Origin of the sequence: Acinetobacter sp. ANC 3882 (assembly GCF_022549545.1) — a bacterium.
In the GTDB taxonomy this organism is placed as follows: domain Bacteria; phylum Pseudomonadota; class Gammaproteobacteria; order Pseudomonadales; family Moraxellaceae; genus Acinetobacter.
This window is the reverse complement of record NZ_JAKZGB010000003.1, coordinates 230,687-288,357: the sequence shown is the minus strand read 5'-3', so window position 1 is coordinate 288,357 and position 57,671 is coordinate 230,687. Positions and strand designations below refer to the sequence as shown.

Annotated in this window: 50 protein-coding genes and 2 tRNA genes (2 of these 52 running past the window's edge); 25 read left to right on the top strand and 27 right to left on the bottom strand. The window is 39.6% G+C overall.

Annotation, left to right across the window (positions count from 1 at the left end; genetic code table 11):
• From MMO42_RS08880 to MMO42_RS08865, 4 genes are all read left to right on the top strand, one after another.
• On the top strand, positions 1-1,197 hold the 3' portion of the coding sequence (locus MMO42_RS08880; RefSeq protein ID WP_241320170.1) for a 3-hydroxyacyl-CoA dehydrogenase. It extends 327 nt beyond the left edge of the window; the window shows 1,197 of its 1,524 coding nt (coding positions 328-1,524); its start codon lies beyond the left edge, outside the window; the stop codon is at positions 1,195-1,197.
• Between the two features lie 14 nt (positions 1,198-1,211).
• Positions 1,212-2,417, top strand: a complete 1,206-nt coding sequence (locus tag MMO42_RS08875; protein WP_241320169.1) for a 3-oxoadipyl-CoA thiolase — start codon at positions 1,212-1,214, stop codon at positions 2,415-2,417.
• Between the two features lie 107 nt (positions 2,418-2,524).
• Complete coding sequence (locus MMO42_RS08870) at positions 2,525-3,367, top strand: IclR family transcriptional regulator (protein ID WP_241320167.1); 843 nt, start codon at positions 2,525-2,527, stop codon at positions 3,365-3,367.
• Between the two features lie 67 nt (positions 3,368-3,434).
• Positions 3,435-4,604 carry an MFS transporter gene (locus MMO42_RS08865; protein WP_241320166.1) on the top strand — a complete coding sequence of 390 codons (1,170 nt, stop codon included), beginning with the start codon at positions 3,435-3,437 and terminating at the stop codon, positions 4,602-4,604.
• A 34-nt stretch (positions 4,605-4,638) separates the two neighbouring features.
• On the opposite strand, the gene MMO42_RS08860 is transcribed toward MMO42_RS08865, so the two are convergent.
• Both MMO42_RS08860 and MMO42_RS08855 read right to left on the bottom strand, forming a co-directional pair.
• Complete coding sequence (locus tag MMO42_RS08860) at positions 4,639-5,484, bottom strand: IclR family transcriptional regulator (protein WP_241320164.1); 846 nt, start codon at positions 5,482-5,484, stop codon at positions 4,639-4,641.
• 161 nt (positions 5,485-5,645) lie between these two features.
• Positions 5,646-6,863, bottom strand: a complete 1,218-nt coding sequence (locus tag MMO42_RS08855; protein ID WP_241320163.1) for a CaiB/BaiF CoA-transferase family protein — start codon at positions 6,861-6,863, stop codon at positions 5,646-5,648.
• A 329-nt stretch (positions 6,864-7,192) separates the two neighbouring features.
• On the opposite strand from MMO42_RS08855, the gene MMO42_RS08850 reads away from it, so the two are divergent.
• Positions 7,193-8,347: an acyl-CoA dehydrogenase family protein gene (locus MMO42_RS08850; protein WP_241320162.1), complete on the top strand. Its 1,155-nt coding sequence runs from the start codon at positions 7,193-7,195 to the stop codon at positions 8,345-8,347.
• 56 nt (positions 8,348-8,403) lie between these two features.
• A complete protein-coding gene (locus tag MMO42_RS08845) occupies positions 8,404-9,654 on the top strand; it encodes an MFS transporter (RefSeq protein ID WP_241320161.1) in 1,251 nt (416 codons plus the stop codon).
• Positions 9,655-9,857: 203 nt separating this feature from the next.
• Here MMO42_RS08845 and MMO42_RS08840 read toward each other — a convergent pair whose 3' ends face one another.
• Positions 9,858-11,009 (bottom strand): crosslink repair DNA glycosylase YcaQ family protein, encoded by a 1,152-nt coding sequence (locus MMO42_RS08840; protein WP_241320159.1) that lies wholly within the window; start codon positions 11,007-11,009, stop codon positions 9,858-9,860.
• A gap of 90 nt (positions 11,010-11,099) precedes the next feature.
• Positions 11,100-11,876 carry a helix-turn-helix transcriptional regulator gene (locus tag MMO42_RS08835; RefSeq protein ID WP_241320158.1) on the bottom strand — a complete coding sequence of 259 codons (777 nt, stop codon included), beginning with the start codon at positions 11,874-11,876 and terminating at the stop codon, positions 11,100-11,102.
• A gap of 150 nt (positions 11,877-12,026) precedes the next feature.
• On the opposite strand from MMO42_RS08835, the gene MMO42_RS08830 reads away from it, so the two are divergent.
• The 4 genes from MMO42_RS08830 (at position 12,027) to MMO42_RS08815 (ending at position 16,210) form a co-directional block, all read left to right on the top strand.
• Positions 12,027-13,250 carry an MFS transporter gene (locus MMO42_RS08830; RefSeq protein ID WP_241320157.1) on the top strand — a complete coding sequence of 408 codons (1,224 nt, stop codon included), beginning with the start codon at positions 12,027-12,029 and terminating at the stop codon, positions 13,248-13,250.
• A gap of 324 nt (positions 13,251-13,574) precedes the next feature.
• On the top strand, positions 13,575-14,762 hold the full coding sequence (locus MMO42_RS08825; protein ID WP_241320156.1) for a TCR/Tet family MFS transporter: 1,188 nt from the start codon (positions 13,575-13,577) through the stop codon (positions 14,760-14,762).
• Positions 14,763-14,881: 119 nt separating this feature from the next.
• Positions 14,882-15,253: a copper resistance protein CopC gene (locus MMO42_RS08820; RefSeq protein ID WP_241320154.1), complete on the top strand. Its 372-nt coding sequence runs from the start codon at positions 14,882-14,884 to the stop codon at positions 15,251-15,253.
• A 75-nt stretch (positions 15,254-15,328) separates the two neighbouring features.
• A complete protein-coding gene (locus MMO42_RS08815) occupies positions 15,329-16,210 on the top strand; it encodes a CopD family protein (protein ID WP_241320153.1) in 882 nt (293 codons plus the stop codon).
• A gap of 60 nt (positions 16,211-16,270) precedes the next feature.
• Here MMO42_RS08815 and MMO42_RS08810 read toward each other — a convergent pair whose 3' ends face one another.
• Entirely contained in the window at positions 16,271-17,521 is a 1,251-nt protein-coding gene (locus tag MMO42_RS08810; RefSeq protein WP_241320151.1) for an MFS transporter, read from the bottom strand.
• A gap of 96 nt (positions 17,522-17,617) precedes the next feature.
• Here MMO42_RS08810 and MMO42_RS08805 point away from each other — a divergent pair, with 96 nt between their 5' ends.
• Both MMO42_RS08805 and MMO42_RS08800 read left to right on the top strand, forming a co-directional pair.
• Complete coding sequence (locus tag MMO42_RS08805; protein ID WP_241320150.1) at positions 17,618-18,076, top strand: helix-turn-helix domain-containing protein; 459 nt, start codon at positions 17,618-17,620, stop codon at positions 18,074-18,076.
• A 118-nt stretch (positions 18,077-18,194) separates the two neighbouring features.
• Positions 18,195-18,974, top strand: a complete 780-nt coding sequence (locus MMO42_RS08800; protein WP_241320149.1) for a TorF family putative porin — start codon at positions 18,195-18,197, stop codon at positions 18,972-18,974.
• 87 nt (positions 18,975-19,061) lie between these two features.
• Here the strand turns inward: MMO42_RS08800 and MMO42_RS08795 are convergent, their stop codons facing one another.
• From MMO42_RS08795 to MMO42_RS08770, 6 genes are all read right to left on the bottom strand, one after another.
• Entirely contained in the window at positions 19,062-19,517 is a 456-nt protein-coding gene (locus MMO42_RS08795; protein ID WP_241320147.1) for a VOC family protein, read from the bottom strand.
• A 157-nt stretch (positions 19,518-19,674) separates the two neighbouring features.
• Positions 19,675-20,541 carry a cysteine ABC transporter substrate-binding protein gene (locus tag MMO42_RS08790; protein ID WP_241320146.1) on the bottom strand — a complete coding sequence of 289 codons (867 nt, stop codon included), beginning with the start codon at positions 20,539-20,541 and terminating at the stop codon, positions 19,675-19,677.
• A gap of 31 nt (positions 20,542-20,572) precedes the next feature.
• Positions 20,573-21,424, bottom strand: coding sequence for a transporter substrate-binding domain-containing protein (locus MMO42_RS08785; RefSeq protein WP_241320281.1), 852 nt, complete (start codon positions 21,422-21,424; stop codon positions 20,573-20,575).
• Between the two features lie 69 nt (positions 21,425-21,493).
• Positions 21,494-22,225: an amino acid ABC transporter ATP-binding protein gene (locus tag MMO42_RS08780; protein ID WP_241320144.1), complete on the bottom strand. Its 732-nt coding sequence runs from the start codon at positions 22,223-22,225 to the stop codon at positions 21,494-21,496.
• Positions 22,222-22,893, bottom strand: coding sequence for an amino acid ABC transporter permease (locus MMO42_RS08775; RefSeq protein WP_241320142.1), 672 nt, complete (start codon positions 22,891-22,893; stop codon positions 22,222-22,224). The genes MMO42_RS08780 and MMO42_RS08775 overlap by 4 nt, the downstream gene beginning before the upstream one ends.
• Positions 22,883-23,542: an amino acid ABC transporter permease gene (locus tag MMO42_RS08770; protein WP_241320141.1), complete on the bottom strand. Its 660-nt coding sequence runs from the start codon at positions 23,540-23,542 to the stop codon at positions 22,883-22,885. The genes MMO42_RS08775 and MMO42_RS08770 overlap by 11 nt, the downstream gene beginning before the upstream one ends.
• A 493-nt stretch (positions 23,543-24,035) precedes the next feature.
• Between MMO42_RS08770 and MMO42_RS08765 the strand changes: the two genes are divergently transcribed.
• The 5 genes from MMO42_RS08765 (at position 24,036) to xseB (ending at position 28,876) form a co-directional block, all read left to right on the top strand.
• Complete coding sequence (locus MMO42_RS08765) at positions 24,036-24,875, top strand: 2OG-Fe dioxygenase family protein (RefSeq protein ID WP_005295415.1); 840 nt, start codon at positions 24,036-24,038, stop codon at positions 24,873-24,875.
• Entirely contained in the window at positions 24,872-25,768 is an 897-nt protein-coding gene (locus MMO42_RS08760; RefSeq protein WP_241320140.1) for a lysine exporter LysO family protein, read from the top strand. The genes MMO42_RS08765 and MMO42_RS08760 overlap by 4 nt, the downstream gene beginning before the upstream one ends.
• A gap of 145 nt (positions 25,769-25,913) precedes the next feature.
• Entirely contained in the window at positions 25,914-27,272 is a 1,359-nt protein-coding gene (locus tag MMO42_RS08755; protein WP_241320139.1) for an amino acid permease, read from the top strand.
• Between the two features lie 151 nt (positions 27,273-27,423).
• The gene (gene xseA / locus MMO42_RS08750; protein WP_241320138.1) at positions 27,424-28,683 is read left to right on the top strand and encodes an exodeoxyribonuclease VII large subunit; all 1,260 of its coding nucleotides are present in this window, start codon (positions 27,424-27,426) and stop codon (positions 28,681-28,683) included.
• On the top strand, positions 28,676-28,876 hold the full coding sequence (gene xseB / locus MMO42_RS08745; protein ID WP_241320137.1) for an exodeoxyribonuclease VII small subunit: 201 nt from the start codon (positions 28,676-28,678) through the stop codon (positions 28,874-28,876). The genes xseA and xseB overlap by 8 nt, the downstream gene beginning before the upstream one ends.
• An 84-nt stretch (positions 28,877-28,960) precedes the next feature.
• On the opposite strand, the gene MMO42_RS08740 is transcribed toward xseB, so the two are convergent.
• Both MMO42_RS08740 and MMO42_RS08735 read right to left on the bottom strand, forming a co-directional pair.
• Complete coding sequence (locus MMO42_RS08740) at positions 28,961-29,650, bottom strand: LrgB family protein (protein ID WP_241320135.1); 690 nt, start codon at positions 29,648-29,650, stop codon at positions 28,961-28,963.
• Between the two features lie 11 nt (positions 29,651-29,661).
• Positions 29,662-30,093: a CidA/LrgA family protein gene (locus MMO42_RS08735; protein WP_241320134.1), complete on the bottom strand. Its 432-nt coding sequence runs from the start codon at positions 30,091-30,093 to the stop codon at positions 29,662-29,664.
• Between the two features lie 111 nt (positions 30,094-30,204).
• Between MMO42_RS08735 and MMO42_RS08730 the strand changes: the two genes are divergently transcribed.
• Positions 30,205-31,122, top strand: coding sequence for a LysR family transcriptional regulator (locus tag MMO42_RS08730; protein ID WP_241320279.1), 918 nt, complete (start codon positions 30,205-30,207; stop codon positions 31,120-31,122).
• A gap of 115 nt (positions 31,123-31,237) precedes the next feature.
• Positions 31,238-32,089, top strand: coding sequence for a glutathione-dependent disulfide-bond oxidoreductase (yghU, locus tag MMO42_RS08725; protein ID WP_241320132.1), 852 nt, complete (start codon positions 31,238-31,240; stop codon positions 32,087-32,089).
• A gap of 65 nt (positions 32,090-32,154) precedes the next feature.
• On the opposite strand, the gene MMO42_RS08720 is transcribed toward yghU, so the two are convergent.
• From MMO42_RS08720 to MMO42_RS08710, 3 genes are all read right to left on the bottom strand, one after another.
• A tRNA-Ser gene (locus tag MMO42_RS08720) sits at positions 32,155-32,244 on the bottom strand.
• 85 nt (positions 32,245-32,329) lie between these two features.
• Complete coding sequence (locus tag MMO42_RS08715) at positions 32,330-34,360, bottom strand: NADPH-dependent 2,4-dienoyl-CoA reductase (RefSeq protein ID WP_241320130.1); 2,031 nt, start codon at positions 34,358-34,360, stop codon at positions 32,330-32,332.
• Positions 34,361-34,677: 317 nt separating this feature from the next.
• Complete coding sequence (locus tag MMO42_RS08710) at positions 34,678-35,589, bottom strand: DMT family transporter (protein ID WP_241320129.1); 912 nt, start codon at positions 35,587-35,589, stop codon at positions 34,678-34,680.
• Positions 35,590-35,753: 164 nt separating this feature from the next.
• Here MMO42_RS08710 and MMO42_RS08705 point away from each other — a divergent pair, with 164 nt between their 5' ends.
• Positions 35,754-36,605, top strand: a complete 852-nt coding sequence (locus MMO42_RS08705) for a LysR family transcriptional regulator (protein WP_241320127.1) — start codon at positions 35,754-35,756, stop codon at positions 36,603-36,605.
• Between the two features lie 20 nt (positions 36,606-36,625).
• On the opposite strand, the gene MMO42_RS08700 is transcribed toward MMO42_RS08705, so the two are convergent.
• On the bottom strand, positions 36,626-36,973 hold the full coding sequence (locus tag MMO42_RS08700; protein WP_241320126.1) for a hypothetical protein: 348 nt from the start codon (positions 36,971-36,973) through the stop codon (positions 36,626-36,628).
• A gap of 219 nt (positions 36,974-37,192) precedes the next feature.
• Between MMO42_RS08700 and argG the strand changes: the two genes are divergently transcribed.
• A complete protein-coding gene (argG, locus tag MMO42_RS08695) occupies positions 37,193-38,536 on the top strand; it encodes an argininosuccinate synthase (RefSeq protein WP_241320125.1) in 1,344 nt (447 codons plus the stop codon).
• 193 nt (positions 38,537-38,729) lie between these two features.
• The gene (locus tag MMO42_RS08690) at positions 38,730-39,413 is read left to right on the top strand and encodes a pirin-like bicupin family protein (RefSeq protein ID WP_241320124.1); all 684 of its coding nucleotides are present in this window, start codon (positions 38,730-38,732) and stop codon (positions 39,411-39,413) included.
• Between the two features lie 46 nt (positions 39,414-39,459).
• On the opposite strand, the gene MMO42_RS08685 is transcribed toward MMO42_RS08690, so the two are convergent.
• Together MMO42_RS08685 and MMO42_RS08680 are read right to left on the bottom strand one after the other, a co-directional pair.
• The gene (locus MMO42_RS08685; protein ID WP_241320122.1) at positions 39,460-39,690 is read right to left on the bottom strand and encodes a hypothetical protein; all 231 of its coding nucleotides are present in this window, start codon (positions 39,688-39,690) and stop codon (positions 39,460-39,462) included.
• 374 nt (positions 39,691-40,064) lie between these two features.
• Positions 40,065-40,682, bottom strand: a complete 618-nt coding sequence (locus tag MMO42_RS08680; RefSeq protein WP_241320121.1) for a thiol:disulfide interchange protein DsbA/DsbL — start codon at positions 40,680-40,682, stop codon at positions 40,065-40,067.
• Between the two features lie 802 nt (positions 40,683-41,484).
• On the opposite strand from MMO42_RS08680, the gene MMO42_RS08675 reads away from it, so the two are divergent.
• On the top strand, positions 41,485-41,946 hold the full coding sequence (locus tag MMO42_RS08675) for a hypothetical protein (RefSeq protein WP_241320119.1): 462 nt from the start codon (positions 41,485-41,487) through the stop codon (positions 41,944-41,946).
• A 16-nt stretch (positions 41,947-41,962) separates the two neighbouring features.
• A complete protein-coding gene (locus MMO42_RS08670; RefSeq protein WP_241320118.1) occupies positions 41,963-42,544 on the top strand; it encodes a hypothetical protein in 582 nt (193 codons plus the stop codon).
• A 69-nt stretch (positions 42,545-42,613) separates the two neighbouring features.
• On the opposite strand, the gene MMO42_RS08665 is transcribed toward MMO42_RS08670, so the two are convergent.
• The 4 genes from MMO42_RS08665 to MMO42_RS08650 form a co-directional block, all read right to left on the bottom strand.
• On the bottom strand, positions 42,614-42,964 hold the full coding sequence (locus MMO42_RS08665) for a hypothetical protein (protein ID WP_241320117.1): 351 nt from the start codon (positions 42,962-42,964) through the stop codon (positions 42,614-42,616).
• A gap of 5 nt (positions 42,965-42,969) precedes the next feature.
• Positions 42,970-49,707, bottom strand: a complete 6,738-nt coding sequence (locus MMO42_RS08660; RefSeq protein ID WP_241320116.1) for a DUF637 domain-containing protein — start codon at positions 49,705-49,707, stop codon at positions 42,970-42,972.
• 32 nt (positions 49,708-49,739) lie between these two features.
• Positions 49,740-51,443, bottom strand: coding sequence for a ShlB/FhaC/HecB family hemolysin secretion/activation protein (locus MMO42_RS08655; RefSeq protein ID WP_241320115.1), 1,704 nt, complete (start codon positions 51,441-51,443; stop codon positions 49,740-49,742).
• A 578-nt stretch (positions 51,444-52,021) separates the two neighbouring features.
• A complete protein-coding gene (locus MMO42_RS08650; protein ID WP_241320113.1) occupies positions 52,022-52,936 on the bottom strand; it encodes a LysR family transcriptional regulator in 915 nt (304 codons plus the stop codon).
• A gap of 82 nt (positions 52,937-53,018) precedes the next feature.
• On the opposite strand from MMO42_RS08650, the gene MMO42_RS08645 reads away from it, so the two are divergent.
• Positions 53,019-53,996 carry a CocE/NonD family hydrolase gene (locus MMO42_RS08645; protein WP_241320112.1) on the top strand — a complete coding sequence of 326 codons (978 nt, stop codon included), beginning with the start codon at positions 53,019-53,021 and terminating at the stop codon, positions 53,994-53,996.
• Between the two features lie 138 nt (positions 53,997-54,134).
• Here MMO42_RS08645 and MMO42_RS08640 read toward each other — a convergent pair.
• The 4 genes from MMO42_RS08640 to MMO42_RS08625 form a co-directional block, all read right to left on the bottom strand.
• Positions 54,135-54,211 (bottom strand) — tRNA-Val (locus MMO42_RS08640).
• Between the two features lie 35 nt (positions 54,212-54,246).
• Positions 54,247-56,232 (bottom strand): DUF3488 and transglutaminase-like domain-containing protein, encoded by a 1,986-nt coding sequence (locus MMO42_RS08635; protein WP_241320111.1) that lies wholly within the window; start codon positions 56,230-56,232, stop codon positions 54,247-54,249.
• 2 nt (positions 56,233-56,234) lie between these two features.
• Positions 56,235-57,152: a DUF58 domain-containing protein gene (locus MMO42_RS08630; protein ID WP_241320110.1), complete on the bottom strand. Its 918-nt coding sequence runs from the start codon at positions 57,150-57,152 to the stop codon at positions 56,235-56,237.
• 13 nt (positions 57,153-57,165) lie between these two features.
• Positions 57,166-57,671, bottom strand: the 3' portion of a protein-coding gene (locus tag MMO42_RS08625) for an AAA family ATPase (RefSeq protein ID WP_241320109.1). The gene runs 454 nt beyond the window's last position; 506 of the gene's 960 nt are visible here — the last part of the coding sequence; its start codon lies off the right edge, out of view; it ends in the stop codon at positions 57,166-57,168.

Genomic DNA, 57,671 nt, shown 5'->3' with positions numbered 1-57,671 from the left:
GTTTCAGACAATACCATTTTAGCTTCAAATACCTCTTCTCTTTCGATCACAGCAATTGCGGCAAACTGCAAGAAGCCTGAACGTGTGGTCGGTTATCATTTCTTTAATCCCGTTCCACTGATGAAAGTAGTTGAAGTCATTCGAGGTTTAAAAACTGATCCACTTATTATTGAAGTATTGAATACACTTTCTCGTGCATTCGGTCATCGTCCCGTGGTTGCGAAAGATACCCCGGGATTTATTATTAACCATGCTGGTCGGGCATATGGTACTGAAGCATTAAAAATTTTAAATGAAAATGTCTGTGACATCAGTGAAATTGACCGTATTTTGCGTGATGGCGTCGGTTTCAGAATGGGTCCTTTTGAATTAATGGATTTGACAGGGTTAGATGTATCCCACCCTGTGATGGAATCTATTTATCATCAATATTATGAAGAAGCCCGCTATAAACCCAATCCATTAACCAAACAAATGCTTGAAGCCAAACAACTTGGACGCAAAGTAAAACAAGGCTTTTATAACTATGAGACGGGTTCAAAAACTGGTGAAACAGCTGCTCAATTTGTAGACCGTTTAAATGAATATCCAGCCATCTGGATTGCAGCTGATTTCCCTGAAGATAGAAAACAGCTCGAAGATTATTTAACTCAGCAAAATATTGCCTTAGACACTCATCCTGAACCACAAATTGATAGCTTATGTTTACTCGCTTGTTATGGTGAAGATACCACCCAAGCGGCTGCACGTTTTAGTGTTCATCCTGAACAAGCGATTGCGATAGATATGCTTTATGGCATTGGCAAACATCGAACCTTAATGCCTTCACTCATTACTAAACCTGAATACAGACATGCTGCTCACTCTATTTTCAATCTAGATGGAAATCTGGTGAGTATGATTAATGAAAGTATCGGCTTTGTCGCACAACGGGTATTAGCCATGGTGATTAATTTAGGCTGTGATATTGCTCAACAAAATATTGCCACTGTAGATGACATCAATGCCGCTGTCCGCTTAGGTCTGGGTTATCCATTTGGCCCAATTGAATGGGGCGATCATGTCGGTAGCCAAAAAATATTACTCATCCTCAATCGCATATCAACACTTACTTATGATCCACGTTATCGTCCAAGTCCGTGGTTACAACGTCGTGTCGCTTTAAATTTACCACTTACTTTTAATTCTGAATTTTGAAAAGGAACTTCTCAATGTTAAATGCCTATATTTATGATGGATTACGTAGCCCAATTGGACGCCATGCAGGTGAACTTGCCTCCATTCGTCCCGATGATCTTGCCGCAACAGTGATTCAAAAACTGCTTGAAAAGACAGGGGTTCCAGGTGCAGATATCGAAGATGTGATTTTGGGTGATACCAACCAAGCGGGTGAAGATAGCCGTAATGTTGCACGTAATGCGCTGCTACTTGCAGGTTTACCTGTCACTGTACCAGGTCAGACCGTAAACCGCCTATGTGCTAGTGGTTTAGGTGCTGTGATTGACTCTGCCCGTGCCATCACCTGTGGTGAAGGTGATTTGTATATCGCAGGTGGTGTAGAAAGTATGTCACGTGCACCTTTTGTTATCGGTAAAGCAGAAAGTGCTTATAGTCGTGATGCAAAGATTTATGACACCACAATTGGTTCTCGTTTTCCAAATAAAAAAATTATTGCTCAATACGGCGGTCATTCAATGCCTGAAACGGGTGATAACGTTGCAGCAGATTTTGGCATTAGCCGCGAGCAAGCCGATTTATTTGCAGCTCAATCTCAAGCCAAATATCAAAAAGCCAAGGAGGATGGTTTCTTTGCTGGTGAAATCACCACGATTGAAGTATTTCAAGGCAAAAAACTACCTCCTAAAATCGTTTCCGAAGATGAACACCCTCGCCCAAGCTCAACTGTTGAAGCACTCACTAAGTTAAAACCGCTATTTGAAGGTGGCGTGGTCACTGCTGGTAATGCCTCAGGTATTAATGATGGTGCAGCGGCTCTCTTAATTGGTTCAGAAGCAGCAGGTCAAAAATATGGCCTAAAACCAATGGCAAAAATCTTGTCAGCGGCAGCAGCAGGGATTGAACCACGTATTATGGGTGCTGGTCCTATCGAAGCGATTAAAAAAGCAGTTGCGCGTGCCGGTCTTACTTTAGATGACATGGATATTATCGAAATTAATGAAGCCTTTGCTTCACAGGTTTTATCTTGTCTAAAAGGCTTAGATGTGGATTTTAATGATCCACGTGTGAATCCGAACGGTGGCGCAATTGCAATCGGACATCCATTGGGTGCTTCTGGTGCCCGCTTGGCGTTGACAGTTGCACGTGAGTTGATCCGTCGCAATAAAAAATATGCTGTTGTCAGTTTATGTATTGGTGTAGGTCAAGGCTTGGCAATGGTCATTGAAAACGTTTCATAAGCCCCAGACTCGAAATCCATTCATCATAACAACACAGTGATGAATGGATTTATTTTGCAGAGCGAAATATAATGGCAAGCTATTGCTTTATTATATTTGAGGATCGAATGTCTCAGAATTCAGAAACTGAAAAACCAATAAATTTTGATGAGATACGCTTAGATCCTATTTCGCATATACATCGGGAAAATAATCCACAATTTATTGCTTCTTTAGCACGTGGATTAGAGCTATTACGTTGTTTTTCTGCCAATAACCAAGTATTGGGTAATCAAGAATTAGCAAAAATGACAGGGTTGCCCAAACCCACTATTGCCCGGATTACCAATACATTAGTGTCATTAGGCTATTTGAAACAGTTGCCGAACTCAACCAAATACACATTGGATATTGGTGTTTTATCCCTAGGTTATGCAGCATTATCTAATATCTCAATCCGTAATATTGCACATCAATATATGGAAGAAATGAGTCAGTATGTTCAAGCACCTGTAGCAATGGCAACACGTGACCGCTTGAATATGGTGTATATCGATGTCGTCCAAACAGAAACTGCATTGAATATGCGCCGCCCGATTGGCTCAACCTTACCTTTGCATAGTAGTTCTATGGGACGAGCTTGTTTAGCAGCAACTCCTGAGCGTGAACGTAATTTTTTACTTGATGCACTGAAGCAAAAGACCCCAGAAAACTGGCCTGCGATAAAACGCTCTCTAGAACGTGCTTTCCGCGATTATCAGGATTATGGATATTGCCTATCTTTAGGAGAATGGCATAAAGAAGTGAACTCAGTTGCAGTCCCTTTAGTCAGTTCTAAACATGGCCTTTATGTGTTTAACTGCGGTGCACCAAGTTTTCATTTAAACCCGGAAAAACTCGAAGGTGAAATTGGACCACGTTTAATCCATATGGTGCATAACATTCAAGATGCATTGAATGAAACACACTAACAACCCTTTTAAGCCTTAGCAGCAAAGGGTTCAGGACTAAAACTCCATTTTCATTGTGAAATGATACATGATGAAAAACGTACTCTATACCCCAACCATTATTTTAATGGCAATTGCGGCAGGCATCTGTACTGGTGGAAATTATTTCAGCCAACCGCTGATTCATTCTATCAGCCTGAGTTTAAACTTGGCAGAAACCACCATCGCATGGGTGCCAACTTTGGCGCAAATTACCTATGCGTGTGGTTTGCTTTTTTTAATGCCTTTAGGCGATATCATTGAAAAGCGTAAGTTACTCTTTATCTTCATGCTACTCGCCTCATCGGGCCTGCTTATTAGTGGCTTTTCGCATAATATTTATCTTTTACTACTTGGCACCATCATTACTGGCCTATTTTCTAGTTCAGCCCAACTTTTGTTACCCCTTGCTGCAAGTTTGGTTCCCATTCAACAAAGTGGTCGTGTTGTTGGTTTTTTACTGAGCGGACTGATGATGGGGGTTTTACTTGCCCGTTCGCTTTCTGGACTGATGTCAACGTTGTTTGCATGGAATGTCATCTATGTGATTAGCGGATTTTTATTATTCGTTATTGCCATTATTTTGCATCGCAATATTGGTCGTTTTCCACCGACTCAGTCTGATAACTATGTAAAAACTATTCGTTCTTTACCACAGATTTTTATTCAAAATCGGCGTTTAAGAACCAGAACCTACATTGGTGGCTTTACATTTGCCTGTGTCAGCCTCAGCTTTACCACCATGTCCTTATTGTTGGCCCCAGCGCCCTATTTCTTTAGCGATTTTACAATTGGCTTGTTTGGTTTTGTTGGCGTTTTAGGAACTTTCGTTGCTAATTTTTCAGGTAAATTTATTGATCAAGGTTATATCCATAAAATTTCGATTTATTGTGGCCTCGGCCTTATTTTAAGCTGGTTCTTCTTTTCCCTGCTCTCTTATAATTTTATATTCTATATCATTGCCTTGCTGATTCTGTATGCATCATTGTCTGCTGTTCATGTCACCAATCAAAGTATTGTATTTAAGCTCAGCCAAGAATTACGATCTCGTTTTAACGCGATCTATATGACAGGTTACTTTGCTGGCGGCGCATTAGGCACAACAGCGGGAAGCTATGCATGGAAACATTTTGGATGGACTGGTGTGTGTATTCTAGGCTTTATTTTTGCTGTATTGTGCTTGACTTATTGCATTACTGATGCAAAAAAACCAGCATAAATACAATGCTGGTTTTTTTAAATGAAGAACGATCTTAACTAATTTCAGTACGAATATTATTCACCATATGTAAAAGACGTGGTGCAATATCCTCTTCAAGTTTTTCTCGATTCATAATAAAGCTCGGCCCACCACAGTTAAACACCAGTAAACCATGCTGTTCATGAATTAATGGAACAGCAACCGAGTTGACATCTTTATGCCATTCACCAATCGAAAAACAATAGCCAAAATCCTGATAGTCTTTAAAGGCTTTATCTAAATCACGGTTAATCTTGATCCAGTCTTCTTTATGCTTGCTGCGAATCGCATGAAGTAAAAATTCTCGTTCATCTTCAGGCATTGCAGCCAAACAAGCACGCCCCATAGAACTCAAATGAATCGGTAAATAAGTACCGACTTGACGGCGCATGGTCATATTGCCTTTGCCCTGCACCACATCCAGATAAATCATATTCAAGCGATCACGTGTTGCCATCGCAACGGCTGCACCTGCATAGTCAGCCAAATTCTTCATATAGGGATGCGCAATAGAACGAATCGATACATTTGAAAGCATGGAATAGCCAAAAGCCAATACACCCACAGAGAGCTGGAATTTGCTTGAATTGGGGACTTGCTTGATATATCCCAAACGAGACAAAGTATGTGTGAGACGGGTAATCGTTGGCTTCGGCAAACCTGTCATTTGTGCCAATTCCTGATTGCCCAAATGCTGATGTTTTGGAGTGAAGCAGCGTAGCAGCTCTAAACCACGAGCTAAAGCTGTAATAAATTGGCGGTCATTTTCATCTTGCATGTCTTCAATCGGATGTAACAACTCATGCCTTAAAGGCGCTAATAATTTTTCTGTTTGTTCTGCATCTACGGCATCATTCATGATTTTACCAATCTAAATATTTATTTCGCACTGCGAAAATTATAATCTATTTTTTCTATAATAAACAGTTAAAGCTCATCCGTGACTATCTAAGAAACAACGTTAATTACAATCAAAAAAGCAAAGTCAAAATACAGAAGCATTTTGACTTTGATCTATCGTTATCCAATGATTCCTTTCAGCTTTAACTCTTTCAATTTTTCCTGAGAAAGAACCCGGGTTAAAATCGTATCAGTATGCTCGCCCAATAAAGGCGGCGCAGTCCTATACTCAACTGGCGTTCTTGAAAGTTTGATCGGCGATCCAATCACGGTGAGCTTTTCACGTTGCGGATGCGGCATATCAACCAGCATTTTCCTTGCAATCACTTGTGGCTCTTGAAAAGCCTGCTCCAGATTATTGATCACTCCAACAGGAACTTTAGCTGCATAAATTGCAGCAACCCACTTATCTGCTGTCTTTGATAAAAAATGCGCTGATAAAATCCCAATAATTTCATCTCGATACTGAATACGGTCTGCGTTGCGACTAAATCGAGAATCATTCGGTAAATCAGGTAAGCCAATACTTCTGCACAACTGAATAAACTGAGTATCATTGCCACATGCAATGATAAACTCTCGATCAGAAGCTTTAAACACCTGATATGGCACAATATTGGCGTGTGCATTACCATAACGCACAGGGACTTTCCCAGAGGACAGATAGTTCATTCCCTGATTGGCCATAGTGGCAATTTGCACATCAAGCAGCGCCATATCAATATACTGACCTAAACCTGTCGCATGGCGGTTAAGTAAAGCCGCCTGAATAGCAATGGTCGAATAAAGTCCTGTCGCCAGATCAGAAAATGCCACACCTACTTTTTGTGGGCCACCCCCTGCTAAATCATCCTTTTCACCTGTGATGGACATCAGCCCACCCATCCCCTGAATAATAAAATCATAACCAGGCTCTTCTGCACGTGGACCATCTTGTCCAAAACCCGTAATTGAACAATAGACCAGACCAGGATTGATTGCGGACAATGCAGCATAATCCAGCCCATATTTTTTCAGAGAACCAGCCTTATAATTTTCAATGACAACATCCGTATCCTGAATTAAAGCTTTGATCAGTTCCTGTCCTTCAGAAGTGGCAATATCGATTGCAACTGAGAGCTTATTACGATTTGTCGACTGATAGTAAGCCGCTTCTCGCGTGTCAGATCCAGCATTATCCTTCATCCAAGGGGGTCCCCATGATCGGGTATCATCTCCCACCTTTGGTCGTTCCACCTTAATCACTTCCGCACCCAGATCAGCAAGTATCTGCCCACACCACGGTCCAGCCAGTACCCGACTCAAATCAAGTACACGAATTCCATTTAAAGCGCCCATGTTTATCCCACTCACCTGTTCTTAATTTCCTATAGGAAAACTTACCTCACATAAGTTTCGCATAGCGATATATATTTTTAATATACAAACAAGATTTTAAAAAATCAAACCTTAATTTTCTATCAAAAAATATGATTTTTATTCAATAAATATAGATTAATTAAATCAACAGATTAGAAACCATTAAACACAAACAATATATCGCATTGCGAAATTTATTTTCAAAATATATTGTTTTGTGAGATTCCTTTGATTACTATCGCATCAATATTGATGATTTTACGAACATCGTATTTTTGTTTTTAGCTGCTTGTACAAAGGATATGACTATGATTCGAGATCAGGAAACACTGAACCAACTGGTCGATATGATTCGGCAGTTTGTTGAAGGTGTTTTAATTCCTCGTGAGAATGAAGTCGCTGAAACAGATGAAATTCCAAAAGATATTATTGAGCAAATGAAATCGCTTGGCCTGTTTGGATTGACCATTCCAGAACAGTACGATGGTCTTGGGCTGACAATGGAAGAAGAAGTCTATATTGCTTTCGAGCTTGGCCGTACTTCCCCAGCCTTTCGCTCTCTGATCGGCACCAACAATGGGATCGGCTCTAGCGGTCTCATTATTGATGGTACAGAAGCACAAAAATCTTTTTTCCTGCCTCGTTTAGCACGTGGTGAAGTGATTAGCTCTTTTTGCTTAACCGAACCAGACGCTGGTTCAGATGCAGCAGCCTTAAAAACAACGGCAGTGAAAGACGGCGATTTCTATGTCTTAAATGGTACCAAGCGCTTTATTACCAATGCACCCCATGCTGGCGTCTTTACAGTTATGGCGCGAACCAATCCTGATATTAAAGGTGCTGGCGGCATTTCTGCATTTATTGTCGATAGTCAAACTTCGGGGATTTTTCTTGGTAAGCGCGATAAAAAGATGGGGCAAAAAGGTGCACATACCTGTGATGTGATTTTTGAAAACTGTCGCGTTCCCGCTTCGGCATTAATTGGTGGAGTCGAAGGTGTTGGTTTTAAAACTGCCATGAAAGTTCTGGACAAAGGCCGACTCCATATTGCGGCGCTTAGTGTCGGGGCAGCCACACGAATGCTGGATGATGCATTGAGTTACGCCATGGAGCGTAAACAATTTGGTCAACCGATTGCCGAATTTCAACTGATTCAAGCCATGCTCGCTGACTCTAAAGCTGAAATTTATGCGGCCAAATGTATGGTGCTTGACGCTGCGCGATTACGTGACATGAGACAAAACGTCAGTACAGAAGCATCTTGCGCCAAAATGTTTGCCACTGAAATGTGTGGCCGAGTTGCAGATCGCTGCGTACAGATCCATGGCGGCGCAGGCTATATCGGTGAATATGCGATTGAACGCTTTTATCGAGATGTCCGCTTGTTCCGTTTATATGAAGGAACCACGCAAGTTCAACAAATCATTATTGCCCGAAACATGATTCGAGCAGCTTCTTCATGACTCCCAAGCACTTTAAACGACTTAAGGTGCTTTAAATCAAATGTAGGTAATGGATTATGGCTACACACGACGATATATCTCGTTCACCAATACAAACCCATACTTGGAAAATTGCTTTTATTTTTGCATTTCTGGCTTTGTTGGTTGATGGTGCGGATCTTATGCTGCTGTCTTACAGCTTAAACAGTATTAAGGCTGATTTTGGCTTAAACTCAGTTCAGGCAGGTATGCTCGGTAGTTTTACTTTGGCAGGTATGGCCATTGGTGGGATTTTTGGTGGTTGGGCATGTGACAAGTTTGGACGTGTCCGCATTGTGGTTATTTCTATTCTCACCTTTTCGCTGTTAACTTGTGGCTTAGGTTTTACCCAAAGTTTTCTGCAATTCGGAATCCTCAGATTTTTTGCCTCACTTGGCCTTGGTTCACTCTATATCGCCTGTAATACCCTCATGGCGGAATATGTACCAACACGTTATCGCACAACTGTACTCGGAACCTTACAGGCAGGTTGGACCGTCGGATATATTGTGGCGACCCTTCTGGCTGGCTGGATTATTCCAGATCATGGTTGGCGTATGCTGTTTTACGTGGCAATTGTCCCAGTGATTATTGCTGTATTGATGCATATGTTTGTTCCAGAACCAGAAGCATGGCAACAGTCTCGATTAAAACAATACGATGCAACAGCCAATACCGAAAAAACCTCTGCCTTTAAACTGATTTTTCAAGATAAACGCAATCGTAATATGTTTATCTTATGGGCATTAACCGCGGGTTTCCTACAATTTGGTTATTACGGCGTGAATAACTGGATGCCTTCATATCTGGAAAGTGAACTGGGCATGAAGTTCAAGGAAATGACCGCTTATATGGTGGGCACCTATACCGCAATGATTCTCGGTAAAGTTCTGGCAGGCATGATGGCGGATAAATTAGGTCGTCGTTTTACCTATGCTTTTGGCGCGATTGGTACCGCTATTTTCCTGCCACTGATTGTGTTTTATAACACGCCAGACAACATTCTCTTTCTACTGGTAACTTTTGGTTTCTTATACGGTATTCCATACGGTGTAAATGCCACCTATATGACCGAGAGCTTCCCTACAGCGATTCGTGGAACGGCCATTGGTGGGGCTTACAATGTTGGTCGTTTAGGCGCAGCACTTGCCCCTGCAACCATTGGTTTCTTGGCTTCTGGCGGTTCTATTGGTTTAGGTTTTGTGGTGATGGGTGCTGCTTACCTGATTTGTGGCGTGATTCCAGCGCTATTTATCAAGGAAAAACAATATGACCCTCAAAATTCTTAAATAAGATATTCCAGAACATCATAGGGTGGCGTGAAAATGCATGATGACTTGAATGCACTTAAATATTAAATGTATTCATGCAGGAGAATACTCCTCCTACCCAATAACGTTAGAGTGTTTATCATTCTTCGATTCAGCTTTTTAGGTAAACCTAGTCCTCTCGAGGGCTAGGTTTAAAATGAAATCACCAAATATTTAACAACTTAGCTTATTAAATGTCTAATCTTCCCTAAATCAACACTTGCACACTGATTAAACACAGCGAAACGTTGTAATTCTATCTCTAAAGCTTGAATAAAAGCTTCTCGATCCTGCATATTCGGATCTTCTAAATGCAGATGAATCACCTCTAATCTCTTTTCACGGCGATGCACTTTACAATCAATACGGCCTACAAACCGATCTGCATACAACAAGGGCAAACAAAAATAACCATATTGTCTTTTCGCCGCTGGCACATAACATTCAATACGGTAATCAAAGTCAAATAAGCTACTCAAGCGCTCTCGATGAATCACCAAATTATCGAAAGGAGACAATATTTTGAGTTGTGCTTGAATAGCGGGTTCATATTCCAAGACGGCAGTGGCTGCATAAATCGTTTGTCCATTTTCGAGTTTCAGGACCTTTACTAAACCTGCATCGATATATTCATCCAATACAGTACGCATCACCTCACGTAACTCTTTCCCTTTTAAATGCAATAACTGCTTCCATGTAAATACACCGTGTGCGCGTATGTTCATGTTCAATAAATAATGTGCATATTCATGTAATGTAGGTGTACTCAGATCAATCCCTTCTGGCAAACAGCGTTCAGTCAGGTCAAAGATTTTCTCCATTCCGTTACGTTCACAGATCATCAAGTCACCTTGCATAAATAACTGCTCAAGCGCCTTACGACTTGGACCGGCATTCCACCAACCAGCTGGGCCTTCCCGCTTCTCCTTCTGCATATTTCGCAGTTGAATTTTACCTTCTGCCTTGACTCGAGCCAGAATCTCATTCATCAAACGCGGATCACTTTTGAAATAGCGACGTTCACCATTTCGTATTGCATTCATCAAGGGCATGGCATAACGATAATCCCGCATCGGAAGATAAGAGGCTGCGTGTGCCCAATGCTCGAAAATAAGCTGATCTTTAACTAACTGATTTAAGTGATCTAGCTGATAATCTGGTACCCGACTCCATAAAACATGATGATGGGCACGCTCAACTACTGAAATGGTATCTATTTGCACATAACCCAGATGCTCAATCGCGTTCAGCGTTCCAGATTGTCCTTCACCGAATGTGTTATTTTTTTCTAGACCTTGATGGGACAAGGCCAAACCTTTTAATAATGACAGCATAAATTTATCGTTGATCTTATGTTCTCAAACCATACAAATGGTCGTGAAATGATTGAACTTGTCTCGAAGCACATTACCACATTTACCGAATCATTTTCCTTGTAAATAAAAACGTGGTGCCACACCTAAAGAGCGTTTAAAGGCCGCAGTAAATGCACTACTGCTGCTATAACCGAGCTCCATCGCCACGCGGGTAATCGGCTGTCCTAATTCCATACGAGTCAAGGCATTGAGTAAACAGGCCTGTTGCCGCCAATGGCTAAAACTCATGCCTGTCTGTAGCCGAAAAATTCGGGTGAAATTTCGACGGCTCATTCCCACTTGTTCTGCAATCTGATCCAGATCATGATCTAAAGTCGGTGCTTTTAATAATTGCAAACATAATGCGGCCAAGCGTGGCTCTTGTGGTAAAGGCGCATTCAATGGCAATTCAGGCATCAACGCGATTTCGGTGATGATCAATTGCATTAAATAATCATCGCGTTCGCCCAATTCGTATTCGGCAGGTAGATCAACCGCTGTCGAGAGTAATTCATGCAATAACGGCGATACATTGATCACTGCACAATAAATGGGTAAACCTGCTTTGCACGCGACTTCTGGAAGAATATAGGCACTGCGGGTTTTGGTGATACCACCCATATGCACTTCATGATCAATCCCTGCTGGAATCCATAGCGCACGTTTCGGCGGCACCACCCAACTGCCTGTATTGGTTGTTACTGTCAATACCCCTGTTATCGCATACAGACATTGTCCTCTGTTATGGCGATGACTTGCGAGGATGTGTCCATCCTCGTAATCATTGCCCGTTGCCATGACATTGCGAGCCACATCCTGATAATCATTGACCTGAATATTACGCATTAGCTTCGTCTCTCAATATGGCCTGAAATCGACACTATATGTCCCAAATATGATTGTGGGCCGCTTTCAGTTCAGTTTAGGATAAAAACGCTGAAAAACAAACCTTCTTCAATTTCACGATTTAAGCTGATACAACCTGTTGGAGCGCGTATGGCAACGAATACAGGGACTCTTGAGAACACTTTTCCACAAGAGCAATTTCCACCTCAAGATCAACCGCAAAAATTCGTGTTGCGTGTTGTCGGTGCAGTCGCCTTTGCTCATCTATTAAATGACTCTATTCAGGCGGTAGTGACTGCAAGTTATCCCATGCTCAAGGCAGAGTTTTCACTGAGTTTTGCCCAGATTGGCTGGATTGCGTTGGTGTATCAAATTACCGCGTCATTATTACAGCCGTGGATTGGACTCTACACCGACAAACATCCAAAACCATATTTATTACCTGCGGGCATGTTCGCCACGCTGATTGGCATTGGGTTAATGGCGATTGCAGGAAGTTATCACAGCTTACTTTTTGCAGCTGCACTGATTGGTATAGGTTCATCCACTTTTCATCCTGAAGCATCGCGTATTGCTCGTACTGCATCGGGTGGACGTTTTGGTACGGCTCAATCCATGTTCCAGGTGGGCGGAAATACCGGTTCAGCACTGGGTCCCTTAGTTGCCGCAGCCGTGATTATCCCCAACGGACAAGGTGCAATTGGCTTATTTGTTCTAGTTGCTGCTTTGGCTATTTTCGTTTTATTACGCGTAACCAAATGGCTGGTCAAACAAGCACCCGCACATCGTCTCGCTAGTCAATGCGCCATTTCAACCTTGACACGTAAACAGGTGATTCAGGCCATGGCAGTCATCTGTATTTTACTCTTTGCTAAATTTATCTATATCGCTGCCATTACCAATTATTTTACCTTCTATCTCATTGAACGCTTTGATGTTTCAATCCAGACATCGCAGTTATATCTATTCATGTTTTTAGGCGCTGTGGCGTTGGGTACTTTTGCAGGAGGCCCAGTCGGTGATCGTATCGGACGTAAAGCGGTGGTTTGGGTATCCTTTTTGGGTATTGCTCCATTTGCCCTGATGCTGCCTTATGTGGGATTAATGGGTACAGCCATTCTGGTGATTATTATTGGTTTAGTCATGTCTTCTGCCTTCTCTGCGCTTGTCGTTTATGCACAAGAAGCTGTACCTGGTCGGGTTGGCATGGTTGCGGGCTTAATGTTTGGACTGATGTTCGGGATTGGTGGTATTGGTGCAGCAGGTCTAGGCCATTTGGCGGATACACACGGCATTGTCTGGGTTTATAAACTCTGTTCATTCTTACCTTTGTTAGGTTTTATGACTGCGTTATTGCCAAATACCAAAAAATAATGATGCTCTCCTCAGATGTGTGATGTTGAATGACATGGCACATCTGCTTTCACTTGAGACCATGTTGTTTCTTGCTTATTTTTAATGCTAAAATTTTCAACAGACGATAGAACCTAATAAGTTCCTTCGTTTTCATTGTTACGATAAAAAAAACCGCGAAAAATTGATGTGGATAAATTTTCTAGTGAAAGAAAATTATCGCATCGACACATATCCTTATCTTTCAAAGGTTCGGTCAGCGTTCATCAGGGCTTGAATTGTTATCAGGCATCGTTAACAGGTTTTCACAGTATTTCTGTGCCTGCTATTTCGATAGGACGCTTTATGAATCGACCTTTATTTATTATTTTTTCGACAATTGCTTTGGATGCAATCGGCATTGGTCTTATTTTTCCAATCTTACCTTCACTGCTGCAAGACATTACCCATAGTACTCATATCGCTATGTACATTGGGATATTGAGTAGTCTTTATGCAGCCATGCAATTTATCTTTTCACCTATCCTTGGGGCCTTAAGCGACAAATTTGGACGACGCCCCATCCTGCTACTCTCTTTAGCGGGTTCAACACTTAACTACTTATTTTTAGCCTATTCACATAGTCTACTCCTATTGTTGATTGGCCGAATCATTGCAGGCATGACCAGTGCCAATATGTCAGTTGCTTCTGCCTATCTGGTGGATATTTCAAAACCAGATCAACGAGCTAAACACTTTGGTTTCATGAGTGCCATGTTTGGCGCGGGCTTTATCATTGGCCCGATACTTGGAGGTGTATTAAGTGAATATTGGCTAAGATTGCCATTTATCATTGCAGCGCTGCTTACAGGACTAAACTTTGTTGTTGCCTATTTGGCATTAGCAGAGTCAAAAACCTCGACTCTTCCAAAAGATTCAGCGACTTCGCCCAATCCATTCAAAGTATTTAGCTCACTTCGATACATATCTGGCGTATTTCCGCTGATAGCTACTTTCTTTATTTTTAGTGCAACTGGTGAAGCTTATGCGGTGTGCTGGGCGCTGTGGGGACATGCAACCTTTCAATGGAACAGTTTTTGGGTGGGGCTCTCCTTAGCTGCTTTTGGCTTATGCCAAATGTTGGTACAGGCCTTTATCCCTCAACATGCATCTAAACGATTTGGAGATCGAAACACAGTCTTCATTGGAATCGCCTGCTCTTGTATTGCCTTAACCATGATGGCTTTTGCCCAACACGGCTGGATTATTTTTGCAATGATGCCAATTTTTGCCTTAGGCAGTATTGGAACGCCATCTTTGCAGGCCTTAGCCTCGCAAAAAGTTTCGCCTGAACAGCAAGGCCAGTTTCAAGGCATCATTGCCTCAACCATCAGTCTGGCTTCAATGTTTGCGCCCTTATTGTTCTCAAGCCTGTATTTTCAGTTTCAATCTGCATGGCCCGGTGCGATTTGGCTGAGTGTGGTCCTCATTTACATCCTGTCGCTACCAATCGTTCTTCGCAGCATCAAACCGAGTCTTGCAACATCAAAATGACAGAAAAGTAATTTTCACGTCGCGTAGATGTACCTCTGCATATTTCATAATCCAAGATGAAAAGTGATGGCTATCAATGGGTCATGACTCCATATTCATGCATCAGAAGAGGATAAAAAATGCGTTTATTTTCAAACAAAAGCACTGCACTACGAAATATTTTGCTGGGTGCGACATTGGTTGCTGCCACCAACAGTGCATTTGCCCATGTCACCCTGATCAGTGCAACACCTGCTGCAAATACCATTGTCTCAACGCAACCTAAAAACTTAACCCTTAATTTTGGTGAGGAAGTGATGTTGATGAATATTAAAGTTGTTGATGAACAACGCAAAGAACTGCCGCTTAATTATAAAGTCAGCCATGATTTGAAGAAATCATTTGATGTTGCCCTGCCAAGCCTAAAAAAAGGCAAATATACCGTGCTTTGGGGCACGATGGGCAAAGATGGGCACAACATGAATGGTGAATATAGCTTCACACTCAAATAATCCAGATAAAATTGCAACAGCCTGAATAAGTTACCAATACCACATTGGTAACTTATTCATTCCTAGGAATAAATAATGATGTCTGAATATTGGATATTCGCAACCTGGATAACAAAAATTGGCCTCTATTTGAGTATTGCTTTTGTAGTTGGAGGAGCATTTAGCTATTTCCTGCTCGGGTGCTATGCAGAAATCAAAGCAAATATTTTCAATTACATGACCATTGGCGCAGCTCTGGGTTTGATCTCAAGTACCCTAAGTTTCTTGTTTTTAATTGGAAGCTTTGCCAATACGGGCTTGCTCGGTATGTTTGATTGGAACTATATCAACATTCTGATCAACACTGCGACTGGACATGCGCATCTCATTCGCATCCTCAGTTTTGCAATGATACTTGCATTGCTGATCTTCAAACTGAATCAAAAAAATACCGCAACCAATGCGTTTGAAAAGATAATCTTTACACTCCCAGTACTACTGATTGTCTATAGCTTTTCTCAGCTAGGTCATGTCACCAATTTATCCATGTTTGCCCAATTTTTATTATCCATTCATGTACTGGTCATGTCTTTATGGATGGGCGCATTATACCCACTCTGGAAAACCAGTCGTGTAATAAATGGCTTGGCGTTAAAAGAGCGCATGCATTTATTTGGGCGTATCGCAGCGTTTGTGGTGACGATTTTAATCCTATGTGGTGCCAGTGTCGCTGTACTTTTATTGAAAGATTTTAATGCTTTAATCAATACACCTTATGGGTCTGGTTTTATCATTAAGCTTTTATTTGTAGTGAGTATTTTACTGTTGGCCGCATTTAACAAATGGTATTTTACCCCTCGCCTTCAAGAGCCTAAATTTGCACAACAGTTAAGTTATGCCATTTTATTTGAAATGTCTCTGGGTTTGATGATCTTGCTCACAACAGCCTACATCACCACCGTCATCGGGATTGAATAAAATTGTATCGATAGATCATTTGATAGATCTCATGGCAATTGAGCCTATGCGCGAATTCACTCAATTGCCCTCAACATGCTCGATGTCATGTTGAACATTTCGTGTAATCCACCAAAAGGATAAGGCAATTACACTGATGCAGCCGCCGAGCAAACAGACACCTAGCCATCCTGCTTTGGCATAGGTCATGGTTGTGCTGATTGCACCTAGACCGCTGCCTGCAGCATAAAACAGCATATACAGCCCCACTAACCGGCTTTGATTGTCCTGTTGTGTTTGCAAAATCATACTTTGATTGGTGACGTGTAAGGCTTGTCCTCCTAAATCGAGTAATAATATCCCCAAGATCAATGCCGCAATTGAATACTCAATTTGAGCGAAAGCGATCCAAGACAACAATATCAGCAACAATGCAAAGCCACTGGTTCTTTGCGCAAAACCTTGATCTGCCCATTGCCCAGCTTTGCTTGCCATCAAGGCGCCCAATACTCCAACCAAACCCAATGCACCAATTGCAGTATGTGAATAGTGATATGGAGGCGAACTGAGTAATAGAGTCAATGCACTCCAAAAAATATTGAATACCGCAAACATCAACAATGCCAATATTCCCCGTATCTGTAATAATTTATTTTTGGAAACTAAGGTCAGCATGGACAAAATCAAACGCGGATAGCTCAGTTGATGATTTGAATTGGCGACTATTGGCAAAGATTTCCACAGTGGCAAGGCAATCATCAACATCAGCAGTGCTGCACAAAAGTAGACACCGCGCCAACCCGCAAGATCGCTGATTGCGCCAGCAAAAATGCGAGCCAATAATAATCCAATAAACACCCCACTTTGTGCTGTACCCACCACATAACCCCGTTCATGAGGTTCAGCGATACTGGCAGCATAGGCAATGAGTCCCTGTGTCATGGCTGTCCCTAACATACCCACCGCAAACATCGCTGCAAATAAGCCAAGTACAGTTTTTGTGATACTGACAGCAAGCAACGCAGCAACAAGCGCCAAGAGCTGCAATCGCATGAGCCGACGGCGATCCATCCGATCGCCCAATGGCACCAACAATAATAAAGCCACAGCGCACCCGATTTGGGTCACCAAAATCACACTCCCAACCGTGGCATAGCGAATTGCCAAGTCCTGAGCAATAGCATCCAGTAAAGGTTGCGCATAATAAACATTGGCAACACTTAAACCACTCGCGATTGCAAACAGCCAGACCAAGCCAGTGGGCAATTTTCTTGGCTGAGTGAAAAGATGATTTTCTTTTTTAGATAAAGCCGATGTACAGGGATGATTCATAGCGCACCTAAACTAGTTTCAAAATAAAACTAGTTGAACCCTAAACCATCTAGTTTTAAAATGCAACTAGATCAATCCAAATCTATTGAGAATGCGATGTCAAACAATAAAAGTTCAACTACAGAGTTTTGCCCTGTTGCACGTTGTGTCGATGTGATTGGAGATCGTTGGTCACTACTAATTGTGCGAGATGTCATGGATGGCATTCATCGTTTTGGTGACCTACAACGAAACTTGAATGTCGCCCGTAACATTCTTTCGGACAGACTGCATAAATTAATTGCTGCCGAAATTCTGCAAACACGGGCCGCGTCTGATGGTACAGCCTATCAAGAGTACATTTTGACAGATCAAGGAGAAAAACTATTCCCGATTGTGGTTGCACTACGCCAATGGGGCGAACAGTTTCTATTTGAGAAGAACGAACCGCATTCAATTTTGATTGAAAAAGCCACAAAACAGCCTGTGCCGATGATGACTGCAACGTCAGATGATGGAAAAGTCTTAAATAGCACGACCACAGAGGTCTTAAAAGTGAGTCCGAAAAACGCATAAAATAGACGTTAAAAAGTTATGCTTTATTTACGCAAAATTTACGTTAATTTTATTATTTATCAATAGATTAAAACCTAATATACATCTCATCAAATTTAACTCATATGTTGAGGATGTTATGAACGGTTTTTATCGGGTATTAGTTTTAGCGACAGTTTTATCTTCCAATTATGCTTTTGCATCAGATCAACCATCTGCTTCGAATTTCAATCTTTCTGGAAATGTATCACTCGGCAGCGAATATCGTTGGCGTGGACAAACTCAGAGCAAGAATGATGCTGCTTTTCAGGGAAACTTTCTTTTAAACCATTCCTCTGGATTTTATCTAGCGGCATTTACCTCAAATGTTGATTTCGGTGATGACGCACACTTGGAACTCGATCCTTCTTTTGGCTACGCAACTCCAATTCTTTTAGGGAAATTCCAACCTACAATTGACCTTGGCATTCTTCGTTATCATTATGTAGGTAAAAGCGATTTAAATTACAATGAATACTATCTAAAAATGATCATAAACAATGCTTTGAGCGATAATGATAGCTTTAGCCCAAGTATCAGCTATACCCCTCAATACGGCGGCAAAGCAACGCGCCAAAGCTTCGGCGAAGACGTCAAAAATTGGTATTTTAATCTTTTATATAGCACGCCAATAGCCCATACCCACTTTGGCGCTATTGCAAGCTTAGGCTATTCCAAAGCAAGCCAAGTAATTTATGGAGGAGATGCAGAAGATCACTTTATCGACTGGAAAATAGGAGCCAATTATAGCTATCCACCTATGAACTTGAGTGCAGAACTGGCAGCAATTGGAACGGATCTTAATACTGATGGGTTTACTGATACATCCAAGAAAGGGGTGAAAACCGCTGCGGTCTTTACACTGAGCAAGTCTTTTTAAAATAACAATTGTTTAGATCAGCTGTATCAGGCAAGCATCGAAAAGTATGAATACTTGCCTGATAATATCCTCATTTTATGATTTAACTTATTTATTCTGAGTAGGCTTACGTTGAAAACCTTGTTGTTCTAATAATTGAGCCCGTGTTTCATAATCAACCACCTCAATCACCTGATGCAATAACCACATATAGCCAAAAGGATCTTTGAACATGGCATTTTTAATGCCCATTGCTGGCATATGCTGCACAGCTTGAATCAGCACTGCACCTGCATCAACTGCTTGCTGCAATGTTTTCTCGATATCAGTGACCGTAATATTAAACCAAATCGGGATATAGCTGTCTTGGGTAGGCGCAAGCAATTGGAAATCTGGGTTTTCATCCAGCATATGAAAATGAACGCCGTGAATACTCATAATCACACTATTCTGCCCAACCACAAAATCACCAACTTCTATTCTTTCGACTTCAAAAACCTGCTCATAAAATGCCAATGCAGCCAATGTGTCTTTAACAATAAAATCGATTTCAGTATTTTGCATGTAATGCGTCCTCTTATTTTTTATCATTCTAAAGGGGTCGCTTTAGCACCACTATCAGCTCTTTGTAACGGACATCACTGAGGAAAAACAACCGTCAGATAAATAAAAAAGCGAAGCAAGATTTAACTTTGCTTCGCTTTTTCTTCAGTCGAAGTACTTATTCAATAATTAAGTCTTTGGCAGGAATACCATCACCATAAACAGGTTTTAAGGTTTTTTCATAGGCTTGATGGATAACCCCTTCTTTGGCTAATTTTTCTAAATCTTGATTTAACCAATCCAGCAATTCTTTATTGCCCTTTTGCACGGCAGGTGCAATTAAATCTTGCTCACCCAAATTGGTAATGCCGACAGTGTAATTTGGATTTTCTTTTGCCCATGCCAACACCAATAAATTGTCATGTGCCAAAGCAGCACCTCGACCATCTTTTAAAGCATCAAAAGTTTCCGTGTTTTGCTCATATTTTTGCAACTTAATTTCAGGATGTTGCTTGCTAAAAAATGAATCCGCTGTCGTGCCTTTATTGACCAGCAAGATTTGATCTTTTAACTGAGCAATATCAGTAATCGGTTTATTTTTAGGAGACACCACACCTAAAGCAACCTTCAAATAAGGCTTAGCAAAATCCACCACCTGTTCACGTTCAGGTGTCACCGTGAAATTGGCAAAAATAATATCGACTTTATTGGCTTTAAGATATTCGACCCGGTTGGCCGCCTCAGTCAGTACAAACTGCACTTTATTTTCATCGCCCAATAAATCTTTGGCAACATGTTTAGCAATTTCCACATCAAAGCCCTGATTTTTACCTTGTGCATCCAGATAACCAAACGGCGGCTTGTCGCTAAATACGCCAATACGAACCACACCGTTTTTCTTGATCTGTTCAATACTGGAAACCTGCGCTGAAGTATCTGCGGGCTTTTCAGTTGACTGTGGATTTTTATTACAAGCCGTCAGTCCTAAACTAAATATAGAAGCCAGCAGTAATTTTTGAATATTTGAAAATGTTATTGTTTGCATAATTTCACCTTTTTTGTGTTTTAAAAATCTGTTATTGCTTGGTGGTATCAACATCTAAAAAGATATTGGGATTCACTTTTTCACCATAGATCGGTTTCAAGGTTTGGTCATAAATGTTCTGAACCTCGCCTGTCGTCCTGAGCTGCTTGATTTCATCATTCAACCAGTTCAACAATTGGGTGTTGCCCTTTTTCACACCTGCTGCAATAAAGTCTTGATTCCCAATCTGAGGAATACCCGCCACATAATTCGGGTTCTTGGCAGCCCATGCCAAAGCATAAGTACTGTCTTGGGAAATGGCATCGCCACGACCGTCGATCAGCGCATTGAAAGCATCCGTGTTTTGTCCAAATTTCAGCAACTTAACTTTTGGATAATTTTTACTAAAATAGATCTCTGAGCTCGAACCCTTATTTACAATCAAGGTTTTGCCTTTCAGACTTTTCACATCGGTAATGGCTTTATCCTTAGGTGAAACAATTCCCAGTGATGCTTTTAAATAAGGCTCGGAAAAATCAACCACCTGTTGACGTTCAGGTGTTACAGAAAAGCTGGCAAAGACCACATCAACTTTATCTGACTTTAAAAATTCAACCCGATTGGCAGCTTCCGCAATCACAAACTGAATTTTGTTTTCATCACCGAGTAAATCTTTGGTCACACGCTTTGCCAGTGCCACATCAAAGCCCTGATTTTTGCCCGCACTATCGACATAGCCAAACGGTGGATTGTCCGCAAATACACCTACGCGTAGCACACCATTTTTCCGAATCTGTTCCAACGATGTATCCTCTCCTGCACTTTTGGCCTCTGACGAAGTTGGCTGATTACAACCCGTCAATACACCTGCCATCAGTACACAAGTGATGCCCAAACCAAACATTTTTGTCTTTGAAGGAAAGTGATGTTGCCCAGCTGCTAAATTCAATCGCATAAAGTCCTCTTATTGCTTTTAATAATTTAAAATATTGAGAAAGGTCTTCGCCCGTTCTGTTTGTGGATGCTGAAAAAATACTTCAGGTGAGCTTTGCTCAATGATTTTGCCCTTATCCATAAAAATAATGCGGTCTGCCACTTTGCGTGCAAAACCCATTTCATGGGTGACGATGAGCATGGTCATACCTTCCTGTGCCAGTTTCAGCACCACATCCAGCACTTCCCGTACCATTTCAGGATCTAAGGCTGCGGTTATCTCATCCAGTAAAATCACTTTCGGTTTCATGACCAATGCACGGACAATCGCAATTCGCTGTTTTTGCCCACCCGATAAGTTGGAGGGATAATCATATTTACGATCAAGCAATCCCACCCGCTGCAATAACTGATCCGCCAGTTGTTCCACTTCTACACGTTGCCGTTTTTGTGCTTTTAAGGGGCCAAGCAGAATGTTATCAATCACATTCATATGCTTGAATAACTCATAGTTCTGGAACACCATGCCGATCTGCTGACGTACGCTATCCCATGGCAAATCCTGCCCTAATCTTCCAATATCTTTGAGATGAATCTCCCCCTCTTGGATCGGTTCCAACCCATTGATACAGCGCAACAAGGTACTTTTGCCACAACCCGATGGCCCCAAAATCACCACCACTTCCCCTTGTTGCACATCCAGGTCAATGCCATGCAAGATATGACTTTGTTTATAAAATTTCTGCACATTTTGTATCGATAACAAAGTCATGCGTTCTCCCACACTTTTTCTAAATGCGCTGCTAAAAGCGATAATGGATAACAAATCAGGAAATAAAGAATAAAGATGAAACCGTAAATCCACAGCGATGCACTTGGGACGGTTAATAATGAGTTTTCAATAATCTGCTGCCCCACTTTCAGAACTTCCACCATCCCGATCAGTACCGCCAATGAACTGGTTTTAATCATGCGGGTAAACAGATTCAATGCCCCAGGTGTCACCCTTTTTAGGCTTTGTGGGAAAATCACGTAAATCAATGCCTGCACATGATTTAAACCTACAGCATAAGCAGAATCACGTTGATGCTGATCGATCGAAGTAATTGAGGCCCGAACTAAATCGCCCATTTCCGCAGTTCCCCATAAGGTAAATACAAAAATACAGACCCAAAATGATGAGAGCTGCCAGTTAAACCACGTCGCTAAGCCAAAATAGAAAACAAACAATAGGACGAGGATGGGTACAACCCGAATGGTTTCTAAATAAAAACGGCAAATAATTTTAATCAGTATGTTTTTGGAGGTCATGATCACCCCAAAAATCGTCCCGAAAATGGCAGATAAAAACACCGAAAGAAAGGCAATTTCAATGGTTTGCAACAAACCATATAGCAAACGTTCGAGATGGCTCGGTTGAAATAAATACTCAAGTTCCATGGCTCACCTTCCGACTGCGATATTCCAAATAACTGGTGAGTGCTGAAATAGGTAACAAGATAATCAGATAGGCCATGATTAATAGAAATAAAGCTTCTGTGGTTTTATAGTCCATCCCAATCAAATCTTTGGTCACAAACAAGAGTTCCACCACTGCAATCGCACTCAAGACTGAGCTTTCTTTAATCAGAAATAAGCAGTTCGCACCAATGGCTGGAATAGAAAGCGACAGCGCCTGTGGAAACACCACATACTGAAAGACTTGGACGGCGTTGAGTCCCACACTTCGGGCAGAATCAATCTGTCCTTGTGCAACTGACTGTAAGCCTGCACGGAAGGCTTCTGCCATATAACTGCCACCCAAAAAAGTTAGACCAATCACACCACAGGTAAAACCATCCAGTTTGATCCCGATCTTAGGTAAACCGTAATAGAGAAAAAACAGCTGAATGAGCAAGGGCGTATTGCGGGAAACCTCAATATAGACTTTGACAATTTTGTTGAGAATTCGAACGTTGTAGGTACTAATCACACTACAGATCAGCCCCAATAAAATAGATAACACAATACCAATGAAGGAGATTTTTAAGGTCATGAGAGTTGCCGCATAGAACTGCGGCAGTACACTCTGTATATACAGCCAATCCAAAGACAACATCCGAATGAAAAATTGATTCTTTTGATAAATACGTTGTTGTTATTTATCTTTAGATGAGTCTAATCTGATTGAAAAATCACATGAAATATTATTATTTGCTAAGCTTTGCTGAAATTTTTAATTATCAGCCTTGGCTTGAGGTAATTCTTTTTATTCGCCCTCCGTTGGATAACGCTCAGAGCTGCACTGTTTAGCTCATTTTTATAAAATAATCGTATGACTTAAACAATTACTCCCAACCCTATCTGAAATAGATAAGGTGAAGGCATACCTATCCACATTATTTGTAGCTAACTAAATCATTTATCTTGCTATCATTTTAAAAACCATATTTTCAAAACAACAAGCGACTGTTTTTATATAAAAATTTTACCATTAAATAAATTAAAGCATATGATTATTAATAATAATTATATTTAAATTTAACAAATATGAAATATTTTATTTACATGATTAAATTTCATCACTGATAGAGGGCTATCCCATGTTAGAAGAAAATTTAGCAAAAAAAGAAATTCTTCAAAATTATCAATCTCCACTCATCCACGACTTCGAGACGTCACCGTTAAAAGAAAAATTTAAGCAAAATGGATTCATACAATACAAAACCTCAGAAATCGATATTGAATCAAAAATATCAATTTCAAGAGAATTTAAAGCATTAGAAAGAGATCCTTTTGCACCACCCAATACACAACGCTTTAGACGCTATGGAAATGCTTTAATTCTTCCATGGGAAAAGCATATCGAACCAATTTGGTTACCAACAACGTTGGGAGACGATGGCCAAGAACTCTCTGGATATGATCAGGGAAATAACAATCCAGAACATGGCTCTATTCGATATTTCAATGCACTGAGCAGAAATGTAAAGCTCTCACATTATTTGAATAAATTAATTATTGAAGATTATAAACTTACATTCGGATTGAGCGAATATTATCTGCCCATCTATGTCGGCATACATTTTGTTAAACTCACCTCAAACGATCAGAGCCAAGGGATTAGTTCCCCAGATTGTTTCCATCAAGATGGTGAACCTTTTACCTTTGCCCACCTGTTCTATCGCAGTAATAATATTACTGGTGGAGAAAACTATATTGCTCATCCGAGTGAAAGAAATAAACGCTTAGAAGAGGTCAATGTCGAAAAAATTTATAGTCAATTCACACTAAAAAATATTTTAGATAGTTTTGCGGTACATGATCATTCTGTCTGTCATTATGTCTCACCCATTAAAAAAATATCGAATGATCAACTCAATTTCTTAGGTGAAAGATGGGTAATCCTGATTGATTATTCATTAACGAAGCAAAAAATATGATCAATAATCTTCTATTTTCCCTCTCTCCCATCCTTCTCTCCCTGCTTTTGGGTTGGGGGATTGGGAGAGTCATCAAACCAACCATTAGAAATAAATTGGTTGGCTATATCACTATTTTAGTGTGGCTACTGCTTATTTCGATCGGTTTTCAGTTCGGTGTTGTTCTATTTGATAAAGAACTCGGCTCTACCATCATTGTTGAGTCTTTTATCTATGCGACGGTTATTAGTGCGATTACCTTTGTTTTTCTTTTTAAGAAAGCACATAACATCAGCGAAAATCGGAAATCGCTATCTGAAATTTTAAAACCCGTTCTAGAATGCCTAATTGCGATATCAATGGTTCTCATCGGGATGGTTCTCTATCTCATCCTCCCTAGTACATTGGGAAGTGAAACCATTAGCAATATATTACTTTATCTTCTCATCTTTTTAGTTGGGGTCGATCTAGCCACGATTAAAATACAATCTTTAACCCTCAACCATGTCAAGGTTCCATTACTCACAATCATTGCACTGTTCATTGCAGCTTATTTGACGACTTTTATTTTAGATCGATCATTCTTTGAACTCATTGTACTAGGTAGTGGTTTTGGCTGGTTTTCTCTCTCAGGCCCATTGATTGGTAAAACCTTAGGTGCGGAACAAGGTACTTTCGCCTTACTTACCGATCTTATCAGGGAGTTTTATGCGATCGCGTTGTTATATCTTTTAGGTAGAAACTATCCTAACCCTGTCATCGGAATTTGTGGTGCAACGGCCATGGATTCAACACTTCCTTTTATCAAAAATAATTGCTCTCCTTTGGATACGCAAGTTGCTATTTTTAGTGGATTTATTTTAACCGTACTTGCACCTTTCTTTATTATTTTTTTCAGTACCTTCTTATCCTAAAGTGAGTTATTTATGATCAATATTTAAGCTTCAGATATTTTAATTTATAGAATGCATACAAATGCAATTTTAATATTAGTTTCAAACTAGTCGCCCCCCTCACAATCCATTACAATCACTTCTTTTTTGTTCAGCGCATCTTATTTTGAGTAATTCCTCTCCCCAATTAAAACGTGGGCTTAAAAATCGACATATCCACTTGATCGCCATGGGCGGTGCAGTGGGTACTGGACTATTTCTAGGTTCTGCTCAAGTGATCCAGTCTGCTGGCCCTTCGATTATTTTGGGCTATGCCATCGTTGGTCTGATCGCATTTCTGATCATGCGACAAATGGGTGAAATGATTGTAGAAGAACCTGTTGCAGGCTCTTTTAGTTATTTTTCACAAAAATATTGGGGCAGATTTGCTGGCTTTTTATCGGGCTGGAATTATTGGGTGGTTTATATTTTGGTGGCAATGACTGAGCTGACAGCCATTGCCAAATATATCCATTATTGGTGGCCACATATTCCTGCGTGGATCTCGACTTTATTTTTCTTCATTGTTGTGACCTGCTTAAATCTAGGCAATGTGAAGTTTTATGGTGAATCAGAATTCTGGTTGGCCATCATTAAAGTCATTGCTATCATTTCAATGATTTTATTTGGTTTGTTTCTTTTGCTCACAGCAGGTACAGAATCAACGGCTAGCTTCGCGAACCTATGGCAACACGGTGGATTTTTTCCACATGGTTTCTCAGGCCTATTTTATATGCTTGCCTTTTTAATGTTTGCTTTTGGCGGCATTGAATTAATCGGTATGACTGCTGCTGAAGCAGAAAATCCTGAGAAAAGCATTCCGCAAGCCATTAATCAGGTGATCTTTCGGATTCTGATTTTCTACGTGGCTTCGCTTGCCATCATCATGTCACTCATTCCATGGAACCAGCTGGATTTGGGTGGTTTGGACAAAAGTCCATTTGTGATGATTTTTAGCCAACTCGGGATTGATTGGGCAGCACATTTACTCAATTTTATTATTCTAACGGCGGCACTCTCTGTGTATAACAGCGGTATGTATGCCAATAGCCGTATGCTCTACGGGTTGGCAGTACAAGGCAATGCTCCAAAAGTTTTTGCAAAAGTCAGTAAGCAAGGTGTGCCGATGCCTGCGGTGATCTTTTCTTCGATTTTAATTTTCGGCTGTGTATTACTGAATTATTTTGTGCCAGAACAGGCATTGAGTCACTTGATGTATATGGCGGTTGCGGCTTTGGTTTTAAACTGGGCGATTATTAGCTTTACCCATTTAAAGTTTAAGCGTGCCGTTCAGCAACAAGGTACAACAGTCAAATTCCCTGCCTTATTTTCACCATTTAGTAATTATTTGGTTTTGGCGTTTATCGTGATGATTTTATACATTATGTGGACGCAAGGCTTTAAGGAATCAGTGATTTTAATTCCAGTCTGGATCATGTTTATGTTCGGATTATTTAAATTTTTGAAATGGAATAAATCACTCTAATCTCTGCCCCACAATACGCATCTACAGCACTCCATAAAAACTGTGGATGCGTTATCACTCAACAAAAATAAATAAAAACAAGATAGGCCTTATTTGTTATCAGGTTAATCCATTTGCTACTATAGCCCTATTCTATTCATCATCTGATCTAATGTCTGAACCGCAACTTTCTCTCAGCGATTATCTAGCAACGGTACAGGAAATCATTCGCCTGAGCTTTGACGAACCTGTTTGGGTGAAAGCTGAGATTCGGAATCTGAGTATCAAAGGTGGGCATTACTACCTTGAGCTTGCTGAAAAAGAACAAGACACAGACAAAGTCATTGCGAGCTGTAAAGCCACCATTTGGAAATTCTCTGCTGCAAAAATCGTGTTCAAATTTGAACGTGAAAGTGGAATTGAACTGTCTAAAGACTTAAATGTACTGATCAAAATTAAGGCCCGCTTCGACCCTCAATATGGCTTCTCTGTCAATATTGAAGATATCGACTCCAGTTTTACCCTCGGCGATATTGCTAAACGCTATCAGCAAATCCTTGCCCAACTCAGCAGTGAAGGTTTGCTTCCTCTGAATAAAGCCCTACCGACACCTTTTGATATTGAGCATGTATTGGTGATTGCGCCTGAAAATGCGGCTGGATTAGGTGACTTTAAGAAAGATGCCGATGCTTTACATCAAGCAGGTGTCTGTGATTTTGTCTATCACAACGCGACTTTCCAGGGAAATACCGCTGCGCACAGCATTATGGAATCGCTAGGCACTGGGTTACGTCAATGGGCAGCAGACTATACTATTCCGCCCGACCTGATCGTAATCATTCGAGGTGGCGGTGCTGTTAACGATCTAGCGTATTTAAATGACTATGATCTTGCTGCCCTGCTGTGTAAACGCAAAGTACCGATTTGGGTCGGAATTGGACATGAAAAAGATCGGACTATTTTAGATGAAATTGCCCATCGTTCCTTCGATACGCCAAGTAAGGTGATTGCAGGTATCCGCAATCTGATTTCGGAACGTTCTGTAGACGTGATGGATCATTTTCAAACCATCAAATTGCTTTCTCAACATCAGATTACGGCTTATCAGAGTCAGAATGATCAATTCATCAGTCGCATCAAGTCGCAGTCTGAAAATCAAATCAGTACCAGTTATTTGCAGCTTCAGGTTGCCAGATCAACGCTGCAATATTTTGCCAAGCAACAACTGAAAACAGCTTCGACTCAAATCGAAGCATTAATGCGGGAAACCTTGTTGCAAAACCCAAGAAATGTACTCGCCAAGGGCTATGGCATTGTCCGTAGTGAAAATAAAGCGATTCGCTCGATCCATCAAGCAAGTTCATCCCTATCGATTGAAATGCAAGATGGTTATATCCATGCCAAGCTCACCGAGGTGATTGATCATGACTAAGAAAGAATTAAGTTTTAAAGACGGTTATGCATTATTAAAAAAGAATGCCGAACTGCTCGAAGCACAGGAACAACCTGATATTGATAATTTGATGAAAATCGTCGAAGAGTCTATGACCGCTTATAAAGCCTGTAAATCTAGAGTGGATGCAGTGCAACAAGCCTTAAATGAAACTTTTAAAGACAGTGAATAACAGCGGATCTAAAAGCCACTCGCTTTGAACAGCACGCAGCTTTGACTCGCTCAATATTTGCTTATGCAAAAGTAAATTCAAGGCTTAGAGTAATAACCACAAATGAATGGCAAATGGTCCAACCAGTACCATCAAGATACCTGCAATCACCATGGTTAAACTGGCAATTACCCCTTCTTCATTATTACGTTGTTGGGCTCTCGCGGTACCAAAGCCGTGAGCGGCATTACCAAATGCAGCACCATTTGCCACAGCAGAACGAATTTTGGTAATTGCTAAAATGGCATCTCCACAAATCATCCCAACCAATCCAGTAATCACGGTAAATAGCGATACCAATGCTGCTGAACCATGAATATCTTCGGCTAGAATCATCGCAAAAGGCGTAGAAATAGAACGAGCCATCAAACTGTTGGTGACTTCTGGGCTGAAATGAAAGAGCTGTGCCATCTCATAAGCAGACATCACCCCGACACTCATACCAACAATAATCGCGATGGATAAAACACCAAGATTTTTGCGGATGGTATCTCGATAACGATAAATAGGCACAGCAAAGGCAACTGTTGCAGGCCCAAGTAAGTTGACGATCCATTGGGTATCTTGGGCATAGGTCTGATAAGAAATACCAAAAATCGTCATTAATATAATCGTGAGCACTGGCACGCTAATCGCAGGAGAAAGCCATAATTTAGGATGCTTCTGATAGAGACGCTTTGCAACCACATAGGCGACCAAAGTCCAGATCAGACAGAGGATTGACCAGATATTCATGTAAAATACCTTTAGATATGCTTATGCTGGAAAGGTTTACGTGTTTGCAAATAGCTTTTGAGACGGTTGTAATAATGAATGGTCAGACAGGTGCTCAACATCACCAAGATCGTCCCCAGCGCAATACTCAGTACAATTTGCCAGCCTTCAGTCATAAACAAAGTTTTGTACTGAACCACGGCGACAACCACAGGCACAAAAAACAGCAATAATTCGCTGAGAACAACCGAAGCCCCCATAGCCACCTGATCCATTTTAATCACCTTTAGAAATAGACAGATCAGCAATAACAACATGCCTAAAATCCCTGCGGAGATTGGGACACCTAATTGCTGATGCAAAACATAACCAATACCCCAAAAAGCCGCCAGAATTAAAATCTGTTTGACCAATATGAAGAAGCTGTTTGTGGAAGAAGTTTCAGAAACGGATTCAGTGCTCATGACAACGAAATAAAATGGTGAACTACATCATTATGCTAACCCCGTGCTATTGGCATAATATGAATTATTCATGTTAAAATTATGCAAAAATGGAATAATATTTTACCAATTATGCTTTCATTCAAATCGCTACAATGCTTTGTCACTTTGGTCAAAACCCAGAGCTTTACCCGTACTGCGGAACAGCTCTATCTGACTCAACCGACTATTAGTAAAATCTTGCAGCAGCTTGAACAACAACTTCAGGTACAATTGTTGGTAAAGCCAGAACATGGCCGCAAGAGACAGGTTGAACTGACGGAAATTGGCCAGCGCATCTATCAGCATGCGCTTGAGCTTTTGCAGGCAGAACAAAATATTTTTCTGGAAATCGAAAACTATCAGCAATTAAAAACAGGCACTTTAAAATTGGGCGTTCCGCCTTTAGGTTCTCAGCTGCTGACTACTGCCCTGTTTGATTATCATCAACAATGGCCAGAGATTGAACTTTCTTTTCTAGAAGTCGGTTCCAAAGGGATTGAACAGGCTTTACTGAATAATGAACTGGATGTGGGTGTGTTGTTGCATCCTTTCGACCAGCAGATCTTTAATAGCATCGAATTGTGTGATTACCCGTTGATGGTGCTATTACGGCGAGATGCGACCTGGGCAACCCGCAAAAAAATAAATCTGGAAGAATTACAACACCAATCCTTTTTAATGTTCCCCGAAAATTTCTCGCTCAATCGTATTATTCTAGATGCATGTCAGCAACATGGTTTCTACCCAAGCATTGCCTGCCGAACCAGCCAATGGAACTTGCTGGCAGATATGGTGTTGCAACGTATGGGCATTGCCCTATTGCCGCAATATTATACCGATATGCTTGATCTCGAATTATTTGCAGCCATTCCTCTCGAAAAGCCAAATATTCAGTGGCATCTTGCCATGGCATGGAAAAAGAATCTGCCTGTCTCTCCCGCGGTACAGGCTTGGCTTAATGTGATTCGTGAACACTTTCAATTGATTAAGTCAAAAATTGATGAATGAAATATTCAACTAAAATTCGCAGAAAAACTGATAAAGCTTTGCCACAAAAAAGCTACCCAATCCTAGATGAGCTCGCCTAAACTGGATGAATCAATTGATAAGATGGCAAGTCATAATGAATGATTCAAACTACATTCCACCCAAAGTCTGGCAATGGACTGGAGAAAAAACAGATTTAAATCAGCCAACCTCAGGGAGTCGCTATGAGCAGAAATTAGCTGTTGGACAACATCCACTCCAGTTATATTCGCTTGCTACACCTAACGGGCAAAAAGTGACGATTCTGCTAGAAGAACTACTCGCATTAGGACATACCGATGCTGAGTATGATGCTTGGTTAATTAAAATCGGTGAAGGCCAACAATTTGGTAGTGGCTTTGTTGAAATTAACCCAAACTCTAAAATTCCCGCCTTGGTAGATCACAGTCAAAATCCACCATTCAGAGTGTTTGAATCAGGTTCAATCTTGCTCTACTTAGCTGAAAAATTTAAAGCCTTTATTCCCACAGACCTTGCTGCACGTACCGAATGTTTGAACTGGTTATTTTGGCAAATGGGTAGCGCACCTTATATTGGTGGCGGTTTAGGGCATTTTTATGCCTATGCACCGGTAAAAATCGAATATGCCATTAACCGCTTTGCCCTTGAAACCAAACGCTTATTGGATGTTTTAGACCAACATTTAGCAAAGAATGAATACTTGGCAGGTCATGAATATAGTATTGCCGATATTGCTGCTTTCCCATGGTATGGCAGCGTTGTAAAAGGCTGGGTTTATAATGCGGATGAGTTTTTAAGTGTCGATCAGTATAAAAACGTTCAACGTTGGGCCGATGCCATTCAGGCGCGTCCTGCGGTACAGCGTGGGCGTATGGTGAATCGTCCTTTTGGCGATTTAGCTAGCCAACTACATGAACGACATGATGCCAGTGACTTTGAAACCAAAACGCAGGATAAATTGCAATAACTACGCCTTGTCTAATGAATAGCGTAAACAAAAAAGCCCCTGCTTTCGCAAGGGCTTTTTAAATTTGGCGGAAGCGGTGAGATTCGAACTCACGGAGGACTCACACCCTCGTCGGTTTTCAAGACCGGTGCATTAAACCGCTCTGCCACGCTTCCATGTGCGTAAGAATACAAAGCTTGCCCCTTTTATACAAGAGAAATTTAACTGCAATGTATTCAAATGCATAATGTTTCATCAATTTTAGAGTTTAGCGGCTAATTCAGCACCATCACGGATCGCACGTTTCGCATCAAGCTCGGCAGCCAGTTTCGCACCACCAATAATATGGTAGTTCGCTGAGGTATTTTCACCGTCTTTTGGCATTAAATCTTTAACCGATTCTTGCCCTGCACAGACCACAATCGTATCGACACGCAATAATTGGTCATGACCATTATGCTCGACCCATAAACCTTCATCGGTGACTGCTTTATATTGCACACCACGAAGCATACGTACCGCATGTTTTTTCAATTGTGCGCGATGCACCCAACCAGAGGTTTTACCCAGGCCAACACCTAACGGCGTTGTTTTACGTTGCAATAAATAAATTTGGCGAATTGGAATCTCCACCTCTGGACGTTGTGTACCACCCTCAGACATATAATTCGGATTTGGATCAACACCCCATTCACGCTGCCAATCAGCCAAAGGCTGTGGTTGAGGTTGATGTGGTGGCTTTAATAAAAACTCTGAAACATCAAAACCAATACCACCCGCACCAATCACCGCAACTTTATGTCCAACTTCGGCACCACGCAATACTTCCGCATATGACAATACCTGTGGTGCTGTGCTGCCTTGAATTTTTAATGCACGCGGTACAACACCCGTTGCCACAATAACTTCATCAAAACCTTCACGTTCTAACTGTTCGCGGCTAGCACGCGTATTTAAACGTACATCAACACCCGTCTGTTTCAGTTGTACTTTGAAATAACGAATCGTTTCATGGAACTCTTCTTTACCAGGTACAACTTTGGCCAAATTGAACTGACCGCCGACATCATTATTGGCTTCAAACAATGTCACCGCATGGCCACGACTTGCTGCAACTGTTGCAGCCGACATCCCCGCCACACCACCACCGACAACGGCAATACGCTTTGGTTTTTTGGTTTTGATATAAACCAATTCTGTTTCATGGCACGCCTGTGGATTGACCAAACAGCTTACACGCTCATTCTTAAATGCATGATCTAAACACGCTTGGTTACACGCAATACAGGTATTAATTTCATCGACACGATTGGTCGCGGTTTTATTTACCCAGTATGCATCAGCCAAGAATGGACGAGCCATTTGCACCATATCGGCCTTGCCAGAAGCAATAATTTCTTCCGCAGTATCAGGCATATTGATACGATTCGATGCAATCACAGGTACAGAAACATGTTGTTTTACCGCAGCGGTATAATCCACGAATGCGGCACGAGGGACTGAAGTCACAATAGTTGGGACACGTGCTTCATGCCAGCCAATCCCTGTATTTAACAGCGTAATTCCTGCTTTTTCCAACGCTTTGGCAACCACAATCACTTCGGGCATGGTATTGCCATCATGTACCAAATCAAGCAGAGACAAGCGGAATGCAATAATGAATTTTTCACCCACTTTAGCGCGAATCGCTTTTACAATTTCCACAGGGAAACGCATACGATTATCGATATCACCGCCCCAACGGTCAGTACGCTTATTCACATGGCTACTTAAGAACTGGTTAATTAAATAACCTTCCGAACCCATGATTTCTACGCCATCATAACCCGCTTTTTTAGCCAAGCTAGCACAACGCGCATAATCGTCAATGGTTGCAAGAATCTGAGCATCCGACATTTGACGCGGTTTAAATGGATTAATGGGTGCCTGAATTGCAGACGATGAGACCGAAAATGGATGATAACCATAGCGGCCTGAATGCAGAATTTGCATCAAAATTTTTGCGCCATGCTTATGCACAGCATGTGTAACCAGACGATGATGAGGAATATCCGCCAAGCTATTCATCGTTCCACCCGCAGGGAGCAACCAGCCCTGACGGTTTGGAGAAATTCCTCCGGTGATGATCAAGCCAACCCCACCCTTTGCTCGTTCACCGAAATAAGCCGCAAGTTTAGGATAATTGAAAAAACGATCTTCTAAACCTGAATGCATCGAGCCCATTACGACACGGTTTTTAATGGTAGTAAAACCCAAATGTAATGGCTTTAAGATATTTGCATAGCTAGTCATGGTATTCCTTCTATATTTTGGCTTTGCAACTTGTTGCATAGTACTTTAATACTTTTTTGTTTATTTGGGATGACTATTTATAAAATTTTCAGCGTTGAAAAAGTCAATTCCACCTAGCTCAGTCCATATTTCCTGCCTAAATATTTTGTAATAATAATGGGTTATCCAAACTTACTTGGTTTTATTGATTCAAATGACAAAAACGAAAAGATCAGCAATGAAAACATGGCTGATCTTGTTCAATAAAATTAATTCAATTTAAATGCAGATTGAGTATTTATATAGACTTACATTTCTTGCTAAACAATAGTTTAACGTTATTGATTTGCTGAATACGCCACATGGACACGTGATGGTTTCATTTTTAAAGAGCTCATCACAATACCCAAGCAAATAAATGCTGCGCCAATTAAAATATTCAGCGTTAAAGGTTCATGCCAAACCAGATAGCCAAACAATAAGCTTAGAATTGGAATACACATAATCGAAATCGATGCAATAAAGGTATCGACCTGACTTACAATCCAGTTCCAAAGTACAAATGCAAAACCAGTCCCGACCACTGCAATATAAAACAATGCCGATTCATTTACAGGATTGAGCCAAACCTGAGTGTCGACAGGTTCAAATAACAAAGCCATAACAAACATTAAACTTCCACCAAGCAAAAGCTGCCAGATCGTCAATTTAATTTTGTCGTATGCAGCAAAATTCTTTTTTATATAAATCGTAGACATTGCCCAAAAGAAGCCCGAACCAATTAACAGAACTTGTCCCAATAAAGACACATTTAGATGTAAATGATGTAGTTGAGGCCATAGGATTGCGATCAATCCCAAAGTCCCTAAAATAAGTCCAATCACCTTCTGGCGATTTAACCTTTCATTTAAGAAATAATGAGCTAGCACACCAATAAAAATTGGCATGGTAAACACAAGTACCGCCGATAGACCTGAGTCTACAAATTGCATGGCAAAAGTTTGTGTGGCATAGAAACCAAAGCAGATCAACATACTTAAAATGATCAATGACCTCCATTCAGCTTGTTTAGGCAAAATGGATTTTTTTAGAATTCGTTGTACGACCATCAATGTCAATGCCGCTAAAATCAAACGTGTAGAGATAAAGAGGAATGGCGGAAACACTTGTAGGCTATGTTTGACCAGTCCCCATAAAGATCCCCACACCAAGCATAGCAACGCGATTGCACTCACGACTCGAATATTCACGTGTTGTACTCAACCCTTAGAAAGTCATTCTAGTGTATAAAACAAATGACATCATGAATAATGCTATGTTTTAATAGATACATCATTTTTTTTGATGTCTATTTCAATCTGAATGCTACAATGCCATTTTAAAATTGTTTAGGCCGAAATCTTGGGGACTTGAAGTGAATATTGATATTAGCGATATCCGATCATTTGTTACTGTTGCTGAGCTTAAAAGCATTACCGCAGCGGCAAATAAGCTGAATTATTTACAGTCCAATATGACAGCGAAAATCAAAAAAATTGAAAATCACTACAAACGCCAACTATTTATTCGTAAACCCAAAGGGGTTGAACTCACTGAGTCTGGGATGAACTTATACGCCCAATACAAAAAGATGATTTTTACTTGGGAAGAAACAGAAAATAAGATCTATCAACAAGAAAGTGTGTTACGTTTCGGCACCAATACCAGTTTAGGTGGAATGCGTTTTTATCCCTCTTTTAGCAAACTCTATGAAGCTTACCCTGACCTCTCTATGACCATGAAAACAGGCCCAACAGGTTATATTGAGGAGGAGATTTTAGCGGGTAATCTGGATATAGCTTATGCTCTGGGATACCCTAAACACAAAAATCTGCAATATATTCAAAAGGCTGATGATCAACTGGTTATTATTGGTAAAAACATGATTAACCACGAGAGTCTTGAAGATTGCCTGAATCATCAAAATATTTTGCTGGCTTCTGAACAATGCTACTATGCCACAACTTTAGACAGTATCTATGTGGACTATAATCTTACAAAAGGTGAACTCACCCATATTTATGATCATGAAGCTTTAATTCACTTTACCCAGTTAGGCATGGGGATCTCGATGATTGCTAAATCATTGATCGAAAAATACAAAATCCAATATTATCGAGAAACACCTGAGCAGTATCGAGATATCGGCTTATATCTCATTGCACGTCAGGACCATGTCTTTACGCCGATTGAGAAGCAATTTATTGGCTTAAATGATTCACTTTGAGCTAATTTTAAATGAAAGATTTAACTTTTTTGCAGTTCAATTGGTAATTGAAAAGTTGAATCTTTTTCCCATTTAAATACAGAGAAAAATAGCATGACGACTGCTATAACCGTTCCTAAGGGGAACATATTTAGCATAAACACCGTCATTATAATTGAACCAATACGACTGCTTGTACTTCCCGTCTTAACACTTTTCGCACATAGGAAATGAGCAGCAATCAAGGCAATACGCCCCAAGAGACCACCAGTAAAGTATTTGGGCATATGCATAAATAAGTTATAAATCGCATAGAAGATATCTGAGATTAAGATAAACCCGACAATGCGGTGTAATGTAGAGAGAATCTGATTGTTCGTTTTTAGCATTTTATTCTTTCACTCTTTTTAGACTCTTAATAAAAACTTTATGCTTATCGTAAAACTTTATATTTTTCCTATGTTAATCTATTTTTCAAATGAAAAAAAAAGAATTCCTTTCCTAACACAAAAAAAATCGATTTGAAAAGTGATATAGTACTGAGCGTATAAATTCTCTTTGGTCACCGATGTATTAGGGTGCCTATTTCGAAATAGTTAGGACTAGCAATGACTGATAATGCAACGATCTTGCAGCATGTACCAGTAGGTAAAAAAGTTGGGATTGCCTTCTCTGGTGGTTTAGACACTTCAGCAGCTTTATTATGGATGAAACAGAAAGGCGCAGAGCCTTATGCATACACTGCAAATCTGGGTCAACCTGATGAAGATGACTATGATGCTATTCCAAAGAAAGCTGAACAGTACGGCGCAGTCAAAGCTCGATTAATCGATTGTCGTTTACAACTTGCACTTGAAGGTATTGCTGCAATTCAGTGTGGCGCATTCCATATCAGCACGGGTGGCGTTCCTTATTTCAATACCACACCTTTAGGTCGTGCAGTCACAGGTACCATGCTTGTAACGGCAATGAAAGAAGATGACGTCAACATCTGGGGTGACGGCTCTACTTATAAAGGTAACGATATTGAACGTTTCTATCGTTATGGTTTATTGACCAACCCTGCCCTCAAAATCTATAAGCCTTGGTTAGATCAAACCTTTATTGATGAGTTAGGCGGTCGTGCCGAAATGTCGCAATTCTTAATCGACAACGGCTTTGACTATAAAATGTCAAAAGAAAAAGCGTACTCAACTGACTCAAATATGTTGGGCGCAACGCATGAAGCAAAAGATTTAGAATACTTGAATGCGGGTATTAAAATCGTAGATCCAATTATGGGCGTTGCGTTCTGGAAAGATGACGTTGAAATCCAACCAGAAGAAGTGAGCATTACTTTTGAAGAAGGTATGCCAGTTGCATTGAATGGCCAACGTATCGAAGATCCAGTTGAATTCATTCTCGAAGCGAACCGCATCGGTGGTCGTCATGGTCTAGGTATGTCTGACCAAATCGAAAACCGTATCATCGAAGCGAAATCTCGTGGTATCTATGAAGCACCGGGTATGGCTTTGTTACACATCGCTTATGAGCGCTTGGTAACAGGTATCCATAACGAAGATACAATCGAACAATACCGCATTAACGGTTTACGTTTAGGTCGTTTACTTTACCAAGGCCGTTGGTTCGATTCACAAGCATTAATGCTACGTGAAACAGCACAACGTTGGGTTGCTAAGGCCATTACTGGTACAGTGACTTTAGAATTGCGTCGTGGTAATGACTACACCATCATGAACACTGAATCTCCGAACCTCACCTATGAAGCTGAGCGCTTAACCATGGAGAAAGGTGATTCTGTATTTACTCCAATGGATCGTATCGGTCAGTTGACCATGCGTAACCTCGACATTACCGATACCCGTGCAAAACTCGGTATCTATACTGAAACAGGTTTACTTGCTGTTGGCCAAGGTTCTGCAATTCCACAGTTGGAAAATAAATCAAAATAAAAGATTGGTAAATTCTTTTACCAACTTGAAAAGGCTGAATATTTGATTCAGCCTTTTTTATTATTTGAAATAAAAAGTTAAACATTTAATCATTTCATTTTTAGGACAATATGTCGCAATAAAATACTATCTATCACCATTATGAATCGATAATATAAACATCAAGCAAAACATAATAATTGGGAGATGAAAGATGAATGCTTATCTACATCGTAGTGAAAATCGTGGTCATGTCAAAGCAGGTTGGTTAGATACCTATCATAGCTTTTCATTTGGTAGCTGGTACGACCCCAAATATATGGGTGTCAGCGCCCTTCGCGTGATCAATGATGATACGGTTGCTGCACACAATGGTTTCGGTACCCATCCCCATGACAACATGGAAATCTTGACCTGTGTACTTGACGGCACCATTTCCCACAAAGACAGTATGGGCAATGAAGGCCAAATCAATGCAGGTGAATGGCAATTGATGAGTGCTGGAACTGGGGTTACTCACAGTGAAATGAACAAGCATGATAAAGCGGTGCATCTGTTACAGATTTGGATTCAACCAAATGTGCAAGATGCTGAGCCAACCTATCAGCAAATTCAACTCAACCCGAAAGATCATCCAAACCAATGGCACTTGATTGCTGGTGATGTATCTGCGCCAATGTCGATTCGTCAAAATGCGGAAGTGAAAACTGCTGTCATTGAGAAAGATCAACATTTAGAAATTACAGCACAGAAAAAAGTAAACTATGTGCACGTGATTTCAGGCGAAGTCATGATTGCTGATCACGTGGTCAAAGCAGGCGATGCACTACTGTTTGATGAAACAGCAACCATTACTGCATTACAAGACAGCCAAATGATTTGGTTTGACTTACCTTAAGCCCAGTTTAGCTTGTACCTCTTACCCTCAAGGGGTACAAGTTTTTTTAATCATTACTACTACTGTCACAACTGCTTGAGTCAGAACTCGAATCAGTATTTGCACTACAATCATCCATATGCGTATCGTTATTGTCCTGGAATGAATCGCAGCTAGACATTGTTGAAGAATATGGATGACTATAATCCGTAGTATCCTGTGTAACACTTGTTTTGTTTGCGAAGAAAAATAATAAAACCAAACCAATCACAATGACTAAAATAATAAATATCAGCATCACAATCCCCCATTGCTCCTCCAATCTTTATTTCACTATAGCTTAAATTTTACTCAAAAATAATCGGCATTAAAAAAGCCCGATTAACGGGCTTTTCTACAACCTTGAACATTTTTAAAAACGATCTGAATCGTTTCGTTCGTTGTTAGCTGTGTGTTCAGGTTGTCATATCTTTGTTCATTTAGGCAAGATTTCTCTTAAATCCCAAATAGTATATGACTTCCTTATTGATTAAATTAGCACCATTATTCGCTTGGGTCAAGCACCCTTTTGAGGCTGAAAAAAGCGAAACAAAATAAATGATGACCACGGCGAATAAAGCATTTTGGTCCATATATGCAAATAAAAATAATGCTGTTTAGAAAACCTAAAAATTATTTCTTTTTCCGTTCTTTATCCACTAGATATTCAACTACTTGAATAACTTTCTCATCACCGCCCTGCACAATATATTTGCCATTTACAACCACAGCAGGAACACCCGTAAGTTGATACTGGCGAGCTAATTGATTGGATTCAGCAATTTTGGCAGTGATTGCAAAAGAATCGTACATTGCATTAAATTTTTTCTCAGGTACACCATACTGAGTAAAGAATTTAGCGAAAGCATCCTTTTGCAAAATTCTTTGGTTACCTGAAAAATTGGCATGGAATAATGGTAGATGTGTACGTTTACGCACACCTAAGGCCTCACTGACATAATATGCGCGTGCGCCTTGCTCCCACATTGGGGTCATGGCCGCTGGCGTACGAAGAAAATAGATGTCATTTGGAATTTTCTTTAACCACGTTTGCATATGTGGTTCTAATTTAAAACAATACGTACAACCATACCAAAAGAACTCACGTACCTCGATCTTATCAGGCACAGACGTCTTTTCAGGATTTTGTACAACCGTATAATCTTTACCTGCAACAAAGTCTAAAGCCATGGTATGTGTAGAAAATACTGCAGCTATTGCAGTTACACTGGTTAAAATAAAATGTTTCATTAATTTCGCTATCCTCAAAGCCATTTTATAGCGCTTGGGCATTTATAAAAAAGTCATAATTCCAATACGTTATCGTACAAATCTGTTGATATCCTTATAACAGGAGAGTTAAGCGACGATGTGAATATTCTACAAGGGAAATATGCTGCAAATTTCTAATTTGTAAATTTTTGATTAAAATCAACAATTAAGAAACAGAAAAACAACAGCATAGCAAATCGTTTATTTACGTATGATATGTCTCTGACAGATTTTTATAGTAAAAGTTAGGTACTCGAACATTCACAATTAAACTAACTTATTATAGATTTCAACATTGTGATAAAGCGATCTGACGGACTATTCAGTTAAAATTATAATTAAGTCAACAAAATAAATAGTAGACCTTGATAGAGAGCTAAAAAAAGCCCTGAATCTATATAATTCAGGGCTTTGGAGTTCATGTAACTTCATAAAAAGTTATATGACTTTAATATTTTGGTAGGTATATCCACTACCTAGAATAAATGATGGATTTAAAAAACTTTAATCAAAAACCATTATTTTATGATAAAAAATAGAAAATTTTGATCAATTTTTTCATCTTAAACAACTCCGTAATTAGCTTATATTTGATGTTAAATTTTTCTTTTTTTAATTTAATTAGTCCATTGATTTTTACAATGTATTAATTTGAAATAGGTAGATTTTAATAAATAAATTTATTTTATTGCTATAATTGTTTGGTTAACTGCCTAATAAACACTTTAAAGTTATGAATATTAAAGCTAGATGCACTCTCTTACTTTCAGCCATGATACTTTTGGGTACGGCACAAGCTCAAATTCCGACTGAACTCATACACCAAACTCCAAATATTTCAGATGACCAGAAAATAACGACTATCCAAGGTTTTCAAAAAACTAGTACAGCACTTCGATTTACTAAAGCTCGCATTTATATAAGCTATATCAATAATAAAGCAACTCTAAGCAAATCAAATGAATGGAATAAACCGTTTCAAATTGAGCCAACAGTAACAGAAGTACGTATCATATCAGACACACCAAAATTCCTTGCTCATGGTCACATAATTTTTAATGCTAAGTCTGGACAACATTATCAAGTTAAGAGCAATCAAGCTGATATTAAAATGAATAAAGAACCTATTTTATTTTGGATAGAAAACATGGATACTGGTGAAATAGTAACTCCAAAAGAAATTTTGAATGGTTCACCTTCATCTACAAATATTAATCTTATACCAGTTATAACGAATAAGTAATTTTAAGGGCTATTTGATGAAACTTTTTTTCAAATTATTCGGCTTAGGCTTTTTGATTACTGGACTTACAGGCTGTATAAGTTTATCAGAACAAGCAACTTCAGAGGCTGTAAAATATTATACACAGCCAACCCTCTCAAAAAATATTGCAACTATTATCGGTAGCGTAGAAAAAAGCCATTCAATTAAAGCAGATAAAATTTCTTACGTTTTTGCAATTGATCATCAAAAAATTCCTAATGGTCGAGCACAATTATCTATTCCTCAAAATATAACTGCAGGAGAGCATGATCTACAGATTTGGTGCCAACGCGGTGGTTACAAATACACAAATCTAGTCAAAGCGAATTTTGAAGCAAATAAAAATTATCAAATTGGCTTTGAAATGAATGTTAAGAATCAAAACAATTGTTTTTTGTGGATTTATGATTTAGAAACAAAACAAGCTCTTGGAGAGCTCGTTCAAGGCATAGAAGTTGGAGAATATACTGACCCTAATAAAGTTCGCCCCCTATTGTACAGGCTTGAATCCCAATCAATAACGAAACAAAATTTAAATATTCCTATCCGAATAATAAACAAAATGGGACATAATTAATAATTATGTCCCAATAAAATAAATCTAATCAATTTTTAAGAATTTAATATAAAGAAGTTTATAAAGTTTTCACTTAAAATTTGGATCATATCTCTCATCAATAATAATTAAGGGCTCAATTGCTGCATTCCAGATTTTTACTCCATCATTCGGCTCTTCTGATAACTCATTTGAATTTATTTCACTTCTAACTGCAAATACAATGTTCATAAAATCTTCAGAAGATAACTCATCAAACCTTATTTGTTCAACGAATAGCTCTTCTGTAATTTTTTCATAAAGCTCCGGATAAGTATCCTGAATTGCATTTTTCAATAAACTACGAAGATAGAAATCAACTGTAGAATTACAATCAAACTCTGCCCATTGATGACCCAAAGGTTGCTTTTCATTAAAACCTATTATATAAAGCATTCCCATACCATTTACCTCATGATAATAATTTTTGCCTGCTGATCTTTTGGTAATGTCTTTATATAGTTTATCAAAAGCGCCTGATTTGATGGAGACAAAACCCTAAGATCCATAGGGACTATATCTGCTTTAAGCAAATGATTCTTAATTTGTGTTTGTGTAATTGGCTCACTTCTCCCTTTTTCAATGCTTGTTAAATTCTTTTCAAAATATTGATTCTGTTTGTCTAACACAACTCCCGTTTTAGGGTCAATTTTTAAAGTTAAATTAGTAAACATCATATCAACTGTTTTTCCTGAATTTGGTCCTTGCACAACTATAAAGTCAGCAGTAGCGAGAGGTTTTCCATCAGAATCATATTTGGGTGTTAGACGTTGTAATTTTCCAACATATGGTTCTAATTTAGCTCCTGCTGTCGCCTCTAATATTTTTATTTCATTTGTGGCTTTATCTTTTATATTTAATCGATCAAAGGCTTCTTGAGATGCAGATTTTGGCCTAACTTCATTTAAACCATCGCTATTTCTACTAATTTTTTCCAATGACTTATTCATACTAATAGATGAACCAATTGGATTTAGAATGTGGCTTAATCTTTTTGTAACTCCAAGACTAATAGTCTCAGTAAGCGCAAGTAAACGACTTTTTTCTGTATCAGTAAAATCTAGTCCTGTTGCGATAACTTTAATATTTTCTCCTACGAGTATTCCCGTCCCATAAATAGGAACACTTTCAACCTGATCAAGTGCTTTTCTAAGGTTTTCTTTTTCATTGTCTTTTAAGGCTATATATTTTTGTCCACAAGCAGCATCTGTTAAACCTTTACAGTTAGTATTTTCCCAATTCTTTAAGTAATGAATACCTGCAACAGCCTGAGCCTTTTGCTGTATTTGTGGATCAAACTTTCCGAATTGGTTAAAACTTATATATTCACTGTAAAGGCGTAAGCCTTTTGCAGTATCTTGACCAACAAGTAATTCATTTATTTTTGTGCTGCAAACTGCTCCATTAAAGTTTACCCCAGCACAAGCTTGTCTCAAATTATTATCATTACTATTACTTAGAGTTTGATATTTTAAATAAATTTTGGTTTTACAATCATTTGTCGAACAAGCATCAAGTTCGCCTTTTAAATTTTTAAATTGCTGGGAAGTCAAATAATTATTCGTAACTGCAATATTCGCAGTTTGAACTGCAGCATTTACATCATACCCGCCAAGCCCAGCAATCCCCCCTGCAACCAGCTGTGTTGTAGCTAATACTTTGCGATTATATTCTTCTCTTTCAGCAGGCGTCATCTGTTCTACAGATTTACTTTTGGGAACTAAATCTGCAGCCATTTCACCAATTGCAGCACCGATCGCTCCTGCTTCACAATCACTTTTAGCTACGGTAGCTGCCATGCAGCCAGCTGCAGCATGTGCAATTTTATGTAATATATAGTTAGTATCTTCTAATCCCTTGATCTCACCAGCCAACGAACCCTGCAGAGCATTTGCTAAGTTGAATAATAGTGCATTTTCAATATTTTCACTTAAGCTACCTCCATTAATCGCAGTTGTAACCAAAGCTGTTCCAGCTGAATTCACGGTTCCAGTAATTAATCGGCCTGTAATTCCAGTATCATTAAATTGAGACATCCATTCTGTACCACCAATTTTATCTAAAATACCCACAGTGATAACAGAGGTTGCTAAACTCTTTATGCTGTCCTTACTTCCCAATTGTTGTAAGGTTTTAGAGATATCTCCTTGATTATTCACCAAACCAACAGATGCTTGTGAAGCAATTGCTGTAACAGCTGCATTAATCATAAGCCCAGATGTTGTAAACACTGTAGCTGCTCCAGATGCAGCTGTATAGCCGAGAATAGTCCCACCAAATGTCGTAATTGAGCCGCCTGCAGCCACAACAACCTGAGTTCCTCCGACTGCAATTGTAGTTGAAGAAGTAACTGTCGTGGTTGTCCCTAATGCAGCTGCTCCCATTCCTGATGTTGCCACAGCTACAATAATCGCAATAATTGCAGCGCCTGCTGCCGTGAGCCCTTGTGATTTATAATCCCAGTCTTTTTCTGTAAGAATCACTTTTTGCCAATCAACATCATTTCTAGCAATAAGATTTTTTAGGTATTGGTTACCAGGCTGATTTGCAAGTTTTAAAATCTCGTTTTTGAGTTGAACCTTGTTCTGATCTTTTTCACTTACTGGTATTTGTACAACCAAACCACCCGCTGCTTTGAAAACAGGAGTCGTAGGCCCATTAAAACTTGGTAATTTTGATGTCTCTGTAATTGAGCCTTTATCTTGCATTGACTGCCAAACGACACTATTGCTTTCCTTTTTTAGTGTTTCCGTGACAGTTGTTGAAGCTCCTTCTAAAATAATGTTTCCACCAGCTTGAATATTTGCTCCTTCCAGATAATTAAATTCCGTGCCTTTAAGACGCGTATCAAAACCAGACTTTGTAGTGATATAGTCAGCTGTTAATATTGCTGGAATTTCAGACTTGATGTTACGTGTACTAGTATTTTTGCTATCATTGTATTTTATGCCAATCCATGAACTTTTCTTGGTAATATCAGTTGTATCTTGAACTACATCCTCTGCTGTAAGAAAGTTTAAATCCCCTCCAGCTTCAATTGTTACTTTCCCGCCATTTGCAGTTAGATTACTTGAATACATATCAATACTCGTGCGATTTTTACCTTCCATTGCAGCTGTATTTTTCTCGGCACTACGTATATTGATATTTTTTGCTACTATATCTACTGATACACCTAAAGACTTATTTGAAGTTTTTACTGTTGTAATTCGAGTTTTTTTCCCATACCACTTCTTTTTTGTCTCTGTTTTAAGAGATTTATCGTAACTATTATCAATAGCTACATCGAAAATAATATTTTTATTTCCTTCAACATTTACATCACCTGCGGAGTCAATTCGTACCCCTTGTAAAATAAGGTTGTCAGTATTTGCTTTGCCTGTTGCTCTAATCTTAACTCCTTTATAACCATTTATTTCCGTAGAATTGACTGGACTACGCCATGAATAATTTGTATCCGTAGGTTTACCAACCTCGTAAGAATCTTGTAATGCATCTATAATAATAGAGCCAGAAATTACACCTTGTTTAACGCTGTTTGCTTTGTCGCTATTATAAATGCCTTGTATACTATGCCCATTTCCCGTAAGAGTGCCCATAGCCTCTATATCCACTACTCCTTTGTTAGAATCAACTAATCCACCAGTGATACTAATGCCTTTTGCTGAAGTAATTTTAATATCACCATCTATTGATTTTAATATTGGCTGGGCATGCTCATAACCATTTAGTGATTGACCATATAATGCAATAGCGCTATCAATGTCATTAATTTCTTGTTGGTATAATACTCGAATATCGGCCATAACTTTGGCACCTAGTTTTGGCAACATTGGTCCATGTGTTGTGGAACTAATTCCTATCTTAACTAAATATTTTTTTTCTAGTTTTCTAGCTAAATCTCCTGCCAATGCTGTTTGCGATGGTAATGCACTAGGGCTTAATTTCTTGCCAACCATTTCTCGAAGTTTTATATAATCCTCATCTGCAAAAAATTTATCATTTTCTACTAACAAATCAGCTCGAATTGCTTTTAAGTCATTAAGATATTTTGTGGAAGACCGATTGTTTAATGTATTTCTCACTCCATCGACTACAACATCACTGCCTGTAGATACAATCGAGATATTTTTAGCAGCATTTAATTGTGAACCTTGTAGCTCAATTTTGTTACTTTGTAAGTTAATTCCTCCATTAGCACTATTTAAAGTAATTACCTTTTCAGATCCATTACCAGCATTACCTCCATAACCAATAAGCGTTAAATTTCCTTTTTTCGAAACTAAATCTATATCTCCAGCTGCTGACAATTTATGTTTCGTTGGATCAATCGTAAGATCACTTCCTGTCTGGATACTCAGGTCCCCATTTAAACCATTTAGTTTTGTATCATTTTTTAATAGATCACTGCCTGTCGCGTTATAGTTCATTCCTGTTTGACCGAGAATAAAACCACCTGCCTCCATTAATACAGCACCACCTGTGATATTGGCATTTTGTAGTACTTGATTGCCTGTCGCTGTTACAGAAGTTACACCTTTAGAAGTTAAGTTAGTGACTTTATTCGGTATCCATACCGTCGAAGGCGTGTACTCTGCATTAATGTAAACTGTACGTCCAGAATTCACTGCTAAGTGCTGATCTGAAGTAGCGGTTACTCCTTGCAAGGTAAGTAGGTCTTTTGCATGAAGTTCTGTATTGCCTTTGGAAGTCAAGACACTATCTTTTATTGTCGTCATACCGACTTTGCTACTAACCAAAAGTTTGCCAGTTGTTGCAGTTAACTGTGTATCTGCAATCTGGATATTGGATTTATTATTAACTATTGAAATCGCTTGTCCATTTAAAACATTGCTAACGACAGCATTGCTTAAAGTATCATTTTTTAGAATGACATCTACATTCTTATCTATTGTAAGCCCGTTCTGGCTGGTAAGCTGGATTTCACCTTGTTGAGCAGTTAAGTCAGTAGCATTAATCTTAACGTTACCCACACCAATTGATCCGATCGTAATGCCTTTCTGACCACCAATTACAGTTTTATCAGTTGTTAAAGTATTTTTTCCGGCTACGGGTGTTGCAGCTTTTTGGAAAGAATTCAGCTCAATATTCTTATTTGCAAGTATCGCAATTTTGCCACCCGTTGATGCTTTGAGGCTATTTGCAGTAATATTTCCATTTAAGGCATTAATATTAATATCCCCAGTATTACCCCAGAGTCGACTTCCTTGATCAAGGAGGATATCCCCTCCATCACTCACAATATCAACACCATACACGCCAGAACCCGTCATATAAATATTCTTGGTGGTGATATTCTTTCCAGAAAATTTGAGGCCCCCACCTCCGGACAACTTAGAGTTCTGGTCTTTACCTTCTAATGTTAACTGATTACCAGCACCTAACTGAATCTTGCCACTGGTATAAGGGAATTCTTGGTTCGTCGTACTAAAGTTCAGATTATTCCCTGCATAGGCATTGATACTATTCACTTGTGCTTGAGTACTATTCGCTTTCTTAAGAAAGTTAAGATTATTTAAAGTCGCATCTTTGTCCGAATAGACAGTCAGTCCTTTAGCTGCGTAAACAGAACCGTCCTGGACATTAATATCATTGCTAACATTATCTTTTGAGGTAGATTGTAAATAGATATCACCCGTTGAAGCATGTAGTCGGGTATCTGTAAGTTTTAAGTTTGTACTCCCAATGATCGTTAAATCTTTTGCTGCAACAAAATTACCTTTATCTGAGACAAAGCTATTATTGGCTTGTATTACCGCTGAACCACGGTTGCTTGTGATACCTGCGTTTGTCGCTAGATTGATGTTTCCTGCATCAACATATAGCTCTCCACTCTGTGAATCGTTAAAAATTCGACTATTCGCTGCTAAATTTAAATTACCTTTGACATTAATCAATAGCGGAGATGAAGTAACACCTCCAAGGTTGACCATAATTTCTTTAGCATTCACATTCAGGTTATTGCCTGAATCAATATTGATCATGCTATTACTATTGATACTTCCGGATGAGTTGATGTCTCCTGCAACACCTGTACCCGTAGTACTGATACTCACCAAACCTTGTGTTTTACTAGTTGAACTGATTGTCCCTTTATGTTCAATTTTACCGTTACTATTCAGCACGACATTATTTAGCGCTTGAATGACCCCAGCATTGTTTACCCCAATTCCCGCTTCATTGGCATATAAATAAATACTATTTGCATAGAGCCCTCCCAACTGTGCAACATCAATTGCAATTGTGGGTACAGTTCCTGTTCCTGTCGTTGTAGTAAATCCATCCGTATCAGTCGCAATTGTGTTTGCCCCAGTAACAGCAGTAATGGTCGTGGCATTCACTGGTGCATTAATCGCAATGGAACGACCTAATAGTTCTAATGCAACCGGATTATTGGCATTGCCACCTAGTCCTCGGTTATTGGCATCAGGATTAATCGCGATTACACCTTGTTTAACGGTATGGTTTTTAATTGAGCCATCACTGTTGTAACCTAACACCCCTGTGGATAGTGTCACTTGATTGGCATTGATAAAACCACCACCATTCACGGTAATACCAGTTGGGTTGGCAATCACTACATTTGCTCTGGATCCTAATACTTCAAGATTACCCTGTAATAAGCTTGGGTTGGTTGAAACGACCTCATTCACAATTGTGGTCGCAGCTCCTTTTGCCAGATTTGGGTTCGCTGCAATGGATGTTTTGGTAATTTGGCTGGTTGCCGCACCGCGGGAGTTATTTAAAATCACACCATTTTGATTCACATCAAACTGGGTATAGCTATTACGTGAAACGCCTGATGCAGAGGGTGCCGTAATCCAGACATTGGCTGCATTGCCTTCTTTGAGTACCGTCGCCTTATGTGCCGCAGCTGCATTATTATTCACCACCACATTGGCATAGATCGGACTAATCGCCATCAAGGCTGAAAGCGCCAGCACCAATTGTTTTAAGGTTCGTTGCCCAGTTACCGCAATGCCTGAGCCTGTCACATCATGATTGTGGATTGAAGCTTTGATGCGTGGAGAGGTATCACCTTGATGGGATTTTGCCAATTCTGATACTGCGACATACGTCCCGAGTTTGGCATTAAATTTTGTACGATAAAATTGCTTATTCATCTTTATACCTATATTTCTATGAATAGATTTGCTTAATAGTTAAATGAGAGATTAAAACCAGTGATGACGTCTTTCTGGATATGTTGTGGTGCAACCAGCCCCCGACCCACAAAAAACTCGCCATTGATATGTTTGAATTGCGTTCTTAAACCCACCACACTGCCTAATAGATAGCGATCGGAGTAATATTGAGTGCCTTCACCTGTCACCAACCCTTGATCTAGCCCTGCGTAGAGTGAGAAATTAGGAATGGGGTTGAGCCAATGCACAGTCTGTTGTAAATAATGTCCATTACTCCCAACAATGCTTTGCTCAGGTCGATAACCACGAATGCTGTAGCGTCCACCAATATTGAAAGTTTCCTGACTGACTACTTTCTGCGGACTCCACTGTCCCTGCCAGTTCAGCTGATACATAAAGTTATTTTTAGCGGTCTGCCATGGCACTGCATATTGAAAAGCGGCATTCCAGATCCCTGCTCTGGAATCACCTTCACCAGTAATATCTTCAGCAGTTTGGCTGGCCCCTAAGATGCCTGTACCCTTGCGGTAACTGAATTGGGCATTGATGGTTTGCTGTCCAAGGCGTAGCTGGTATTTACTGCCCAGTTCCCAACCTGCAGTCCGTTTGCGTTGTACTTCAATTTCGACATCTTCAATAAAACTAGATGCCGATTTGCGGTACAGTTGCGCATAACCTGAAAGGCGGTAGGATTTACTGCGGCTGAGTTCGCGTTGTGCTTGCAGATTAAAATCCTTGTTAATGGTTTTATAATCAAACCACTGATCAAAGCCTTCTAGCTCTTGGGTATTGGTATATTGACTGGCATTGATATTAAACAGCCAGTTTTGATAAGGAACTTCGTAGGAAACAAAGACGTTATTAAAATCGGTATGGTCTGCATTCCAGTCATTCAGTGATTTGGTATAATAAAAAAATAGGCTATCCGCAAAATTAAGCGGGTTTTCTAAAGCATAGCTGGCATAGCCTTGGTATTTTCCTGAGCTTTTACTGCCTGCATCATTGAGTCCAGCAGTGATAAAGTTCCGCTCCGCAATCTCCCATACAATCTCAACATCGCTATAACCGGCATCTTCAGCACTTTTTTGGCTGGGTAAGATATCGAAACTGGTTTGCATACCCTGTAGACGGGCAAAAGTTTCTAAGATTTGTTCAAGCTGACGAATATTAAGAATATCGCCTGCATGCATGGGCAAAGGATAATTTAAGTTTTGATTTTTACTATTTTTAAGTCGGATTTCCCCAATTAATCCAGAGATCAAAGTTAAGTGTAAATGCCCTGTGGCAAGGTCCTGTTCAGGTACAATCACTTGAGTTGACACATAACCCAATTGCACCAGTCGTTCATTGATGTAATTCACAAGGCCAGAAAGCCCTTTTTCACCAATACAGCGGCCTAGGACTTTATTGTTTGAATACTTTAGTTCTTTGAAGATACGATTAAAGTCTGAAGTTTTTATACTGGGATGTGTGCTTGGAACATCAACGTCTAAAGAAGATATCCCAAAACAAATTGGTTCTTTTTGTAACCAAGGATAACTTGAATCAAGCTTCGTTTGTTGTAACTGAATAAAAGGCGCAGCGGATTGAGTAAGTTGGTCAATCTGCTGCTTCTGCGCAAGATAATCTCTAGTCTGTTGTTGACTCACTTGATCTTCGGCATGGATAAAGCCTGAATGTAGAATCAGAGGAAGGATTAAATATTTTTTATACATTTTCTACATTATTTATACACAATACAGACAGGAACGTATTGTAGTGAAAAAAAATAGCTTTTCAATAGGAATGAGTCTTATTTACAATTTTTTTTATTAAGTGTTAAATTTATCGCACAACGATTTAATGTAGAAACTGGCTGTAGTGAAAAAATGAGAAAGACATATATCAGCATGCTAGAAAATGAGTTCTCTCTCAAACTTTACTTAGGCGATGAGAGACCTGGTTGCAAGATCATTGAATTAAAATCTGTGGAATTACCAAGAAGAGTGGAAGCCGCTTGATTAGTAGAGTGGTACTCGCTTTCAAGAAAGTTTCACCTAGACCATCTTCACATCTTTAATAAAGGAAATGATGGCAAGCATCTTTATGATCCAAACAAGGTTGCATACATATAAATTTCAACTTAATAATTAAGCTTCATAATCAGGGTAGCTTTTCAGTAAATAGCTTTTTTATATAAATTTATAAAAAAGTTCCGAAAATAATCAATAAAATAGAATCTAGTGGGTGATAAAAATTTCTATTCATGATGTAAGGCGTGATGCAAATATCAATTTCTATTTAATACTGAAATTCAAAGTAAATGATCAGATCGAATCATATTAATTAATGCTTGTAATGCATTAGAAACATGTCTATGTCCTGGATAGTACAAACATAGCCCATCATAACTTGGGCTAAACTCCTCCAAAACGATTCCAATTTTATCCTTCACAAGATATTCATGTGCTAAATGCATAGGAACAAATGCAATTCCAATACCGTCTACTGCAGCCTCAACCATCAAATGCTGGTCTGTTAAAGTGAGCGTCCCATTTACATCAAATTTTTTTATTCTGCCATCTAGATTAAATTCCCATTGAAAGATTTCTCCACTTTCGAATCTAAACCGAATACAGTTATGAGTATATAAATCATAAGGTATTTTAGGAACGCCATATTTAATGAGATATTCAGGTGATGCAACAGCTACGAATTTTTCATTTTCTGTTAAACGGATTGCGACCATTTCTTGAGGAATGCTATCTCTTAAACGAATACCTGCATCAAATTTATCTTCTACTATATTCACCAATCTTCCATTACAGACGATATCTAGATGTACAAATGGATTGCTATCTAAAAACTTTTTCAGTATTGGTTTTAAGATCATACGGACAGCCCCTTCGCTCGCATTAATCCGCAAAATTCCACTCGGTTTTTCTCTAAACGCATCTAATTGATTTACTGCTATAGCAACATTTTCCATAGCAGGTTGAAGCGAACTGTATAATTGATGACCCGCATCCGTTAACGAAACATTACGTGTTGTTCTATTAAATAACCTCACATCGAGTCGATCTTCCAAGTTTTTAATCGCATGACTCACGGCTGAAGGTGTCATGTTTAATTCGACAGCAGCCTGACGGAAATTGCGATGGAATGCTGCAACCAAAAATATAGTTAAAGCAAACATTTCACCACTTTTTAATTGATGAGTAAATTTCATCTTTATATACAATTTTATGAGATTGTGCTCAATAATATTCTACTTTTAGAATGAAAGTACATCATTAATAAGAGTAACGATCATGTCAAAGCATGGTAACTACACAGCTGAAAAAATATTTTTTAATTCTCATGGTGACCACGTTGTTGGTGATATTTATAAACCTGTTGGTAACGGGCCATTTCCTACTGTAATTATCCTAGGTCCATATTCTTTTCAAAAAGAACAAGCACCCACTCAATATGCGACAAGAATGGCTGATGAAGGTTATTTGGCCCTAGCTTTTGATCCACGAACTGTGGGTGAAAGTGGTGGTACTCCTCGTCGCCTTGAAAACCCAAAAATGAAGAATGAAGATGTCGTTTCAGCTATTGACTACATGTTCACACGACCTGACGTGGATACAAATAAGATTTACCTCTTGGGAATCTGTCAAGGTGGACCAGAAATGCTTGATATTGCTTCCTATGAAAATCGCGTAAAAGCCGTTGCATCAGTTACAGGTTATTATCGAGATACCGAAACTGATTTATTTATGATAGCTGCGGGAGTCACTGAAAATCCTTTTGATACGGCCACAGCTCCTTCAATTGAAGAACTTGAAACTCTCCTTGAAAAGCGATTAAAACGCGCGCAAGAGGCAAAAGATCTTTATGAAAAAACTGGTGAAGTCATCTATCAACCTCTTGTATCCCCCGATCTTGGAGATCGAGAAAATGGCTCAAATGCTGGTTTACCAGGCCCTCTCGTATGGAGTTGGTATGGCCCCTGGACATTGAAAAGCTGGGAAAACCAATATGCCATCATGAGTGACTTGGATCATTTTTCTTATTCGACTGTAAACGGTGTTTCTAAACTGACAAAGCCAGCTCTTATTATTCATTCTGATACTTGTATGAATCCAGCCGCTGCTCATAGACATTACAACTCTATTCCAACTACAGATAAAGCATTAATTTGGGAAAATGGAACTAATCACTTCCAATATTATGAACAACCAGACGTAGTGGATAGAACTGTAGGACATGTTACAGAGTGGTTTAATAATCACCTTAATTAGTTTAAAAATACTTTTTTGAAATATTAAACTATGAGTTTATGCTAATTTATATCAAGTCAAAAAAAAGCCCTGAATCTATATAGTTCAGGGCTTTGGAGTTCATGTAACTTTATAAAAAGTTATATGACTTTAATATCTTGGTAGGTATATCCAGACTCGAACTGGAGACCTCTACGATGTCAACGTAGCGCTCTAACCAACTGAGCTATACACCTAGAATGAGAAGCATCATATTCATTTTTTATCAGCTTCACAAGTTTTTTTGAGATTGTTTCAGTGCAACTGTGCAGTCTTTAAGCAAGCGCTTAAAATCTTGAGTATTTGCGCTATTCTTTTGCTCTAAAAAAACAATTTTTTGATATAACACAATCGTTTGTTCAAATATATGATCATTCTCGACCTGACTCGCTAAACGCTGCATCCACAGCTGAAACGTTTCAGCTGATTGCTTATGCAGATTTTTAGGCAACTTCTTTTGAAACTTAAGTACAGCTTTTTGATAACCCTCTTGCTGCCTTGTTTGTCGCCACCAATAAATACCGACATAGACCACTAGAATCGTTCCGATAGCAACAATCAAAACCAGCGTGTAAACATAACTTGAATCTAGGCCTAATTTGGATAACCAATTTTTCTGTTTTTCTGCATCATAACCCACTACTTTGCTTTGCCATTGATAACTTAAATAATCACTCCAAATCCGCATATTTTTTAGAAATTTGAACTGTTGTAAACGCCAAGCCTTACTCTCATCTCCCCATATAGTTTGATCTTGTGCCAAATAATCCTGCATGCCTGTGTCAATTCGTTGCGGTGCAATCATGGCCGTTGGGTCAATTCTTTTCCATTTCCCATCAAGATAAACCTCACTCCACGCGTGCGCATCAAGCTGTCGAACCTCCCAACTTTGGCCATCTGGAGCCAGCTGTCCACCTTGATAGCCTGTCACCACACGTGCAGGAATCCCTGCATAACGCATCAACATAACAAAACTCGAAGCATAATGTTCACAAAAACCGTTCCTGCTAGAGAACAGGAATTGATCGATACGATCACCCCCTAAAGTCCCAGGCGTCAAGGTATATACAAAGCCATTTTTTCGATACCATGACAGCACGGACTGTAGGTATTGTTCTGGTTGCTTGTGACTTTTTTCAAAAAGTGTATGTGCCAATTGCTGCGCTTTAATATCCCGACCTTCATCAAATTTAAGATTTAAATCTAGTTGCCGCGATGATAAAGACACTGTTTCTGCTGGCCTTCTTCCTAGCCAAAGCATTTGTATCGGTACATTACGTTTGATGAGCTTTGATGGACGAATACTATGATCTTGATAAAGCTGTAAATAGCGCTCCTGCGGGATCGAATATTCCAAGCCCATGATCCAATTAGCTTGTTCATCTGCTGCTAAATACTGATAAGGTACGCTACGGGGAGTAGACTGTACTTTTTTGATTTGCTGATTAAAAGAACTGCTGGTCCATGTGGTTCCATCATATTGATCTAAAACTAAAGCTCTCCAATACAGTTCTGGTCTGCTGGGAAATTGCGACATATCTGCCACCACCCGAAAAGCCAACGCCGAAGATTGCGATAATTGTGCAATATCGCCAGGTGACATCCGATCACTGATTCCTGTTGTCGCTTGATCCTTCTGAATTGGAACTGCCCAAAGTGGTGGTAATCGAGGAAAGAAGATAAATAAAATCAAGAAGAAAGGAATTGCAATGCCTACAAATTTAAAAATTTGCTTCACATCCTGTTTAAGTTGGTTTGATGGCAATTTCTTTTGATTAAACAATCCTGTCTGTATCCGATACAAACCAAGTAAACACATCACAAAGGCTGCAAATACAATCAATGCCATCCAAAAAGCTTGACTATGTAACAACATACTCGCACTGACAAATAGAGCAAAATTAAAGACAATCAATAAATCACGGGTATTTTTAGCTTCTAAGCATTTGGCAAATAAACAGGTACTTAAAAAGGCAACGCCCGCCTCTACCCCCAACAAAGTCTGATAATTGAAATATACCAATCCTAATGACAATAAAATAAAGACCAGCAAAAACCATTTAGGAAAGGCTACCCAGCTCTGTTTGCTGTATCGACGTAGCAACAGCAACCACACCACGCCCCATAAACCAGTCAAGGTTACTGGTATAAACGCAACTTGCCCGATTAAAACCAAAGCCAATGTAACCAAGACACAGAAATAGATTTGTTTCGTCATGATTATGCCTGCGCCAATAAAAGTTTAGCCTTAATCAACTGAGCTTGCCCCTGCCCAATTTCCAAACGTGCATGTGGCAAAATGAGTGCATACTCATCGCCTAACTGTTCACATTGCTCGACCAAACCCATCATAAAACTTAATTTTTCTTCATGGCTTTGAGCTGGGATCTGCTGATAATCAATTTCTAAATGTTGATGGTTGGCTTGAGCTTCAAACATTTTGATCAGGAATCCCTGCCCGCGTGCAACCTGTTTCCATGCCACATTCTGATAAGAATCACCTTGTTGAAAGCTTCGGAGCTCTTTAAATTCATCTAGGCTATCTTGAGCTGAAGTCGGTTTATTTTTATGTTCTTTCTGCCAATCATAGGCCTTCGGCGCAACCCAGACTTTATGCTTTGGATATAAATAAGTCCATGCACGTACTAGTCCCAATGGATAAGTAGAATAAATTTTAACAGCACCAAATTCATATAACCCTCGTTTTTCTCCTACAAAAGGCAATTCAAAGCTGTGTTGAGTCTGGTCTAGATAAACAAGTTGCTCTTGATTTTGCCATTGGATTCTTAGGTAGCGTGCGGCACTGACAGGCTGTTTAAATAGCAGCTTTAAAATGAGCGCCTGATCGACTTGCCCAACCTCTGGCATCACAACATCAATGTGCAAACCATGTAATTGTTTAAAGGTCAGATAAAAACTAATACACAGAATGGCACTGATTAAAAAGCAAAATCCTAAAATCAGGTTATTTGCATAGTTAATTCCCGCAATAAAGGTGATTAGTATCAGGACAAGATATAAAAAACCTTGTTTATAGATAAAGACCAAAACGTCCTTCTGTCGCAGTATTTTACTGTGATCCATCTGGAAACGTTTCGCGATCCATTGACTAAGCTGTTGTTGGAGTCCAGTTTGCATATCCTGCACTCACTTACAATGCATCAACTGACTGCAACAGCTGTTTGACCTCCGTCTCACCTAGACTCAGGCGGTGTGCAACCACAGCCACAAATACGGTTTGTACATCATCCGTAGTGACAAAACTGCGTCCCTCAACCAAAGCATAAGCTTGTGCCGCAGCCTTCAGAGCCAATACCCCACGTGTAGATAGGCCGTGGCGTTGCTTACGCGTTTCAGCAGCCAAATCTAAAATATAGTTCAGCACGGCGTCGCTGAGAAAAATCTGTTTTGCCAATTCACGTAAATGCAAAATATCAGCTTGATTAAATACCGCCTCTAACTGATGAATCAGCACTTGCCGTGAACTTTGCTGTAACAGTAATTTTTCTGCCTGACGAGATGGATAACCCAAGGATAATCGCATCAAGAAACGGTCGAGCTGAGACTCTGGTAATGCATAGGTGCCACTTTGAAAGAGTGGGTTTTGTGTTGCCAATACCCAGAACGGTTGTGGCAATTCATAGTGCACGCCATCTA

What these genes read in the sequence shown, in the direction of transcription:
- MMO42_RS08875 (WP_241320169.1), top strand. Translation starts at nt 1,212, where the DNA reads ATGTTAAATGCCTATATTTATGATGGATTACGTAGCCCAATTGGACGC.
- MMO42_RS08870 (WP_241320167.1), top strand. Translation starts at nt 2,525, where the DNA reads ATGTCTCAGAATTCAGAAACTGAAAAACCAATAAATTTTGATGAGATA.
- MMO42_RS08865 (WP_241320166.1), top strand. Translation starts at nt 3,435, where the DNA reads ATGATGAAAAACGTACTCTATACCCCAACCATTATTTTAATGGCAATT.
- MMO42_RS08860 (WP_241320164.1), bottom strand. Translation starts at nt 5,484, where the DNA reads ATGAATGATGCCGTAGATGCAGAACAAACAGAAAAATTATTAGCGCCT.
- MMO42_RS08855 (WP_241320163.1), bottom strand. Translation starts at nt 6,863, where the DNA reads ATGGGCGCTTTAAATGGAATTCGTGTACTTGATTTGAGTCGGGTACTG.
- MMO42_RS08850 (WP_241320162.1), top strand. Translation starts at nt 7,193, where the DNA reads ATGATTCGAGATCAGGAAACACTGAACCAACTGGTCGATATGATTCGG.
- MMO42_RS08845 (WP_241320161.1), top strand. Translation starts at nt 8,404, where the DNA reads ATGGCTACACACGACGATATATCTCGTTCACCAATACAAACCCATACT.
- MMO42_RS08840 (WP_241320159.1), bottom strand. Translation starts at nt 11,009, where the DNA reads ATGCTGTCATTATTAAAAGGTTTGGCCTTGTCCCATCAAGGTCTAGAA.
- MMO42_RS08835 (WP_241320158.1), bottom strand. Translation starts at nt 11,876, where the DNA reads ATGCGTAATATTCAGGTCAATGATTATCAGGATGTGGCTCGCAATGTC.
- MMO42_RS08830 (WP_241320157.1), top strand. Translation starts at nt 12,027, where the DNA reads ATGGCAACGAATACAGGGACTCTTGAGAACACTTTTCCACAAGAGCAA.
- MMO42_RS08825 (WP_241320156.1), top strand. Translation starts at nt 13,575, where the DNA reads ATGAATCGACCTTTATTTATTATTTTTTCGACAATTGCTTTGGATGCA.
- MMO42_RS08820 (WP_241320154.1), top strand. Translation starts at nt 14,882, where the DNA reads ATGCGTTTATTTTCAAACAAAAGCACTGCACTACGAAATATTTTGCTG.
- MMO42_RS08815 (WP_241320153.1), top strand. Translation starts at nt 15,329, where the DNA reads ATGATGTCTGAATATTGGATATTCGCAACCTGGATAACAAAAATTGGC.
- MMO42_RS08810 (WP_241320151.1), bottom strand. Translation starts at nt 17,521, where the DNA reads ATGAATCATCCCTGTACATCGGCTTTATCTAAAAAAGAAAATCATCTT.
- MMO42_RS08805 (WP_241320150.1), top strand. Translation starts at nt 17,618, where the DNA reads ATGTCAAACAATAAAAGTTCAACTACAGAGTTTTGCCCTGTTGCACGT.
- MMO42_RS08800 (WP_241320149.1), top strand. Translation starts at nt 18,195, where the DNA reads ATGAACGGTTTTTATCGGGTATTAGTTTTAGCGACAGTTTTATCTTCC.
- MMO42_RS08795 (WP_241320147.1), bottom strand. Translation starts at nt 19,517, where the DNA reads ATGCAAAATACTGAAATCGATTTTATTGTTAAAGACACATTGGCTGCA.
- MMO42_RS08790 (WP_241320146.1), bottom strand. Translation starts at nt 20,541, where the DNA reads ATGCAAACAATAACATTTTCAAATATTCAAAAATTACTGCTGGCTTCT.
- MMO42_RS08785 (WP_241320281.1), bottom strand. Translation starts at nt 21,424, where the DNA reads ATGTTTGGTTTGGGCATCACTTGTGTACTGATGGCAGGTGTATTGACG.
- MMO42_RS08780 (WP_241320144.1), bottom strand. Translation starts at nt 22,225, where the DNA reads ATGACTTTGTTATCGATACAAAATGTGCAGAAATTTTATAAACAAAGT.
- MMO42_RS08775 (WP_241320142.1), bottom strand. Translation starts at nt 22,893, where the DNA reads ATGGAACTTGAGTATTTATTTCAACCGAGCCATCTCGAACGTTTGCTA.
- MMO42_RS08765 (WP_005295415.1), top strand. Translation starts at nt 24,036, where the DNA reads ATGTTAGAAGAAAATTTAGCAAAAAAAGAAATTCTTCAAAATTATCAA.
- MMO42_RS08760 (WP_241320140.1), top strand. Translation starts at nt 24,872, where the DNA reads ATGATCAATAATCTTCTATTTTCCCTCTCTCCCATCCTTCTCTCCCTG.
- xseA (WP_241320138.1), top strand. Translation starts at nt 27,424, where the DNA reads ATGTCTGAACCGCAACTTTCTCTCAGCGATTATCTAGCAACGGTACAG.
- xseB (WP_241320137.1), top strand. Translation starts at nt 28,676, where the DNA reads ATGACTAAGAAAGAATTAAGTTTTAAAGACGGTTATGCATTATTAAAA.
- MMO42_RS08740 (WP_241320135.1), bottom strand. Translation starts at nt 29,650, where the DNA reads ATGAATATCTGGTCAATCCTCTGTCTGATCTGGACTTTGGTCGCCTAT.
- MMO42_RS08735 (WP_241320134.1), bottom strand. Translation starts at nt 30,093, where the DNA reads ATGAGCACTGAATCCGTTTCTGAAACTTCTTCCACAAACAGCTTCTTC.
- MMO42_RS08730 (WP_241320279.1), top strand. Translation starts at nt 30,205, where the DNA reads ATGCTTTCATTCAAATCGCTACAATGCTTTGTCACTTTGGTCAAAACC.
- yghU (WP_241320132.1), top strand. Translation starts at nt 31,238, where the DNA reads ATGAATGATTCAAACTACATTCCACCCAAAGTCTGGCAATGGACTGGA.
- MMO42_RS08715 (WP_241320130.1), bottom strand. Translation starts at nt 34,360, where the DNA reads ATGACTAGCTATGCAAATATCTTAAAGCCATTACATTTGGGTTTTACT.
- MMO42_RS08700 (WP_241320126.1), bottom strand. Translation starts at nt 36,973, where the DNA reads ATGCTAAAAACGAACAATCAGATTCTCTCTACATTACACCGCATTGTC.
- argG (WP_241320125.1), top strand. Translation starts at nt 37,193, where the DNA reads ATGACTGATAATGCAACGATCTTGCAGCATGTACCAGTAGGTAAAAAA.
- MMO42_RS08690 (WP_241320124.1), top strand. Translation starts at nt 38,730, where the DNA reads ATGAATGCTTATCTACATCGTAGTGAAAATCGTGGTCATGTCAAAGCA.
- MMO42_RS08685 (WP_241320122.1), bottom strand. Translation starts at nt 39,690, where the DNA reads ATGCTGATATTTATTATTTTAGTCATTGTGATTGGTTTGGTTTTATTA.
- MMO42_RS08680 (WP_241320121.1), bottom strand. Translation starts at nt 40,682, where the DNA reads ATGAAACATTTTATTTTAACCAGTGTAACTGCAATAGCTGCAGTATTT.
- MMO42_RS08670 (WP_241320118.1), top strand. Translation starts at nt 41,963, where the DNA reads ATGAAACTTTTTTTCAAATTATTCGGCTTAGGCTTTTTGATTACTGGA.
- MMO42_RS08665 (WP_241320117.1), bottom strand. Translation starts at nt 42,964, where the DNA reads ATGGGAATGCTTTATATAATAGGTTTTAATGAAAAGCAACCTTTGGGT.
- MMO42_RS08660 (WP_241320116.1), bottom strand. Translation starts at nt 49,707, where the DNA reads ATGAATAAGCAATTTTATCGTACAAAATTTAATGCCAAACTCGGGACG.
- MMO42_RS08655 (WP_241320115.1), bottom strand. Translation starts at nt 51,443, where the DNA reads ATGTATAAAAAATATTTAATCCTTCCTCTGATTCTACATTCAGGCTTT.
- MMO42_RS08650 (WP_241320113.1), bottom strand. Translation starts at nt 52,936, where the DNA reads ATGAAATTTACTCATCAATTAAAAAGTGGTGAAATGTTTGCTTTAACT.
- MMO42_RS08645 (WP_241320112.1), top strand. Translation starts at nt 53,019, where the DNA reads ATGTCAAAGCATGGTAACTACACAGCTGAAAAAATATTTTTTAATTCT.
- MMO42_RS08635 (WP_241320111.1), bottom strand. Translation starts at nt 56,232, where the DNA reads ATGACGAAACAAATCTATTTCTGTGTCTTGGTTACATTGGCTTTGGTT.
- MMO42_RS08630 (WP_241320110.1), bottom strand. Translation starts at nt 57,152, where the DNA reads ATGCAAACTGGACTCCAACAACAGCTTAGTCAATGGATCGCGAAACGT.